This window comes from Vibrio sp. B181a (genome assembly GCF_030248375.1).
Taxonomy (GTDB): domain Bacteria; phylum Pseudomonadota; class Gammaproteobacteria; order Enterobacterales; family Vibrionaceae; genus Vibrio; species Vibrio campbellii.
The window spans coordinates 1-57,671 of sequence record NZ_JAHGAD010000002.1 but is presented as its reverse complement, the minus strand read 5'-3'; the positions used below and the strand labels follow the sequence as shown (position 1 = coordinate 57,671).

General features: G+C 46.3%; 42 protein-coding genes, 1 tRNA gene and 1 riboswitch (1 of these 44 running past the window's edge). Of the genes, 10 read left to right on the top strand and 33 right to left on the bottom strand.

Annotated features, from left to right (window positions below; all coding sequences use genetic code 11):
* Window positions 1-286, top strand: the 3' portion of a protein-coding gene (gene mgtE / locus KIO97_RS00870; protein ID WP_010450444.1) for a magnesium transporter. The gene continues 1,070 nt to the left of window position 1, outside the view; the window shows 286 of its 1,356 coding nt (coding positions 1,071-1,356); its start codon lies off the left edge, out of view; it ends in the stop codon at window positions 284-286.
* 83 nt (window positions 287-369) lie between these two features.
* Here the strand turns inward: mgtE and pmbA are convergent, their stop codons facing one another.
* Complete coding sequence (gene pmbA / locus KIO97_RS00865; protein ID WP_285380538.1) at window positions 370-1,713, bottom strand: metalloprotease PmbA; 1,344 nt, start codon at window positions 1,711-1,713, stop codon at window positions 370-372.
* Window positions 1,714-1,823: 110 nt separating this feature from the next.
* On the opposite strand from pmbA, the gene yjgA reads away from it, so the two are divergent.
* Window positions 1,824-2,348, top strand: a complete 525-nt coding sequence (gene yjgA, locus KIO97_RS00860) for a ribosome biogenesis factor YjgA (protein ID WP_010450448.1) — start codon at window positions 1,824-1,826, stop codon at window positions 2,346-2,348.
* A gap of 65 nt (window positions 2,349-2,413) precedes the next feature.
* Here yjgA and KIO97_RS00855 read toward each other — a convergent pair whose 3' ends face one another.
* Both KIO97_RS00855 and rluA read right to left on the bottom strand, forming a co-directional pair.
* Window positions 2,414-3,376 (bottom strand): D-2-hydroxyacid dehydrogenase, encoded by a 963-nt coding sequence (locus KIO97_RS00855; RefSeq protein ID WP_285380536.1) that lies wholly within the window; start codon window positions 3,374-3,376, stop codon window positions 2,414-2,416.
* 32 nt (window positions 3,377-3,408) lie between these two features.
* Complete coding sequence (rluA, locus tag KIO97_RS00850; protein WP_045403521.1) at window positions 3,409-4,161, bottom strand: bifunctional tRNA pseudouridine(32) synthase/23S rRNA pseudouridine(746) synthase RluA; 753 nt, start codon at window positions 4,159-4,161, stop codon at window positions 3,409-3,411.
* A 238-nt stretch (window positions 4,162-4,399) separates the two neighbouring features.
* On the opposite strand from rluA, the gene KIO97_RS00845 reads away from it, so the two are divergent.
* Window positions 4,400-5,665 carry an NRAMP family divalent metal transporter gene (locus tag KIO97_RS00845; RefSeq protein ID WP_285380534.1) on the top strand — a complete coding sequence of 422 codons (1,266 nt, stop codon included), beginning with the start codon at window positions 4,400-4,402 and terminating at the stop codon, window positions 5,663-5,665.
* A gap of 99 nt (window positions 5,666-5,764) precedes the next feature.
* Here the strand turns inward: KIO97_RS00845 and rapA are convergent, their stop codons facing one another.
* Entirely contained in the window at window positions 5,765-8,674 is a 2,910-nt protein-coding gene (rapA, locus tag KIO97_RS00840; RefSeq protein ID WP_038862592.1) for an RNA polymerase-associated protein RapA, read from the bottom strand.
* A 537-nt stretch (window positions 8,675-9,211) separates the two neighbouring features.
* Between rapA and KIO97_RS00835 the strand changes: the two genes are divergently transcribed.
* A complete protein-coding gene (locus KIO97_RS00835; RefSeq protein ID WP_038864538.1) occupies window positions 9,212-10,588 on the top strand; it encodes a PhoH family protein in 1,377 nt (458 codons plus the stop codon).
* Between the two features lie 70 nt (window positions 10,589-10,658).
* Here KIO97_RS00835 and tldD read toward each other — a convergent pair whose 3' ends face one another.
* The 26 genes from tldD to KIO97_RS00705 form a co-directional block, all read right to left on the bottom strand.
* A complete protein-coding gene (gene tldD, locus KIO97_RS00830; protein ID WP_010450465.1) occupies window positions 10,659-12,104 on the bottom strand; it encodes a metalloprotease TldD in 1,446 nt (481 codons plus the stop codon).
* 11 nt (window positions 12,105-12,115) lie between these two features.
* Window positions 12,116-12,937, bottom strand: a complete 822-nt coding sequence (locus tag KIO97_RS00825; protein ID WP_285380529.1) for a carbon-nitrogen hydrolase family protein — start codon at window positions 12,935-12,937, stop codon at window positions 12,116-12,118.
* Between the two features lie 39 nt (window positions 12,938-12,976).
* On the bottom strand, window positions 12,977-16,855 hold the full coding sequence (locus tag KIO97_RS00820) for a YhdP family protein (protein ID WP_285380527.1): 3,879 nt from the start codon (window positions 16,853-16,855) through the stop codon (window positions 12,977-12,979).
* Window positions 16,856-16,866: 11 nt separating this feature from the next.
* On the bottom strand, window positions 16,867-18,336 hold the full coding sequence (rng, locus tag KIO97_RS00815; RefSeq protein ID WP_005432792.1) for a ribonuclease G: 1,470 nt from the start codon (window positions 18,334-18,336) through the stop codon (window positions 16,867-16,869).
* A gap of 18 nt (window positions 18,337-18,354) precedes the next feature.
* Window positions 18,355-18,924 (bottom strand): Maf family protein, encoded by a 570-nt coding sequence (locus KIO97_RS00810; RefSeq protein WP_285380525.1) that lies wholly within the window; start codon window positions 18,922-18,924, stop codon window positions 18,355-18,357.
* A 4-nt stretch (window positions 18,925-18,928) separates the two neighbouring features.
* Window positions 18,929-19,417, bottom strand: coding sequence for a rod shape-determining protein MreD (gene mreD / locus KIO97_RS00805; RefSeq protein ID WP_005432825.1), 489 nt, complete (start codon window positions 19,415-19,417; stop codon window positions 18,929-18,931).
* Window positions 19,407-20,297 carry a rod shape-determining protein MreC gene (mreC, locus tag KIO97_RS00800; protein WP_005432808.1) on the bottom strand — a complete coding sequence of 297 codons (891 nt, stop codon included), beginning with the start codon at window positions 20,295-20,297 and terminating at the stop codon, window positions 19,407-19,409. The genes mreD and mreC overlap by 11 nt, the downstream gene beginning before the upstream one ends.
* A 147-nt stretch (window positions 20,298-20,444) precedes the next feature.
* Complete coding sequence (locus KIO97_RS00795; RefSeq protein ID WP_005381144.1) at window positions 20,445-21,488, bottom strand: rod shape-determining protein; 1,044 nt, start codon at window positions 21,486-21,488, stop codon at window positions 20,445-20,447.
* Between the two features lie 152 nt (window positions 21,489-21,640).
* Window positions 21,641-25,978 carry a DUF6701 domain-containing protein gene (locus tag KIO97_RS00790; protein WP_285380523.1) on the bottom strand — a complete coding sequence of 1,446 codons (4,338 nt, stop codon included), beginning with the start codon at window positions 25,976-25,978 and terminating at the stop codon, window positions 21,641-21,643.
* A gap of 8 nt (window positions 25,979-25,986) precedes the next feature.
* Window positions 25,987-26,421: a hypothetical protein gene (locus KIO97_RS00785; RefSeq protein WP_042605769.1), complete on the bottom strand. Its 435-nt coding sequence runs from the start codon at window positions 26,419-26,421 to the stop codon at window positions 25,987-25,989.
* Window positions 26,411-27,124: a PilW family protein gene (locus KIO97_RS00780; protein ID WP_285380520.1), complete on the bottom strand. Its 714-nt coding sequence runs from the start codon at window positions 27,122-27,124 to the stop codon at window positions 26,411-26,413. Before KIO97_RS00780 ends, KIO97_RS00785 begins: the two co-directional genes overlap by 11 nt.
* Window positions 27,124-27,693, bottom strand: a complete 570-nt coding sequence (locus KIO97_RS00775) for a type II secretion system protein (protein WP_285380518.1) — start codon at window positions 27,691-27,693, stop codon at window positions 27,124-27,126. Before KIO97_RS00775 ends, KIO97_RS00780 begins: the two co-directional genes overlap by 1 nt.
* Window positions 27,690-28,175: a type II secretion system protein gene (locus KIO97_RS00770; protein ID WP_285380517.1), complete on the bottom strand. Its 486-nt coding sequence runs from the start codon at window positions 28,173-28,175 to the stop codon at window positions 27,690-27,692. Before KIO97_RS00770 ends, KIO97_RS00775 begins: the two co-directional genes overlap by 4 nt.
* A 119-nt stretch (window positions 28,176-28,294) precedes the next feature.
* Window positions 28,295-28,525 carry an MSHA biogenesis protein MshA gene (locus KIO97_RS00765; RefSeq protein WP_285380515.1) on the bottom strand — a complete coding sequence of 77 codons (231 nt, stop codon included), beginning with the start codon at window positions 28,523-28,525 and terminating at the stop codon, window positions 28,295-28,297.
* Between the two features lie 64 nt (window positions 28,526-28,589).
* Window positions 28,590-29,060 carry a type II secretion system protein gene (locus KIO97_RS00760; protein WP_282248605.1) on the bottom strand — a complete coding sequence of 157 codons (471 nt, stop codon included), beginning with the start codon at window positions 29,058-29,060 and terminating at the stop codon, window positions 28,590-28,592.
* A gap of 289 nt (window positions 29,061-29,349) precedes the next feature.
* Window positions 29,350-29,811: an MSHA biogenesis protein MshF gene (locus KIO97_RS00755; protein ID WP_122020068.1), complete on the bottom strand. Its 462-nt coding sequence runs from the start codon at window positions 29,809-29,811 to the stop codon at window positions 29,350-29,352.
* 4 nt (window positions 29,812-29,815) lie between these two features.
* Window positions 29,816-31,039, bottom strand: a complete 1,224-nt coding sequence (locus KIO97_RS00750; RefSeq protein ID WP_045382724.1) for a type II secretion system F family protein — start codon at window positions 31,037-31,039, stop codon at window positions 29,816-29,818.
* An 8-nt stretch (window positions 31,040-31,047) separates the two neighbouring features.
* Window positions 31,048-32,772 carry a GspE/PulE family protein gene (locus KIO97_RS00745; RefSeq protein WP_285380511.1) on the bottom strand — a complete coding sequence of 575 codons (1,725 nt, stop codon included), beginning with the start codon at window positions 32,770-32,772 and terminating at the stop codon, window positions 31,048-31,050.
* Window positions 32,769-33,866: a lipopolysaccharide assembly protein LapB gene (locus KIO97_RS00740; RefSeq protein WP_005432784.1), complete on the bottom strand. Its 1,098-nt coding sequence runs from the start codon at window positions 33,864-33,866 to the stop codon at window positions 32,769-32,771. The genes KIO97_RS00745 and KIO97_RS00740 overlap by 4 nt, the downstream gene beginning before the upstream one ends.
* On the bottom strand, window positions 33,851-34,696 hold the full coding sequence (locus KIO97_RS00735; protein WP_285380509.1) for an ExeA family protein: 846 nt from the start codon (window positions 34,694-34,696) through the stop codon (window positions 33,851-33,853). The genes KIO97_RS00740 and KIO97_RS00735 overlap by 16 nt, the downstream gene beginning before the upstream one ends.
* A 42-nt stretch (window positions 34,697-34,738) precedes the next feature.
* Window positions 34,739-36,373, bottom strand: coding sequence for a pilus (MSHA type) biogenesis protein MshL (gene mshL, locus KIO97_RS00730; protein WP_005432819.1), 1,635 nt, complete (start codon window positions 36,371-36,373; stop codon window positions 34,739-34,741).
* 20 nt (window positions 36,374-36,393) lie between these two features.
* Window positions 36,394-36,723, bottom strand: a complete 330-nt coding sequence (locus tag KIO97_RS00725; protein WP_005533781.1) for a hypothetical protein — start codon at window positions 36,721-36,723, stop codon at window positions 36,394-36,396.
* Window positions 36,716-37,366, bottom strand: coding sequence for a type II secretion system protein GspM (gspM, locus tag KIO97_RS00720; protein ID WP_038891137.1), 651 nt, complete (start codon window positions 37,364-37,366; stop codon window positions 36,716-36,718). The genes KIO97_RS00725 and gspM overlap by 8 nt, the downstream gene beginning before the upstream one ends.
* Window positions 37,363-38,811 carry an MSHA biogenesis protein MshI gene (locus KIO97_RS00715; protein ID WP_038891136.1) on the bottom strand — a complete coding sequence of 483 codons (1,449 nt, stop codon included), beginning with the start codon at window positions 38,809-38,811 and terminating at the stop codon, window positions 37,363-37,365. Before KIO97_RS00715 ends, gspM begins: the two co-directional genes overlap by 4 nt.
* An 11-nt stretch (window positions 38,812-38,822) precedes the next feature.
* On the bottom strand, window positions 38,823-40,832 hold the full coding sequence (gene csrD, locus KIO97_RS00710) for an RNase E specificity factor CsrD (RefSeq protein WP_285380504.1): 2,010 nt from the start codon (window positions 40,830-40,832) through the stop codon (window positions 38,823-38,825).
* A 247-nt stretch (window positions 40,833-41,079) separates the two neighbouring features.
* Entirely contained in the window at window positions 41,080-41,628 is a 549-nt protein-coding gene (locus KIO97_RS00705; protein ID WP_285380502.1) for a single-stranded DNA-binding protein, read from the bottom strand.
* Between the two features lie 293 nt (window positions 41,629-41,921).
* On the opposite strand from KIO97_RS00705, the gene KIO97_RS00700 reads away from it, so the two are divergent.
* The 4 genes from KIO97_RS00700 to KIO97_RS00685 all read left to right on the top strand — a co-directional run bounded on the left by KIO97_RS00700 (window position 41,922) and on the right by KIO97_RS00685 (window position 48,416).
* Complete coding sequence (locus tag KIO97_RS00700) at window positions 41,922-42,566, top strand: LuxR C-terminal-related transcriptional regulator (RefSeq protein WP_240304971.1); 645 nt, start codon at window positions 41,922-41,924, stop codon at window positions 42,564-42,566.
* Between the two features lie 164 nt (window positions 42,567-42,730).
* The gene (galU, locus tag KIO97_RS00695) at window positions 42,731-43,603 is read left to right on the top strand and encodes a UTP--glucose-1-phosphate uridylyltransferase GalU (protein WP_005432802.1); all 873 of its coding nucleotides are present in this window, start codon (window positions 42,731-42,733) and stop codon (window positions 43,601-43,603) included.
* Window positions 43,604-43,741: 138 nt separating this feature from the next.
* On the top strand, window positions 43,742-46,564 hold the full coding sequence (gene uvrA, locus KIO97_RS00690) for an excinuclease ABC subunit UvrA (protein ID WP_285380498.1): 2,823 nt from the start codon (window positions 43,742-43,744) through the stop codon (window positions 46,562-46,564).
* A gap of 67 nt (window positions 46,565-46,631) precedes the next feature.
* Window positions 46,632-48,416 (top strand): PglL family O-oligosaccharyltransferase, encoded by a 1,785-nt coding sequence (locus KIO97_RS00685; RefSeq protein ID WP_285380496.1) that lies wholly within the window; start codon window positions 46,632-46,634, stop codon window positions 48,414-48,416.
* Between the two features lie 56 nt (window positions 48,417-48,472).
* On the opposite strand, the gene KIO97_RS00680 is transcribed toward KIO97_RS00685, so the two are convergent.
* Window positions 48,473-49,594: an alanine--glyoxylate aminotransferase family protein gene (locus KIO97_RS00680; protein WP_285380495.1), complete on the bottom strand. Its 1,122-nt coding sequence runs from the start codon at window positions 49,592-49,594 to the stop codon at window positions 48,473-48,475.
* 223 nt (window positions 49,595-49,817) lie between these two features.
* A riboswitch (Lysine riboswitch) is annotated at window positions 49,818-49,996 on the top strand.
* Between the two features lie 123 nt (window positions 49,997-50,119).
* Here KIO97_RS00680 and lysC point away from each other — a divergent pair.
* Entirely contained in the window at window positions 50,120-51,472 is a 1,353-nt protein-coding gene (lysC, locus tag KIO97_RS00675; protein WP_029789692.1) for a lysine-sensitive aspartokinase 3, read from the top strand.
* Window positions 51,473-51,539: 67 nt separating this feature from the next.
* Here the strand turns inward: lysC and metH are convergent, their stop codons facing one another.
* Window positions 51,540-55,220 (bottom strand): methionine synthase, encoded by a 3,681-nt coding sequence (metH, locus tag KIO97_RS00670; protein ID WP_285380493.1) that lies wholly within the window; start codon window positions 55,218-55,220, stop codon window positions 51,540-51,542.
* A gap of 189 nt (window positions 55,221-55,409) precedes the next feature.
* Between metH and KIO97_RS00665 the strand changes: the two genes are divergently transcribed.
* Window positions 55,410-56,735, top strand: a complete 1,326-nt coding sequence (locus KIO97_RS00665; RefSeq protein WP_047482403.1) for a sodium:proton antiporter — start codon at window positions 55,410-55,412, stop codon at window positions 56,733-56,735.
* Between the two features lie 812 nt (window positions 56,736-57,547).
* Here KIO97_RS00665 and KIO97_RS00660 read toward each other — a convergent pair.
* Window positions 57,548-57,624, bottom strand: a tRNA-Asp gene (locus KIO97_RS00660).
* Window positions 57,625-57,671: the final 47 nt, after the last annotated feature.

The window sequence follows — 57,671 nt, the reverse complement described above, 5'->3', positions numbered from 1 at the left end:
ACTCTTGATGAAAGAAGCCGCCATCGGCTTGCTAAACGGCATCATGTGGGCGCTGATCATCGGTGGTATTGTGGTTGCTTGGAAAGGTAACTGGATGCTTGGTGGGATTATCTCGGCAGCCATGCTGACCAACCTACTTGTAGCAGGTGTTGCGGGTGTAACTATCCCAATACTATTGAAGAAGATGAACATCGACCCAGCACTCGCTGGTGGTATGGCGCTAACGACAGTGACCGATGTAATTGGTCTTTCAGTTTTCCTCGGTCTCGCAACCTTGATGATTTAGCCTCTGTAATGACCTGTCGATTACGAACAATAAAAAAGCCTGATGAACACATCAGGCTTTTTCGTATCTAGCGGTTAGTGAGTTTACTCACCAGCAACCTTCATGGTATCCAACAAGATAGAACCCGTTTGGATTTGTGAGCGTGTTTCTACATCGCTACCCACAGCCACAATCTGATTGAACATGTCTTTCAAGTTACCCGCGATAGTAATTTCAGATACTGGGTATTGGATTTCACCGTTTTCAACCCAGAAACCTGCAGCACCACGAGAGTAATCGCCAGTCACAACGTTCACGCCTTGACCCATGGCCTCTGTTACCAGTAGACCTGTGCCCAGCTCTTTCAGCATTTGCTCGAAGTTTTGACCTGTCGACTTCACGTACCAGTTGTGGATTCCACCAGCGTGACCCGTTGGGTCCATCTTCATCTTGCGAGCGGCATAGCTGGTTAGCAAGTAAGTAGCTAAAACACCATCGGTGATGATTTCACGATCTTGCGTGTAAACGCCTTCGCTATCGAACGGGCTGGAAGCCAATCCGCGCAGTACGTGTGGACGCTCAGAAATGTTGAACCACTCAGGCAATACTTGCTTACCAAGATGATCCAATAGGAAAGAAGACTTACGGTATAGGTTGCCACCGCTGATAGCCATCACTAGGTGACCAATCAAGCCTGTTGCTACATCCGCAGCAAACATCACCGGGTATTTGCCTGTCTTAAGCTTTTGCGCATCAAGACGGCTGATGGTTTTCTCTGCAGCGTTGCGACCAACCGTTTCTGGTGTCCAAAGATCATCACGATGACGCGCAACGGTGTAGCTGTAATCACGTTCCATCTCACCGTTTTGACCCACACCAATCACACAACAGCTGGTGCTATGACGGCTGGATGAGTAGCTGGCTAACAAGCCGTGACTATTACCATACACTTTTACGCCGTAGTGGCTATCGTAGCTTGCACCATCGCTTTGCTTAATCGCATCGCTGTAGTTCAACGCTTCTTTTTCAGCAGCAATCGCGATTTGCGCTGCGTAGTCTGGATCGGGAGCATCTGGGTGGAAAAGGTCTAAGTCTGGTACCTCTTTCACCATGTATTCTTTTGGAGCAGGACCTGCGAATGGGTCTTCTGATGTGTATTGAGCAATGTCTAGTGCTGCTAAGACCGTTTGCTCGATAGCAGCTTCACTCAAGTCAGATGTGGAAGCACTGCCTTTGCGTTGACCACGGTAGACGGTGATACCCAGTGCGCCATCGCTATTGAATTCAACGTTTTCCACGTCACCCATGCGAGTGGAAACACTCAAACCTGTGCTCTTGGTGATTGCGACTTCAGCGGCATCAGACTTCGCCGCAGCGATTTCTAGTGCACGTGAAACGGCTTGTTCTAGCTCGGTACGTTGCTCAGCAACCTGCTGTTTAATATCCATTGTCTTTCACATCATGTATTCGATGCACAATAGAATAACAAGAATTTCGCTTTCTCCCCACGATTCTTGTTAAAATAGTCATAATATTAATCAAAACACAGGCAACTGAAATGGCACGTAAGAATCAAAAAGCGCCATGGGAACCAGAAGAAGAGATCATCTGGGTAAGTAAATCCGAGATGAAGCGAGACATGGAAGAGCTGCAAAAGCTAGGTGAAGAGCTTGTAGGCCTAAAGCCAGCTGTTCTAGATAAGTTTCCATTGAGCGAAGACCTACGAGAAGCGGTTGCTGATGCACAACGCTTTAAAAACGAAGCGCGTCGTCGTCAGCTACAACGTATTGGTAAGCTAATGCGTTACGAAGATCCAGAACCAATCCAAGCGGCACTGGATAAAATCCGCAACAAGCACTCACAAGCGACTGCTGCTCTGCACAAGCTAGAAGCGCTGCGTGATCGCGTTGTGGAAGAAGGCGATAAAGCGATTGATGACGTAATGGAACTGTACCCAGAAGCGGATCGTCAACGTCTACGTCAACTTGCTCGCCAAGCAGCGAAAGAGAAGAAAGCCGGTAAACCAGCAAAATCTTACCGTGAAATCTTCCAAATTCTTAAAGCGTTTGAAGAAGAAATGTAATTCAACGCTTAAGAACGTAAAAAGCAGACCTTTGTGTCTGCTTTTTTCATGCCTATTTTCTGCTGTTACGCTAAGCGATTAAGACTTTCACCGCGCTCAAAGGCGTTAATATTCTCAATCAAGATTTCAGCCAAACGCTGAATCGATGAATCACTACCCCAGGCAACGTGTGGCGTCAGCAATAGGTTCGGCAAGTGCATATTGGCAATCAGCGGATTACTCTCATTGGCGGGCTCTTGGGTAAAGACATCAACCCCAGCACCAGCAATCTCACCTTGCTTTAAGCCGTCCACTAAAGCTTGTTCATCCACCAAGCCACCACGTCCGGTATTAATCAAAATCGATGTAGGCTTCATCAACTTGAGTTCTGCCTCACCAATCAAATTACGTGTTTCATCATTCAGTGGACAATGTAGTGTGATGGCGTCCGCTTGCTCAAGAACCTCAGCAAAAGAAACATAACCTTCTCGGCACTCCGTTACGCCTTTGCGCTCCGAAAACACCACGTTCATCCCTAACGCTTGTGCCAGTTTTGCTGTTGCTTGACCTAATGTGCCGCTGCCAACCACACCCAAAGTGCTACCTGCCACATCGCCAATCGGATGCGTAAAGAAACAGAACTGTTTATTGCGTTGCCACTCGCCCGCTGCGATATCTTGGTGATAACCAAACAAGTTACGACGCAAAGCAAACAGCATAGCGATAACGTGTTCTGGCACAGAGCGAGTCGCATAGCCACGCACGTTCGCGACCGCAACATTGTGCTCAGCGCAATAGTTGATATCGACGTTATTGAACCCCGTGGCCGCCACAGCAATCATCTTGAGGTTAGGAAGTTGAATGAGAACAGATTGGTCGAGCACCACCTTGTTGCTGATCACGATATCCGCATCAGCAAGACGCTCAACAACTTGCTCAGAAGAAGTCAGATCGTATTCCACCCAATCATGGGCAAAGCTTGGACGAGGTATTTGAATTTGAGTGGGGATGGTCGCGCGGTCGAGGAAGACTACTTTAGGCAGTGACATAACAACTCCTTGTTCACTGCCTAAAGATGAATTTATGGGCGAGGCAGTGTTTTGTAATCTGGTAATTTACGCTCTGGGTCGAAATAGTCAAAGATCATCGCTTCCGCTTCCGGGTAAAAATCACAAGGAACAAAAATGCTGCGCAGCCAATGGCATTTCGGATGGTAAAAGCTCAACTCAGCGGCGTGCAGTTCTAGGCGCTCAGAGAAGGCTTTCGCTTCTTCAGTTGCGTAAAACTCATCGCCTACAATCGGGTGACCTAATGCTTGCATGTGAACTCGCAATTGGTGTGAGCGACCAGTGATCGGCAACAAACGTACAATCGTCGTCTTTGAACCATCAGGATGCTCTTCTCGCTTCGCTACTTGGAAAAGCGTCTTAGAAGGTTTGCCATCTTCAAAACACACTTTCTGCAACGGACGATTAGGCCAATCACAAATCAGCGGCAGGTCAATCTCACCCTCTTCTTGCTCTATATGCCCCCAAACGCGCGCGTAGTAAATCTTATGCGTCAATCGGTATTGAAACTGTTTCTTTAACGCGCTTTCTGCACGTTTGTTCTTCGCCAGTACCATCAAACCGGAAGTGCACATATCCAAGCGATGCACGACTTGAATATCTGGATACTGCTCAGTGAGTCGACTCCACATACTGTCATAGTGCTCAGCGAGACGCCCCGGCACAGAGAGCAAACCAGATGGCTTGTTTACCGCCAAAATTTGCTCATCTTCAAAAACGACATCAATCCAAGGGTCGGTTGGTGGATTGTACTCAAGCATTGCCATGGGCAGGATCTCTACAGAATAAAAACGCGCTGATTATACCCAAGAGCCTTCAAGATGCATGCACAAAACACGTTTAATTTTCTCACCAACAAGGGGCGATATAACTTTTTAAAATAAAGAAAGTTAACAAGTCAAATTACCAACAAAAATAAAAGCAAAACAAGTTGTAAAATTAAATTGACAACCATACTGGGCATGTTACTTATAGTTTATCGTTGATGAACAAGGACAATAACAAATGGAATCTGCAGTACCAGATCAACCCCAATCCAAAATCTCCCAATTTGTACGCTCGTTGGGTCCCGGCATTCTCATGGCTTCTGCCGCAGTAGGTGGCTCTCACCTCGTTGCTTCAACAAAAGCTGGTGCCATTTATGGCTGGCAACTCGCCGTGCTTATCCTGCTGGTAAACCTTTTTAAATACCCATTTTTCCGAGCAGGCGTGCAGTACACCATGGGTACAGGCAAAACCTTGGTTGAAGGCTACGCTAGGCTAGGTCGCCCATACTTATGGCTGTTCTTGTTTCTCAGCTCCGTTTCTGCGGTGATCAACACAGCAGCACTTTTGATGTTCAGTGCTAGCTTGTTGGGCTACTTCATTCCATTTTCATTGTCGATGGCGTCACTCAGCATCATTGTATTGGTCACGTGCTTGGTGATCCTATTTGCTGGTCATTACAAAGCGCTGGATACGCTCTCAAAAGTCATCATGACAGTACTGACCATTGCGACATTACTAGCAGTAGCGATTGCGTTTGGTAATCCGGTAGAGCCTGTTGCGAACTTTGAATCCCCTTCTCCGTGGTCAATTGCAGCAATCGGCTTTATCGTCGTGACCATGGGCTGGATGCCAGCACCAATCGAGATCTCTTGTTTGACGTCTGCGTGGCTAAAACGCCAAACCAGCCAACAAGAAGTCACCGCAAAATCTGCGTTGTTTGATTTTAACGTCGGCTACATTGGTACGGCAGTATTGGCGTTGGTGTTTGTATCGCTAGGTGCGTTGATGCTACACGGCTCAGGCATCGAGCTTAAAAGCTCTGGCGTGGGCTTCTCCCACCAGCTAGTCGGCTTGTACGCTGCGACTATTGGTGAGTGGTCACGCTACCTAATTGCGGTGATTGCGTTCTTCTGCATCTTCGGCAGTACAATTACGGTGATTGATGGCTACTCTCGTGTCATTTCAGACTCTCAACGTCTACTACGCTCACAACCAGAGACTAACCCAAAAGCCACGTCAGCGATCATGCTTACGGTATCGGTCTTGGCATTAGGTATTGTGGTGTTCTGGGCGTCAGCACTACTACCAATGCTGAACTTTGCTATGGTACTGGCGTTTATGACGACACCGTTCTTCGCGCTACTGAACTACATTCTGGTGAGCAAAACCGACTTACCTAAGCCATTAGCGCTGGGCCGTAAATTGAAGTGGTTGTCGATTGCTGGCTTGATTTACTTATTCGGCTTCTTAGCGCTGTTTATTTGGTGGAAGTGGCTAATGTAATTAGCTGCGAGCGATTAACCGAACCGCTGAGGTAAACTAGACTCAGATAAAGAAAAAGGTCTTCAATTGAAGACCTTTTTTCATGTGTTTGAACGCTGATTAGTTGTGGCTGACCACAATCAGACGTAGCGAATCTAGCTGGACCTGAGCTTGGTTGATGTAACCTGTTAGCTCTTTGATTTGTTCTTCAATCGATTCAATTTCTTCATCACGGATGTTCGGGTTAACCGCTTTCAGTGCTTGTAGACGCTCAAGCTCGGCATTCAAGCTTTGTTGCATGTCTTGATGCGCTTGCTTACGAACTTCTTCCACTTTCTGCTCAACCAATGCGTCACCCGCTTCGATTAGGCTGTGAATGTCTTTCTGTACTGATGTCACTAGCTTGCTGCCTAGGTGACGGTTTACCGGGCTAAGCTGACGGTTGAAGCCTTCAAACTCAACCTGAGAAGACAGATCGTTACCACGAGCATCCATCATCATGCGAATTGGCGTCTTCGGTAGGAAACGAGTAATGCCGCTGCGTTTTGGTGCTTGTGCATCCACCGCGTAAACCAACTCAAGTAGGATAGTACCCACTGGTAGCGCTTTGTTCTTCAGCAGAGAAACCGCAGAGGTACCCACACCTTCGCTCATCAGCAGATCAATACCGCCTTGAATCATTGGGTGTTCCCAACTGATGAAGTGCATGTCTTCACGAGATAGCGCTGTATCACGGTCAAATGTGATAGTCGCACCTTCGTATGGCAAGCCTGGGTAGCTTGGCACCATCATGTGCTCAGATGGCGTTACCACAAGTGCGTTCTCGCCTTTGTCGTCTTGGTTCAAGCCAATGGTGTCGAACAGAGACAATGCGAACGTTACTAGGTTTGTATCACCGTCTGTCGATGAGATTTTCTCAACAATCTGCTGCGCTTTCTCGCCGCCGTTTGAGTGCATCTCTAACAGACGGTCACGACCTTGCTCAAGTTGTGATTTCAGCTCTTTGTTCATCTTCGCTGATTCTTCAATCACTTCATCAAGGTTTGAAACATCACCAGACGCCAGCATTTCAATCAGCGCATCAGAGTACTTATCGTAAACCGCGCGACCTGTTGGACAGGTTTCAGCAAACGCGTTCAGACCTTCATCAAACCAACGAGCAAGAATCGCTTGTGACGTGTCTTTTAGGTAAGGCACGTGGATATCGATATCACGCTTCTGACCGATACGGTCCAGACGACCAATACGCTGCTCTAGCAAGTCTGGGTTGAACGGTAAATCGAACATCACAAGCTGGTTAGCAAACTGGAAGTTACGACCTTCTGAGCCGATTTCGCTACAGATAAGAACCTGTGCGCCGCCCTCTTCTTGTGCAAAGTAAGCAGCCGCTTTGTCACGCTCAAGAATCGACATGCCTTCGTGGAATACAGTTGCACGAATACCTTCACGCTCACGTAATGCTTGCTCAAGTTGCAGCGCGGTGCTTGCACGAGAAGCGATAACCAGCACTTTGTCGCTGCGTTTCTCTTTTACTTTCTCAAGTAGCCAGTTCACACGTGAGTCAAATTGCCACCAGCTTGAATCTTCGCCTTCAAATTCTTGGAAGATTTCTTCTGGGTAAAGGTTCTTCACCGCGCGTGCTTCTGGCGTCATCTTGCCGCCGATCATGCCTGATACACGCATTGACGTGGTGTACTGCTGTGGAATGTCCATTGGCATTAGATGTACGTTACGCTTCGGGAAGCCTTTGATTGCAGCACGCGTGTTACGGAACAGAACGCGACCAGTACCGTGACGGTCCATTAGGTTATCGATCAGTTCTTGGCGCGCTGACGCTTTCGCTTCTTCATCACTGTCGCTTTCGATAATGCGGAATAGCGGCTCAACGTCTTGCTCAGAAAGCAGTTCAGTAATTTGGTTTTTCGCTTCGTCAGGCAGTTTCTCACCAGAGAACAGCGAAGTGATAGCATCCGCCACTGGTGCGTATTGCTCTTCTTCTTCAACGAATGCATCGTAATCGTAGAAACGATCTGGATCTAGCAGACGTAGACGAGCGAAGTGGCTCTCACGACCTAGCTGCTCTGGTGTTGCCGTCAGCAGTAGCACACCCGCAGTGCGTTCTGCCAAGCCTTCTACCACTTGGTATTCGCGGCTTGGTTTGTCTTGGCTCCATTCTAAGTGGTGCGCTTCATCGACAACCAATAGATCCCACTCGCCTTCTAGCGCTTGCTCGAAACGCTTGCGGCTCTTACGTAGGAAATCCAGTGAGCACAGCACATATTGCTGCGTATCAAATGGGTTTTCAGCTTCTGCGAACGCCTCAATACAACGCTCTTCATCGAAGATAGAGAAGTGCAGGTTGAAACGACGCATCATCTCAACGAGCCACTGGTGTTGCAGTGTCTCGGGCACCACGATAAGGATACGTTCAGCACGACCGGACAGCACTTGCTGGTGGATGATCATGCCCGCTTCGATGGTTTTACCCAGACCAACTTCATCCGCTAGCAATACGCGAGGCGCGTGACGACGACCCACTTCATGTGCGATATATAGCTGATGAGGGATCAAGCCTGCACGCATGCCACACAGACCACGCATTGGGCTCTTGTGTTGCTCAAATTGGTTTTGTAGCGCACGGTAGCGAAGTACAAAGTTGTCCATGCGGTCGATTTGACCTGCGTACAACTTGTCTTGCGGCTTGTTAAAACGAATGTGGTTGCTTAGGAAGATTTCACGCAACACGATCGCCGTTTCTTGCGTGTCTTCACGAGTACCGAAATAGGTGTATAGACCTTCATCTTCCAGTACTTCTTCAACTTTTAATGACCAACCTTCTTGGCAATCGATGACATCACCGACGTTGAACGTTACTCGGGTAACTGGTGCATCGTTACGTGCGTAAACTCGGTTTTCCTCTGATGCTGCAAACATCAATGTCACAGTACGAGCATCCATTGCTACTACGGTACCTAAACCTAAATCGCTTTCCGTATCGCTAATCCAGCGCTGCCCCAAAGCAAATGTCATGAATTGACTACCTCGTTGTTGTTTCTTGTTGGTCTCTACCCATCCCGATGGGCATGGATAATAAGTTTAGATCTGATTCTGGCTTCTGCTATGCCAATCGTGCTTGTCATGCCACTTTGCGCTGTGCATTTTTAAGCCAGCTGAACATGATAAATCGGGCGTAGCCTATACGCAGAAAAAGGTCGCTAATCTTACTTGAAGCTGTGATTTAGGTCACGCCGAAACCGCCCAGAGGGGCAACTTTTTTTCCTGAATTAGGAATGCAATCAAATTGTAAAAAACTCATGACAATTATTAAGTTGTAAGAAGTAAATTTTACGTATACTTCTATTGAGGGGCGCTTAGAGTCATCAAACATGATTTGAGCGCATTTAGTACACGATTAGGATCAACACGGGTTTGCAGTAAGTTGTCTTGCTACTCGGTTGCGCACTAACCGACATTGCCCGACAACCTCTATTGCAAGCAATCAGAGTTAGGAAGACTGTTCCTTCTTAGCTACTAGCCAGCAAAGCCGCGCTGCGGCAAGGAGACGCTATGGGCGATACCGATCGGAAACTGTTTGTACTTGATACCAACATTCTTCTTCATGAACCCTTCGCCATCTTCTCTTTCCAAGAACACGATGTCGTCATCCCAATGACTGTGTTGGAAGAACTCGACCGAATCAAAGACAGTAAACGTGATGTAGCAAGGGATGCACGCGTTGCGATTCGCGCTTTGGAAGATCTGTTTAGAGACGCAACACCGGATGAAATCTCAGAAGGTATTCCGGTTTCTAAAGATAACCCAAGCCAAGGCACCATCTCTATTTTGGCGGACTTCGAGTTGCAGGAAACCGTCAAAGCTTTCGCCGACAAAGCCGGTGACAACCGCATACTCAATGCGGTGCTTTATCTGCAAAACAAACGTGCTCCACGAGAAGTGGTGCTCGTAACCAAAGACATCAACATGCGTTTAAGAGCCAAAGGTGCTGGTGTACGCTTCGTTGAAGACTATCGTACGGATCAACTGATTGATGATATCCAATACCTCACCAAGGGCTTTCAACAACGTGAAGGCGATTTTTGGAGTGGTGTGGACGAGGTTGATAGTTACGCACTGGGCGGAAAAACGTTCCATAAACTCAGCCGCGAACCGTTCGAGCCGACCTTTATCAACCAATACGTGATTGATGAAGAGAGTGATTTTGTAGGACGAGTAGAAACCATCAATGAGGATAAGGTTACGCTGCTCGACCTGAGTCGTGAGCGCATGATGCATCGTCGCGCTTGGGACATTACACCGAAAAATATCTACCAAGGCATGGCGATGGATGCCCTACTCGACCCTGATATTGATTTGGTGATTCTGACTGGTGCCGCCGGTAGTGGTAAAACGCTCCTTGCCATGGCTGCGGCATTGGAACAAACCATTGAGAAAGGCATGTTCGATAAGATCATCGTAACGCGTAACACACCAGACATTGGTGAGTCGATTGGTTTCTTACCGGGTTCGGAAGAAGAGAAAATGATGCCTTGGTTAGCAGCGGTGACCGATACCTTGGAAGCGCTGCACAAGAACGACCACTGCACTGAAGGTTCGATGAAGTACATCTGCGATAAAGCCAACATTCAGTTTAAATCGATCAACTTTATGCGTGGCCGCTCGATCCAGAATGCATTTGTCCTACTCGATGAGTGTCAGAACTTAACCGCTTCACAAATCAAAACCATCATCACCCGTTGTGGTGAAGGCACCAAGATTGTGTGTTCGGGTAACTTGGCACAGATTGACTCTCATTACCTCACGCCAGTGACGTCTGGTTTGACGTATATGGTTGAACGCTTTAAGAACTTTGAAGGCAGCGCCAATATTCACCTCAATGGTGTGGTGCGAAGTCGCTTAGCAGAGTTTGCTGAAGAGAACCTATAACGAATACTCTCCCCTTAAAAACAAAAGAGCGCTCAATGAGCGCTCTTTTTAATTCTGCTTCAGGTGAAGTTTACTCAGTACCACCCACGGTGATGGAATCGAGCTTCAATGTTGGCTGACCAACGCCAACTGGTACGCTTTGACCCGCCTTACCACACACGCCAACACCTCTGTCGATGCTTAGGTCGTTACCCACCATAGAAACTTGCTGCATCGCTTCAATACCAGAGCCAATCAGCGTTGCACCTTTCACTGGGCGAGTGATTTTACCATCTTCAATCAAGTACGCTTCCGATGCTGAGAACACAAACTTACCAGAAGTGATGTCCACCTGACCGCCACCGAAGTTTGGTGCGTACAGGCCTTTCTTCACCGTAGAGATGATCTCTTCTGGTGTGTGCTCACCCGGTAGCATGTAAGTGTTAGTCATGCGTGGCATTGGTAGATGCGCGTAAGACTCACGGCGGCCGTTACCTGTTGGGTTTACACCCATTAGGCGTGCGTTTAGCTTGTCTTGCATGTAGCCCTTAAGCACACCATTTTCGATAAGCGTGTTGTATTGACCGTTCACACCTTCATCATCGACGTTCAATGATCCGCGTAGGTCTTTTAGCGTGCCATCATCCACGATAGTACAAAGCGGAGACGTCACTTGCTCACCCATCTTGCCAGAGAATACTGACGACTCTTTACGGTTGAAGTCACCCTCTAAACCGTGACCTACCGCTTCGTGCAGCAATACGCCCGGCCAGCCAGAACCTAGTACCACAGGCATCATGCCTGCAGGTGCTGCTTCTGCTTCTAAGTTCACTAGCGCCATACGAATCGCTTCATCAGCGAATTGGAAGGCTTGCTTCACACCGTCTGTTTCAGACAAGAAGAAGTCGTAACCGAAACGACCACCGCCACCGGCGCTACCGCGTTCACGGCGATCGCCTTTTTCAGCAAGAACACTGATTGATAGACGGACAAGCGGACGAATATCGCCAGCATAAGTACCGTCGGTTGCTGCAACCAACATTTGCTCATGCACACCGCTGATGCTGATAGATACTTCTTTGATCATTGGCTCTTTGGTACGGATATACGCGTCCAGAGACAACAACAGTTCGGTTTTTTGTTGCTTTTCCCAGCTTGCTAGTGGGTTTACCGCATCGTAGTAAGCTTGGTTATCAGAGCGTTTGAATGCGTGCACTTTGCCGTTTTGACCTTGCTGCGCAATACCACGCGCTGCAATTGCACTTTGCTTCAAACCTTCTAGTTGAATTTGGTCTGAATAGGCGAAACCGGTTTTCTCGCCTGTGACTGCTCGTACACCGACACCACAGTCAATATTGAAAGAGCCATCTTTAATGATGCTGTCTTCTAGAACCAGAGACTCGTGCCAGCTGGACTGAAAGTAAATGTCCGCATAATCGATCTGGCGCGTCGCAATGCTCGCTAGTGTGTCAGCGATGTCTTGCTCTGTCAGACCGTTTGGGGCAAGGAGTGCCTGTTCTATTTGGTTTATGCTCATAGTTAGCTCTTTTATTTCCGTTTCAATTCATTTTGAAAGCGACTGTGTTGAGTCAGCGGCATATTCTGCCTTACTTGCTGGTTGTGTGACAAATCTATCTCAGCCACCAGCAAGCCTACTTGGTCATTCAATTGTTGGTGAACACCTCCCCAAGGGTCAATCACCATGGAATGCCCCCAAGTTTGACGGCTACATGGGTGCGTTCCCGTTTGCCCGCAGGCAAGAATCCAGCATTGGGTTTCAATAGCACGCGCTCGAAGTAACACTTCCCAATGTGCTTCTCCCGTTACCGCGGTAAAGGCAGCGGGTACAACTATAATTTGAGCCCCTGCTAAGCGTAACGCTTTAAACAATTCAGGAAAGCGTACGTCGTAGCAAATACTTAAGCCTACCGTACCCATATTGGTCTCTGCCGTCACGATGCGATTGCCCGCGACAAAGGTATCCGATTCACGATAACTGCCATGCCCATCGGCGACATCCACGTCAAACATATGCAGCTTATCGTAGTGAGCAATACACTCGCCTTGCGGTGAGAAGACCAATGTCGTCGTGGTAACACCTTGCTCAGCGCGGATCGGTATGCTGCCCACAATTAAAGTCAGTTGGTGGTGCTGTGCGATATCAGATAAACGCTGCTGAATTGGACCGTCACCCAAAGTTTCTGCGTTCTGATGATACGCCTCTCGGTTGGCAAATTGTGTGGCGTTTTCTGGTGTCACAACCAGCTTCACACCTTGCTCAGCAGCCAAGGCACATTGCTTAGCAATGAAGTCCAGATTCTGCTCGATATCTGGACCCGATGTCATTTGAATGATGCCAACACGTTCCATGTTTTCTATTCCTTGTTCGTCAGAAGGTCAACTGCGCAATTACTTCGCTTGCTCACGCAGTTTTTCTGGCAACTTGTATTCGCCCTTGCTTCGCGAAACCTCTTTTACATTCGGTGAATCAAGCGGACCTTTCACTTCGTAATTTACTTGTGTGAAAACTTCCACCACAGGAGAGATAACCGTCGAAATCGCCAGTACATACAATGCCGTTTGAGGCGCTACCGCAAAGGCAGTCAGCATTGGGATACCTGAAGTAATGTCTGGGGTGAAGTTCACTTCCGCATCCACCAAACGGGTATTCATATCAGCAATACCGCGGATTTTCATCTCACCCGCAAGGGCATCCATCTCGATATCGTTAGTGATAAACACACCATCTTGGATTTTGCCTGTCCCCGTAATCGAGTTAAAGGCCATGCCCTTGTCGAATACGTCGGTAAAGTCGAGCTGCATCTTACGAATGATAGAGTCAAGGCTGAATAGGCCAAGCAATCGAGCGGCGCCGCTGACTTCAGTGATCACGCCTTTTCCGAACTCGGTAGACACGTCACCTTGTAAACTTTGCGTCTTCATCGACCAAGGTGCACCATCCCAATCCAACTTGGCATTGATTTCAAACGGCGCTTGCTGAATGCCTGAGGTAATACCAAAACGCTCCATCAAATCACTGTTGTTCTCACCTTTCACCTTCATGGTCAGGTTTGAATGACTGCGTTCTTTCGTCAGTTCCCACCATCCGCTCATATCCACACGGTTTTGGCCACTGCTAAAGTTTACATTCTTCCATTCAAGGCGGTTGTTGGCGCGTGCCACATCCACATTCACTTTGCCGACTTTATAGCCCTGCAACCAAAAGTCATCGATGCTCAAGGTTAAGTTTGGCATCTCTGCATGGAACTTGCGGTCAAAGTTTGAGATAAGCGGTGCCGCTTGATCTTCGCTGGCAAACAAGGAACCTCGCTCTTTGGTCATCTCATCGAAGCCCGGAATGTACAAATGTAGATGATCCAGTGAAACAGAGAGCTCAGACGGCTTGAGGTAGTTCGCTTTACCTTTTACTTCCTGACTATCTACATCAAGCTGCCAGCTTAAGTTGTTCTTACGCGCATTTAAATCCACGTCATGGAACTCAATCCCACCAAGTTCTAAGTTTTGTACGTCCATACTCACGCGCGTAGGTACAGGAATCGTCGGCGTTTTCATACTCGACAGTACTGACTGCGTCGTGCTTTGAGGAACGTGCATTAAGTCTGACCACTTATCAAGACTCAAATCATCTAGACGAATCGAGGCATCGTGCCCGACGACTGGGCTGATCTTGAAGCCACCATTGCCAACCACAAGATTAGTCGCCGTTAACTGAGGTACGTCGCCAGAAATATCGATTTCAGTCTGGTACTTCGCATTCGGAATTTGTAATCGCGCAGAAATGCTTTCTTGGTTACCAGAAGCTTGCAGCTTCGCTTGTCCTTTCTCACCACGTTTTTTCGCCAGCGGATAAGGATATTCACTGGTTAACTGGCTAAGTTGAGCAAGCACATCCACTTGGTAGGTAAAGCCAACATCGTTGAGTTGTAGGTCGATATCCATTTGCCAAGGAACATGACCAGACACCAGGCTCAACCAACGCTCACCAAGGTAAGGTTTAAGCGGGTTTACCTCCCAATCACCAAGGGTATTAATGGTTACGTTATAGCCTTGTTCCGCGTTCTCACCGCGGAAGTCCAGTGAGATTGGCTGCTTCAATAGTTCAGCAGAGAGACCCGAAGTGGTCACAACGTCATTGTCGAACTTGATACGACCGGTTGCGTTTTCTAACGTCATCGGCGGCGCATCTATGTCTACGCGGTTATTCTTAAGATCCGCATAGCCCCACGCGCGAGCGTCTTTCTCGGTATCAAATGGGATATTGAGTTGGAACTCAGAATAGACCGGGCCACTGACTTGCAGCGCGGTCAATGCAGCTCCCACAGAGTCAACCAGTGGCGTCGCCATCATGTAGTCACGAACTTCATTACCCGGTGCGCTTGCTTTGGCTTCAATCTCAATGTGGCCACCTTCTGCAAGCTCAGGAATACGACCTGTGATTCGCTTCGCTTTCACGCCATTTAACGTGGCAGACTTCGAATCCAAATACATGGCGTCATTTTCAAACAATAAATCGAGCTGTAAATCTGTGATGGTTGGCCATGCCGTATCAAAACTGAATTTAGCGTTCTTCAAACCAACCCATGCTTGGAACATACCGTTATGCGCTTTATACGGGAAGTCACCGAGCTCGCCATACCAAAGCAGCTTAGCAGTATTGACCTTACCACCTTGAATCGCAGTAGAGAGGTAGTCTGTCAGATCTTGCCCAAGCGCTAACGTCGGCAGGTAACGCCAAGTTTCACCCGCGTTGTAGAGGTCAGCTTCGGCATAAAACGACAGGAATGGACTTTGTTCTTTCGGAAAGTCGAGACGGAATGCGCCCAGCACTTGTAGATCCGGTGTTGCCGCCGTCACTTTATCGGACCATAAACGCCAGCCTTCTTCGTCCTGCTGCCAGATGATGTCAACTTCACCTTGCTTAATGTTCAACGGCGCTTGGAATACATCTCCATACGGAAAAACATCATCAATAACGGTCACTTTTGCTTTTGCTTGCTCTAAGTTACCCGCCACCTTGCCTTGCACATGACTAAAGCCCGGAAGCAGTTCCCATTGCGTTAAGCCTAGCTCTTCCAGTTCGGCAGAATAACGCAACGTATCTAAGCTGCCATTCATCGACAAGCGGATGTCTTCTACACGCCCTTTTGGCGCAAGCTTGTCGAGTAAATCCGTGGTGGATTCTGACTTCGGTGCTAATTTAATTAACGGGGTTAGTGCTTCAATATCCAATTGAGACAGGTTGAGTAACCAGCCTTCTGGTTGCCAATCAAAAGCAACATCTAGCTCTGGCCATGGTCTGTCATCCGTGCGGATTTGAAGTGAGTGACCATTTACTTTCCACCCCTCTTTATCGGGCAGTAGCTTGAAAATACCAGATTCGATCAGAAGATCATGATGGCCATTCTCATTCCAAACCAGTTCAGAAGGTTGTAAGTCGACGTAAGCATAGCTCGGTTGGCTATGTCTCAATGTCAGCCAAGTATTGAGGCTCACTTTCCCTGACTCAACACCCGATTGTTCTTGCATGTAAGTGGTTAGCCAAGGCGTCACAGACACGTCTTTTACACTTACGTAAAACTCGCCCGACACATCACGCAACGAGCCGTAATCTTTAAAGTTGGCACGCACTAATAAGGAGTTAAGACTTGCATCTGCAATACTTACCGTACCCTCTGCTAGGTGGTGTTTACCTTGGTTACTCCAGCGTAACTGTTCGATATCCAAGCGGCGTGTTTCACCTGAAATCGATTTATACCAAATACGAGAATCAGTGATGGTGAAGTCTTCAAACTGGCGCAGCAATAGAGAGTCGAGTTGATCAATCAGCTTGGTTTCATTTTTGCTGACATTCGCAGGTGGTTCTTTGCCTTCTGATTTCGACAACAGGTCGACAGTACGAATATCTAACGCTAAATCATCGATCGTTAAGTCCGCAACCACGGGCTTAAACTGCAAAAGAGATTGAATAAGATCGAATTCAATATGGATTTCATCCACTGCAAAACGAGCATCTTGGTTGTTCGGCAGATTCGCTTCTAAACCTTGCAGTGCGATAGAGGGATGGCTGTTACGCCAAGAGCCAGCAACGCTGGTGATAGAAAAGTCAAAACCTGTGCCTTGCTTGACCCAGGTTTTGATCTCATCTTGGAAGTGGTTAAGTTGTGGCAATGCTACGCGCAGTGTGGTCACTAAAATGGCCAGAAGCACCAACAGAGTGACCAACGTCCACGCGCAGAAACGCCCGAAACGGTTAAAACCAGAATTCACAAATTTTCCAATTACATCATGACGACGTCAAACTGCTCCTGAATGTACAGGGGTTCAGCTTGAATACGAACTTGCTTACCAATAAATACTTCGAGTTCAGCTAGTGCGTGAGATTCATCACCCAGTAGTGTCTCCGCAACGTACGGTGACGCGTACACAACAAAGTTGTCTGCATCGTAAGCACGGTTAACACGGGTAATTTCACGCAAGATCTCGTAACACACAGTTTCGACAGTCTTCACGCTGCCGCGACCTTCACAAGTAGGACAGCTAGAACATAAGATATGTTCAATACTTTCACGCGTACGCTTACGAGTCATCTCAACTAAGCCTAGCTGAGTAAAGCCGTTAATGTTGGTTTTTACACGGTCTTTTGACAAGGCGGTCTCAAGCGAAGTTAGTACACGCTTACGATGTTCGTCCGATAACATATCGATGAAATCGATAATAATGATACCGCCTAAGTTACGCAGGCGCAGTTGACGGGCAATCGCTTGGGTCGCTTCGACGTTGGTGTTGAAGATGGTTTCTTCAAGGTTACGACGACCAACAAACGCACCGGTATTGATGTCGACCGTTGTCATCGCTTCAGTTTGATCGATGATTAGGTAGCCACCAGATTTAAGCTCGACCTTACGCTCCAAAGAACGTTGGATTTCGTTCTCTGTGTCGTACATGTCGAAGATCGGCTTGTCACCTTCGTATAGCTCAAGCTTGTCTGTTAGCTCAGGCACGTACTCAGAGGTAAACTCTTTTAGGTTCTCATACTCTAGGCGAGAGTCGACCATGATTTTGTCCAATTCAGTGCCAACAAAATCACGTAGAATGCGCTGGGCTAAGCCTAGCTCACCGTACAAGGTCGAGCGAGTTTTGTACTTCGCACGACGCTCCATCACCTTCTGCCATAAACGTTTCAAAAATGCCGCATCTTGAGAAAGCTCTTTCTCATCGGCACCTTCTGCCGCAGTACGAATGATAAAGCCACCGTGCTCATCACAGTAGTGATTGACGACTTTCTTCAGGCGCTCACGTTCACTTTCGCTTTCAATACGCTGAGAAACTCCAACATGGCTCGCTCCCGGCATAAAAACAAGATAACGCGAAGGAAGGGTGATATCAGTCGTCAGGCGAGCGCCCTTGGTACCTAGTGGGTCTTTAACCACCTGTACAACAATATCCTGTCCTTGGCGAACCAACTCAGAAATATCACGTACTTGGAACTGTTGCTTTTCGTTCTCTGCCACACATTCGGTGTGCGGAACGATGTCTGACGCGTGCAAGAATGCCGCTTTATCTAGACCAATATCGACAAACGCCGCTTGCATGCCCGGCAATACTCGGCTCACTTTGCCTTTGTAAATATTGCCAACAATGCCGCGGCGCGATTCACGTTCTATATGAACTTCTTGTAGTACTCCACCTTCAATCATGGCCACACGAGTCTCACTCGGGGTCACGTTAAGCAGCAATTCTGCACTCATGTGCACACCTCAAAACAATTATAAAAATTCTTGAATTAGCTGATCGGTTTCGAACAAAGGTAAGCCTACTACGGCGTGATAACTGCCTTCGATTCGGGTGACGAAACGCCCACCGAGTCCTTGAATACCATAACTTCCAGCTTTGTCGCATGGTTCGCCTGACTGCCAGTATCGTTCTATTTCTTCTTCAGTCAGTGTTTTGAACCACACGTCAGTGATAACGACCACTGAGTGTTGTTGTTCTTTTGATACGACGCTCACCGCCGTCATTACTTGATGCTGACGGCCGGATAAATTACTGAGCATGCGTTTTGAATCTTCGAAACTTTTTGGCTTTTCTAGCACGTGGTTATCGCATACCACTATGGTATCGGAGCCCAATACAACGGAATCAGGCTTAGCCATCGCTAAGCCTGCTTGAGCTTTTTCCAAAGAGAGACGCAACACATAGTCTTTTGCTTGCTCGTGGTCTTGTTTGGCTTCCTCTATATCAGGAAGCACAATATCAAAGTCATAATCTAACTGAGCAAGCAGCTCTTTTCTTCTCGGAGAACCCGATGCGAGTACGAGGGATAAGCCCTTTTTCACAACGCTACCTTACGTGCCATGCGCGACGGACGCGTCGCATTAATAAAAACATCCATGGCCAAAGTATACAGTTTATTGCTGCAGTCCACAGGGATAATGGATTAAATACTACGTCCTGGTTCAAATATTCCCCACAGAATATGAGAAGCTCTAGTAGCACGGTAAAAAAGGCAATCAAAATAGATTGTTGCCATAATGCCATGTTACGGATCACCAAGAAGTTTAATGCCACCAAGTAGATAATGATCGACATCATCATCCCTCGGATCCCGAGCGTCGAGCCAATCAAAATGTCCCACAACAAACCTAAGATCAGAGCGGTACCAACATTGACACGGTGCGGCAATGCCAACACCCAATAACAGGTCACTAGGAACAGCCATGATGGGCGCAACAAATCGAGTACGCCCGGCCATGGAATGGTTTGTAGGACTAGCGCAACGAAAAAGCTGACGCCGATGACCATTCGACTTCTTAATACACTATTGGCCATCGGTTACCTCTTGTTCTGAACCTTCTTCTACATTGGATTGCAATACTTTATGTTGACGGTCTTCATTCGGCCAAATCAACAACAAGTAGCGCAGACGATCAAACTCAACCACTGGCTCCGCTTTGATCGATGCAAACTCTTGGCGAGTATCGTGATCGACATTCGTGACTGTCGCAACTGGGTAGCCTTCTGGGTAAATACCACCAAGACCCGATGTCACCAGCAAATCACCCACTTGGATATCAGTACTGGTTGGGATGTGTTCCAGTTGGATTTCATCCACTTCACCGTTACCGGAAGCGATCACGCGAATATCGTTACGAATTACCTGAACTGGAATCGCGTTTTTCGCATCTGTTAGCAGCAATACGCGTGCATTATGCGCCGCAACAAACGTCACCTGACCAACGATACCTTTCTCGTTGATAACAGGCTGGCCAACGTACACACCATCAATACGGCCTTTATCAATCACCACTTGGTGACGATATGGTGATGTATCAACGGCCATCACTTCTGTCACGACTTTCTTCTCGTCACGGACGAAGGAAGAGCCGAGAAGTTTGCGCAGGCGTTGGTTTTCTTCTTTATATTGGTCGAGCAAGATCAGCTCGCTCTTCAGGCGAAGCACTTCGCGCTTCAAATTGCGATTGCCTTCAATCAATGCCTGACGAGTGTTTAAACGCTCGAACATTCCATCAAACATGCTACGAGGCATATTGGCTGCATACTGAATAGGAGCAACCATACTGTTCAATAGGTATCGGACGTTGGAAAACGTATCTAGACGGTTATCAGCCAGCATTAAGCTCGCCGACACGATGACAGCAAAAAACAGACGCAATTGCAGAGATGGGCCTCTGCCAAAAATCGGTTTCATCTTGTTTTTAACCTGATTGCTACCATGATTATTGAGCCTTACTTGGCAACCTAAGAATACGACATAGTGTGATTCTAGGTATGGAGCAGATTGAAATTACAGAGTGAGGAAATGAAGGTGAAGCCCGAGTAGACTTCACCTAACACTTTATTCTTCAGAGAATAGATCGCCACCGTGCATGTCGATCATTTCTAGTGCCTTACCACCACCACGAGCCACACATGTAAGTGGGTCTTCAGCGATAACCACAGGAATACCTGTTTCTTCCATTAGTAGACGGTCTAGGTCTTTCAGTAGTGCACCACCACCTGTTAGTACCATACCGTTTTCAGAGATATCAGACGCTAGCTCTGGTGGACATTGCTCAAGAGCAACCATCACTGCAGATACGATGCCTGATAGCGGCTCTTGCAGTGCTTCTAGGATTTCGTTTGAGTTCAGGCTAAAGCTACGTGGCACACCTTCTGCAAGGTTACGACCGCGAACTTCGATCTCTTGAACTTCATCACCAGGGTAAGCAGAACCGATTTCGTGTTTGATCTTTTCAGCGGTTGCTTCACCGATCAAGCTGCCGTAGTTACGACGCACGTAGTTGATCACGGCTTCATCAAAGCGGTCACCACCGATACGTACAGAAGAAGAGTAAACCACACCGTTTAGTGAGATAACCGCAACTTCGGTTGTACCACCACCGATATCGACCACCATTGAACCTGTTGGCTCAGATACGCGCAGACCAGCACCGATTGCCGCCGCCATTGGCTCGTCAATTAGGTAAACTTCACGCGCGCCAGCACCTAGTGCTGATTCACGAATCGCACGGCGCTCAACTTGAGTAGAACCACAAGGAACACAAACCAGTACGCGAGGGCTTGGTTTAAGGATGCTGTTATCGTGCACTTGCTTGATGAAGTGCTGAAGCATTTTTTCTGTTACGTAGAAGTCAGCAATAACGCCGTCTTTCATTGGGCGGATTGCTGAGATGTTGCCCGGAGTACGACCAAGCATCTGTTTTGCCGCATGGCCTACAGCAGCAACGCTTTTTGCAGAACCTACACGATCTTGACGAATAGCAACTACAGAAGGTTCATCAAGGACGATGCCCTGTCCTTTTACGTAAATTAGAGTGTTGGCAGTACCTAAATCGATAGATAGGTCGTTAGAAAACATGCCACGAAGTTTTTTAAACATATTCTTCGCTCATCCTGCAAAAATTTAGAAGACAAAAATTGTCCTAAATGTACCAATGCCTCGCTGTCACAGCAAGGCATTGGTACACAAACATGAGCAGAAAGCCTCAATTTCTTGCAGTTTCCTTACTTAACGCAAAAAACCGAAGTTTGTTACTGTCCGGTTAACCCCGGTTCACCACGATAAATCACTCGGTCATTACCACGATGAATACCAAACGTGACAACCGATGATGGGTTTTCTTCACCAGCGTTATCTTTATTCCAGTTGTATTTAAGCCATGGTAAACCATTTGCAGAGGCATCAAGATCTAACCAAACGCGCGTCTGCTGACGATATGACTCCGCTTCTTTAGCCGTTACCGTTCGAGAGTAACCTTCAGAAACTTTACCACCAGCTCCTAATGTGACCGCTTTAGGGGCCGCATCAGTACCTGTTGGCCAAATATGCGTTTCAGCAGCAGTGACACCTTTCACATCGGTTTGGCTGTCATGAGGGTTGGTGATAAAGCGGCTACCATTCCAATATTCTACTCGAAGTGGCACATGCAATGTCGAGCCTTGGTTACCACCAACATCATCTAGGTCGATACGACCAAAGCGGATGTCTGGTTGCGGAGCCAAAACTGAATCACTCTCGATTACCGTCACAGGGTCCTTACTAGCACTTGAGCCTGTGATTGAAATTAATGTGTCCTTACCTTGCTCAAACAAGTTGAAAGGCCCATCAGGGTAATGAGATCCACTTCCCTTCGCTACAAGCAAACCATCACTACTTGACCCCGTATAAATACCTACACTTCTAGAATCCACAAGCGACTGACCAGAGTTTTCCTTCCATGTTCCGCTGTAAGTCTTAACAGAAGAGAAACGAGACGTGTAAGAGCCACTCTCATACAAATTGAATTTCGCTAGCAAAGAATCGTCGAAATACGAGTAGTTAGTCAGCGCTCCTTTACTAGTATTTAGAGCCTCCACATAGAACTTACTCACACCAAATGGCTGGTTCATATAAGCAAAACTCTGCCCATTGGGATAATCCCAGTCCGCATTTTCATCTGGGTAAACTTTAAAGTATTTAGGGTAGATTCGACCAATGACGCCTTTCGCGGGCTCAATCACAAACGCTTTACTGCCCAAGTAAGCTTCTGGCGGCGTTACTATAAACTCAAACGCACCGACCTCGGAGACACTTTGCTCAATCGAATCTTTTGCATTTGTTGGCGTATCATGATCATACACATCCTTACCTAAAACCCCGGCTGACAAAGCGCCAGTCGTTGGATAAGTCACTTTATGAGCGACAGATAGCCCTTCTTGCTGATAGTTTTTCGCCAATGCTCCACCAAACTGATGCGCTGTTACGAACATATTGAAAGGTTCACCAGCAGCAACGAAGCCTTTAGTACAAGAACCTGAGCCACATTGTCCACCATCGGTTGACAGCGTTAAATAAGCAGGAAAACTAACAAAACTATTTTGGCCTAATGAGTCCTGCTCATCTTTTATTTTTGCCTTTAGCGCGACTTTTCCTGCTTCTGGGTATCTTAGGTTGAAATACGCCTTGCCCTGACTGTTAAAATAAACGTTATTTACATTAACAGTAGCACCGACCCCAACAGCAACCTCATCACTGAACGAACCATTCTGTTTTATAAATGAAACATACGTTGGTACAGATACCGCGTTATTTGCTGGCTCAATTCTTTCCAATGACAGCTGAACGTCTCGGCTTTCACCTTTCCCACCTTGCTGACTTGAAGAGCTACAAAACTCCAAGTAAGGCGAGTTTTGGCTGCCATACTGTGGCTGGCCTCGCTCACTAAAGAATGGCTTACCCGCCACTTTGTCTGGAATATTCACACCTAGCGCAGCGGAGTTAAATAAAATATTACAGTTCTGCTCCGACAAAGGCCCACCAGCAATACGACACTTCGCTCCGTCAAAGCCAAACTGTGGAACCGAGCTACTTGCAATTCCAAGTTTTGCTGAACCTGATTGGAACGCTTGTAGCTTCAACGAAACAGAGTCAGAGAACGTAACACGATCTCCCCCTTCCCATGCGACAAGAGAATCCGATTGCGGCAATAAGGACACCGTCACAGGGTCAACCGTTGCTCCTGGGTTCGAGCTCAATACTGAAGATGGGTACGTTTTCGAACAAGAAGGATCCATACATGCTCGTAGTGTTACCTCAGACGCCTGACAAATACTGCCAGTACCAGCGTAATCAAATTCGAAGTGGTGAATGCCTTCCGTTATTTTCTGGTATTTATCGGCACAAACTTGGAAGTTATCCATTTCGTGTGTGTTTGTAAGTGCCCCCGTGGAAGCAGTAACTGAAATACGGAAGTTTTCTGGTGTGTAATGGAAGTTTCCTTCAGTTAATACATCAAAATCACTAATTACTGTATGCCATTGACCATTAACTCCAACCTTTCGCTGTACGGATAGAGTAATCACCCCCGAATTACGAGAGTTCAAAATAACCTTGTAACGGTGAGGAGTACTCGAACGATTATCTAACGGTTGGTTAAACTGCTTTCCTTTGATGTACTTGTAACCTTTTAGCCATTTACCGTTGTTGTCTTTAATGCCTGCACCACGCACGCCAACACTGTTTGCAGAGCCATGACTAGCAAGGTTTTCCCCACCTTCTCGGTAAAAGTTACCGTATTCATCGATACCTATACCTAACCATCCACCAGCAAAGCCCTCTACATCATGAGACACCTCACCAGAGTGGTTTTTGTGTAGTTTCATACCATAGCCTAATGGCCCGCCGAAAGCCCCTGTTTGCGGAGGCACATTAGCATCAGAGATAACCAACGCAACGCCATCTGCACCATTATAGCCACCACCATAAGCAAAGTGATCGAACTCAATTTCTAAGTAGTTCTCATCGGACGGAAACAAGTAGTTGTAAGCAGAAGCTGTCGCTTGACGAGCTCTATTATCATTGAGTCGAAAGCGTCCATTAACTACATGTGGCTTAACGCTGCTGCCGTAACCAATAACAGACCAGTTATCAACATTAGATGAACTAAACGTTTCCATTGGAAGTAAATTACATTGCTGAACTGGAGGTTCCACAGGGCACGAATAATCAGGCTTTTGAATCACGACATTTTTCTTCATTGTCAAATGACGCGCTGTTACTGAACCATGCACCGTAATTGGGTTATTGAAATTAACAGTATCGGCTAAGATAAACCCATAGAATTGTTTAGATTTTGTTTGAAAATTCACTGACGCATTTGGCGCATAAATTGTTGCGTAGTAGTTTGTTGTAACATCAATAGGATTAGAGAAAACAACTGAGTTACCACTCACGTTGATTCTGGAATTGTTATAAAAAGAATACTTAGTGTGCCCAACATGCTCCCAACGCTCAAAAGTGACAGTAGAATCTTGAGGAATAACAATTCTCAAATCATCTCTCGGACCCGCTTCAGCTCTGAAGTTACGAACATTGGTGCCGTCGGGGAAAATTACTTTAATTTGATCAAAAGGCGAATTGTTCTGACTTACCCATAACCTATCAAGATTCTTTTCGATTTTAATCTCGATTCCACTCTTGCCATTTAGAGAGTAGCGTGTCGCGCTACACAAGCTAGTATTGTCACACTTATAGCCGATATTATGAGCCTCTAACGACAATGAATGGTCGCCAAAGTCGGTAGGAACACCTGTAGGTTCAGACGCTTTTCTCGCCTCTAGATGCCCATCATTATTACCGACATCACACCCCGTATCACTTCCACAAATAGGGGAACGATACAGTCTATCTCGAGCATCATCTACGTTCGCTTTATCAAAACCCGCCAAGATATACTGAGGCTTATTCGGTTTTTGAGCGTTCGGGGAGTAGTAAAATAGATCTTCTTTATTCGTAACTGTATAAAAGCTCTTGTACTCTTCAGACCACCCGAGCGCACGCGCACTCTTGTTTGGTATGTTAAGCGTATTCTCAGTGTTGCCTTTCATCCCTTGAATTGGCTGAGGAAAGTACTGACATACATTATCTGGCAATTCAGGCTCTATAGGAGCGGGAGTACTACCGCTACAGTCAAGTCCACTTGGGACTCCTTGTTCATAAAGACGTAACTTACCATTTTTCAAGTTAACATGATTTATTGTACTAACTAGTTGCCAGTCACTTTCACCCGCAAACTTACGGTAGTATTTTAATGTCCCTGAGTGTCCGCTTTTTTGGTGCTCAAGGCGGATATTGTAAACCTGATCTTTTAATAGATTTGGTTCATAAAAATAAAAGCGAGCTCCCCAATATCTAGAACCGTTATACCAAAGCACTTCTCTAGGATGTGAACCACTATGCTCGAGGTACACATAGCTATTTGATGCAGGGCCAACCACATTAAAGGTTACAGTAAAGTCTTGATTGCCCCAGACATCACACGTCCCAGCCTGAACAGGAGCGTTCAGCAAGCAAGCAAGTATTGGAATGATAATTGATATTATTTTTTTCATTGTATTATTTACTCCCTAACCCAAATCTCTTGTTGTCGCTGTACTTGTGCAACCCCGGTGCCACAAACTGCTGTGGCTTGCACACGAAATAGAGATTCAGCTTCAGAGGCACCCGCATTAAAGGTACCAATATTTGAACATGTCATCGCTCTAAGCTGACAACCAGTGCCTTCCGTTACATTTGGTGTCGCACCACTTACGGTGTTCGCACAAAAACTAGCTACATCAGGCTCGTCATTATTTAACGGATACAGCTGAGTCAGCGCCCACTCATTGGCAGATTGCGCAATAAACCAAGCTTTAGTGCCTAGAAATTCGCGGGTCAACGTACTCTGATTTGACCAACTCACCTTCATTAGAGATGCAGCTAAATAGCCCATCACAATGATGACGAACAAAACGACGATCAGGACATTGCCTTGCTGAGCATTTTTACGGAACATTGAGCACCTGCACGTCTTGTTGGTAAACACTACGCTCCACGTTTTGAGTGAACTCTAAGTTGATATGCACGATACCGCCACGTTGAAGTGTTGGCTCGAGGTAGTGCATATCACTCGCTGAAGTATCGACACTGTCCGCAACCGTAATGCCATTACGCGTGATTTGATTGTTGTCAAAACAGTAACGTACTTCTGAATTGTTCTGGTAGATGTAATGACGGCTAGAAATGGAAGTACCACCAATCGTACTTGCCGCACCACTGACAACAAAAACATCGCCAGTTTTGGCTAAACCGCCGACCGCTAAACTCTGTGGAGAGGCAGATTGTAAGTCTTCGTAGCGACTTGGGTTAATCACCATCCAACGGTTAGCAGGCATGGGGTTTAGCGTAGAGTCATTGCCGAGTAAAAACTCCAAGTCATTATTCGTCAGAGTATAAAAGCCTGAATACTCAATCGGCACAAATTCCAAACAGTTTGCTGCACCTGTGGGTACATGAAAGCTGTTTGGGACTGCGTGACGAATTTCACGAGACATTTTTTCTAATACAAACTGCGCTTGCGTTTGCATTCGTTGGCGATCAATCGTGTCTGCGTACCCCTTCATGCCTAACTGCACGTACCCCGCAATACCCAGCATGATGAAGCTACCAATTACGATGGTAACGATCATTTCCATTAAGGTAAAACCACGAACTTTCATCAGTAGTTACCTCGTATAGCGGTAAGTGTGAGCGGCTGAGCATTACTAGCAAAAATCGTAATCGTGACTTTTTTATAGTTAGTGACTCCTGTCGGTGGAGTAGCAGTCAGATCGTCATATGCCACGCCAACTTCAACTCGGAAGTTTCGGTACTTGTCTTCACTACTTGTGCCTAAGATGTCTGAGATATTGCCACGACTGGTTCCTTGGCATTGACTAGCCGTCGTTGGTGTACTCCAACAACCGATATAATCATCTACATCGTTGAAGTTTTCAGGAATAGACTCATCAGAGTCAGGACCGAGGTTGCTCGAACAATTTGGCGCTCCGAGCGTACTCTCTCCACAACGTAGTAAACCACCGTCAAAGTCGCTGTTTTGGTCAAAGCCACGCGCTAGTATTTGCGACATAAAGCTTTGTCCAAGCGCAGTTGCTCGGGTTTGATAGTGTGGCATCGCGGAGTCACGAATTTGAGGAACAAGGAAGGAGGTAAACGCAACCATCGCAATGCCCATTAGGACAATAGCAATGATCATTTCAGCTAAGGTCATACCGAGTTGCTTTCTCATGAGCATGAACCCTCAGAGACATAGCCTTGGGAATTAATCAGTACTCGACATTGACTTTGACCATTTACATCGCGGATAAGAATAGACACACCATCGGAAGTAGTACTCAATGGATTCCCTAATAAGTCAAAGCTAATTGGACTTGTTGCTCCAGTTAGGCTAAATGTTGCAGTGGAATCTTCAACCAAGTCACTACGAGCGTCCTTCGCGTTACCACTCAGCGAACAAGCCGCAACTGAGCCGATACAACTAGAGGAGACTTGCAATTGGAAGTTGGTATCCGTGGTTGAGGTATTTGATTGCATGCGATTCACCTGTACTTGGCGAATCACTGAAATAGCCTGTTCTTGAAGCGCAAACGCGGAAACACTGCCCTTGCCCATAAAGCGGCTAGCAGCATAGAGAGAAAGAATGGAAAGGAGGACGATCACTAGGATCAGCTCCATTAATGTAAACCCTAATGTAGAGCTGCGAATTTTCATAACCCAACCTTAGGCTTAGGACAAGCGAAGTAAGTATACGATGAAATTATGAGAATAATGATAGGTTTATAAGTTTTAAATTCGAACTGTGAACTGGTGTACAAATAACCGCCAAAAGGTCATTTTTCTCCTTTTGAGCGTTCCAATTCTTCTTCAATCCGATCGTAAGTTTCTTTGTTGCTTAGCGTCTCAGAAACGTGCTCAGCGGTTTGCTTGGTTTGCTCCCACTTTGCTTCATAAGTTTCTGGTTCAAAGCTGATAAATCTTGGTAATACCACATAACCGATCACACCTAAGACAATCAGCACAACAACAAACTCTATTGCACTAAGACCCGATGATTTACGCATATGTACTATTCCGAGATTAATCAAAATAAAGAGATAAAGGCCAGACTAGCTGGCCTTTGAAATTTTAGAATTCGTTACAAATTGTAGTTGTACCATCAACTACTGTTACAACTGCAGCAGAAGTACCGCTATTTGCGGCATCAACATAGCGAACACACTTGTTTTTGTAACCATCATAACCAAAGAAGATTGTACCAGTTGTTGATGTGCTACCAACTTTCCAATCTTCACTTAGGCCATCGACCACCAAACCTAGAGCTTGTGATGTAGCCGCAGGGTAACCGTATACAAGGTTCAAAGTGTTGTTACCAACACTGATAGAGCCTGGGTTTTTAGACTCAACACCCTCAATTGCCGCTTTACCGTAAGTAATACCAGCAGCACCAGTGATAGCACCTTTCAAACCTTCAAGTGCTGAGTTACGAGCATCATCTTGCAGGTTAAGGAAACGTGGCGCTGCAGTTACCGCTAGAATACCTAGGATTACAATTACCACTACCAATTCGATAAGGGTGAAACCACCTTGTCTTTTCATTGTTTACTCTCTCTATGTAAGCATGCAGAGTGACTGCAAAGTTTATCGGTCATGAGACCATTTTGGATAATGTCAAAACGGTGTGGCATCTCAATAGGAAAACGATGTTCATCTATTGAGCCCTATATCTACCGCTTTAGCAGAATGACGATTCGCCATTATTAAGTTAAAGCCGTGCAAAAAAGATATCCCAAGTTTGGTTTACTTTTCATTACAACCTTTTGCTTATGGTAATGTTTGCATTATACCGACTTTCATTCCCATTTATAGTACTTAAGTGTCAAAAAATTCACTCCGTCGACATTTCGACGTCTATTTTCAGGTAATTAGCGTCTGATATAACAACAACTCTCTGTCCATTTTCATAAGTATAATGACATGTATAACTATTACTTTTAATTGCTCCACGAATTTCTAACAATTCACTCGTCATTATTTTACGTTGTGGGTAATGAACCGCTAGCCAATAGTCACAATCGAGTACACCGCTTGGTTTGAAAGGTGACACCAAGCCCCCGTCCGTCATGTTAAGCTTAAAACCGTCCATAAACAGTTGCTTAGGCTGTCCATGCACAAGCCACGCTTGGCGGTATCTTTGCACACTATCTTGCATCCAAACCTTGGCAAGTTTCGCGCCTGTTTCTTGCGCTTCTTGCTCTATCGGTTTCAACTTTTGTATCAATGCGCCCAGAACAATAACTCCAACGATTCCTGCAAGAATCAACGCTGCTCGGCTTTGATTTTCGACCACGCCGTTAGCCGCCTTTGATGATGTCCAGCATCCCCCACATTGGCAGGAAGATACCGAGTGCCAACACCATAACCATGCCTGCTACAATGACCAAAAGTAACGGTTCTATTCGTGCAGTTAGGGTTTTTAAATCGTAATCCACTTCACGGTCATAGAAGTCTGAGACTTCCAATAGCAACTCATCAATACGACCAGTTTCTTCACCGACCGCAATCATCTGAATAACCAGAGGCGTAAAAATCTTACTGTTGATTGCGGTAACTGAAATGGTACTGCCCGCTTCAATCGCCGCTTTCATTTCTAGAATTCGATTTTCCAAGAACTTATTACCCAGAGCTTCACCAGCCAGAGCCAATGATTGGTTTAGCGGTACACCGGACTTCAGCATCAACGAAAACGTTCGTGCGAACCGCGATAGCTGCGCACGGTTAACTATGTCACCCACAATAGGCAGTCTTAAACGCAGCTTGTCGAACTTTTCTCGACCATCCGCGGTTGCGACCCAAGATCTAAAAATAACAAACGCACCAATGATCGCGGCGATCAGCAAGCCCCAGTAATTCACAAAGAAGTTCGACGTAGCGATCAGGATTCTGGTCGGCAGCGGTAACTCAACACCAAAGCGCGTAAACATGGAAGCGAACTCTGGGATCACTAAAATGTTCAAAATAAACATCGCGATGGTGATAAATACAATCACAAAAGTTGGGTAGCGCATTGCGGCTTTGATGCGCTTGCGGGTCTCTAACTCTTGTTCGTAGTAGTTTGCTAGCTGTAGCAAGGCCTGGTCTAGACGACCCGTGTTTTCACCCACGTTAATCATCGACACGAACAACGGGCTAAACACTTTGGTATGTGGTTGCATCGCGGAAGAAAGGCCGCGGCCGTTACTCAATTCCGCTACAACTTCTTCAAGCGCTTCTTTAAGTTGCTTGTTTTCACAGTTTTGCAGCAGACCACGCATGGAGCGCAGCAATGGCACGCCGGCTTTGGTCAAGCTAAAGAGCTGACGTGAAAACAGAATAATCACTTCAAGCGGAATCGCAGGCACAAGTAACTTGGATAAGCTGACTTTGCTTTTGACCGCTTCTTTTTCTAAACGCAGGTTTAGAGGAATAATCCCCTTATTCATCAATGCTTCCGCTGCCGCTTCGGAATTCACCGCATCGACTTTGCCACTGGTTGATGAGCCGTCTAAGGTGCGGCCTTGATAACGAAAAGTTGGCATTCACTTACCTACATGAAAATTGGGTCGGTTTTACCAGAAGCATCGCCCTCACCCAGAGCCATGACTTCATCCAAACTCACGGTACCTTGCAGCGCAAGCTCCATCGCAGAAGCCAATAGAGGCTTATAGTTTTCTGAGCGGCGCGCCACTTGAGCAAAGCCTACAGCATCATTGGCTCGTAGCTTGTCCATCATTTCATTTTCTAGCTCGAGCATTTCAAACACACCAACGCGGCCACGATAACCGGTCAGGTTACAGTTTTGACAACCTGCACCTTTGTGGAAAGTTGTGCCGATTTGATTTGGGAAGCGACCCGCAAGCCACTGCTGACGAGACTCATCAAGCACATCCGTTGTTTTACAGTCAGGGCAGACACGACGAACAAGTCGTTGAGCTACGACGGCACGCACCGCACTCGCGACCAAGTAACCAGGCGCGCCCATATCAATCATACGTAACGCACTGTCCACCGCATCGTTAGTGTGCAAGGTACTTAGTACTAAGTGACCAGTTAGTGCAGCACGGAGGCCAATCTCAACCGTTTCTTGGTCACGCATCTCACCGATAAGGATGATATCTGGGTCTTGACGTAGAAAGGTACGCAGCACTCGCGAAAAAGTCAGATCAATTTTACTGTTGATCTGCACCTGAGTAATACGCGGTAAGCGGTATTCCACCGGATCTTCTGCGGTGATGATCTTCTTGCCCGGCTCGTTTAATTCACTCAACGCACCATAAAGTGTGGTGGTTTTACCGGAGCCTGTTGGACCAGTAACTAGGATCATGCCGTGAGGGCGAGCAAGTTGACGACGAAGACGTGCTAACAACTCAGGTGGTAAACCGGAATCTTCAAGCTTACGCAAACCAGAAGATTGGTTTAGCAAACGCATTACTACTGATTCACCGTATTGCGTTGGCAAAGTCGACATACGAATATCGATCGATTGACCACGAACTTTGATATTGAATCGACCATCTTGAGGTAAGCGCTTTTCAGAGATATCGAGATGCGCCATTAATTTCAAGCGTAGTACCAATGCAGAAGCAATATTCACTTCGTTTAGAAGGGTTTCATGCAACACACCATCGATACGTTGACGTAAACGCAGCACCTTGTCGTCTGGTTCGATATGAATATCCGACGCGCCAACTTGAACAGCATCTTCAAACATCGAGTTAACCAGTTTTACAACGGTAACTTCTTCGCTGTCGCCTTCATCAATGCCGTAATCAAAGCCTTCAACATCTTGGTGCTCAGCTTGCAGCTGTTCAGCAAACGACGCGATTTCTTTGGTTCGGCGATAGTAGCGGTCAAAGCTTTCTACTAACTGGCGTTCAGGTGCAATGATGAACTCTAAGTCGTACTCACCTAACAAGTTCATCAATGACTCTTGGGTAAATAGATCAGCAGGGTCACTCATGGCAACACGCAGCGTGTCACCATTACGAGCCACAACCATGGCACGTAAGCGGCGAGCATGCACCTCTGGCAAGATCTGCACAGCATCAGCATCAACAGGCGCACGGCTTAAATCGATCAATGGTAAGCCAAGTTGCTGAGACAAAAAGTCTAACATCTGCTTTTCACTGATAAAGCCAAGATCGATAAGAGCGTCGCCCAACTTTTGTCCGGTGCTATGCTGAGCACTCAGGGCTTGCTGGACCTGATCTTCAGAGACAATACCCTCTTCAACCAATAGGTCGCCTAAGCGTTTTCTCAACTGAATTTTCATTGTGCGTTCTCCAGTTGCTTTAAAATATTCAAGCGGTCACGAATAAATGCCTGAGACTGATTCGAAATACCGACTTTGCCCAACGCCTTTTGGTAAGACGCAATAGCCGGAGTAAAGGCAAGTGCTCGCTCTTGTTGAATGGCTAAACCAAGCCACCAGCGGGCGTTTTCTGGCTCACGCTGAGTCAATAGTTGATAGCTTTCTAGAGCAATATCATTTTGTTTCTGCTTTTGAGCAAGTGCGGCTCGCATCGCTAAATAGTCGCGGCTTGGTGTTGGCGGCAAATGCACTAATGGGCTCAATGCGGCTTCTGGCTGATCTGCTTTTACCAGTAGTTTTGATAGCGCTAGACGTAAAGGCTGATTGTTCGGATCCAGAGAAATGCCTGTTTGCAGAATCTCATAGGCTTTTCGTGTATCGCCTTTACCGAAATACAATGCCGCAAGCTTTTGGCGAGCTTCAAGGTTAGTCGGTTGGTAGCGAAGCGCTTCACCAAATGCAGATAATGCAGTTTTCATGTCATTGGCATCCATCGCTTTATCTGCACGGGCTAATGCCTTTTCGGCGAGCTGTTGATGCGTGAGTTCAACCTGCTCAATACGCATTGAACTTTCATGAGAAACGTTCGCAGTTCGGCTGACGCCGTTATTTAGGCTAGCCAGTAAAATAGGCTGCTCTGGAGCAGTGCTTAGTTCTCTTCGCGGAGCAAAATCATCCACTTCTGGTGCGGGTTCCACGACAGGTAATTGCACAGTGACTTTAGGCTTCTCTATTCTTTGCGTGTAAACCACATTATCTAATTGAGGCGTCACCTTATTCGTCGGAGAGTGACTTACTGCAACCACTGGTGATGCTTCTGCAGCAATGTGATTTACCGAAGCGTCTGAAGTTAAAGGCACTTCTTCTATCGACGTGGGGCCTTGAGAAACCGCCCAACCTCCGACAGCTAAGCTTAAAGAAAAGCCTCCCACCAGCCACAGCCATGGCTTGCTTCGAGTAATACTTGGAATTTCCGCCCGAGTTAACTCTGAAGGCGACTCTTTTTCAGCAAGTTCTGATAATGCTTTATTGATGGCACTCAAGGTTGGCTCCATCCCCAAAATCTGGGAGTTTTAAACTTAGGTTTACGCGCATCAAAGGTGTCATGCATTGCAACGTAAACGTGTTGATTCTTTAATAACGTGCAACGGTCATTGAACGCAGTGAGCAGGGCTTTGTGACTGATTTGGTTGATCAACCTCGGGATGCCCATCGCCGAACGCCAAATCGCTTTCTTCTGCTCAATCGAAAAAATATGCGCGCCGTTACCAGCTTTGTCTAAACGATTGTTGATATAGGCGACACCCTCTTCAATCGAGAGAGGCCGGAGCTGACAACTAAACGTAATTCGCTGACGGAACTGACGTAGCTCGTGGGTTTCAAGTCGCTCATCCAGTTCCGGCTGACCAAACAACACCAGTTGAATCAACTTGTCTTGCTCGGTCTCCAAGTTGCCAAATAGGCGCAGCGTTTCTAAAGCTTCGGATGACAAAGCTTGTGCCTCGTCAACAATCAGTACCGTCTTTTTCCCCAAACTATGAATTTGGATCAAACGCTCCTGAATCAGTGAGACGACTTTGAGTGGGTCGGTATCTTCAATACCTAACTCTCGCGCAACCGCAAACTGTAACTGCTCGCCATTTAGTACAGGGTTAGGTAAGTAAACGAGTTCAACTTCAGATTCGATTTGCTCAATCAGCTTACGACAAACCATGGTTTTGCCCGTGCCGACCTCTCCAGTCACTTTAATCACCCCCTCACCCATTTTGACCGCAGCCATTATGGTTTGAATAGCCTCGTAGTGAGCTACCAACCCAAGAAACATTTCTGTATTTGGGGTCAGTGAGAAAGGTTGAACTCGAAATCCAAAATGCGACAAGTACATAGTCGAATCACAGAACCACGTTTACGACACTCCCAACGCTGATTACTCAGCGTCAGGGAACCACTCTTGTAGCAAATCACGTGAACGCTCTAGCTCTTTCTGCCATGTGTTCACGCCAACAACGGTTGGTTTAAGCAAAATAACCAGCTCTGTTTTTTGCGTCACATTATTGATGTTACGGAACAAATTACCCAGCGCAGGTACATCACCTAGGAAAGGCACTTTCGATACTTGCTCTAGGTTTTGCTGCTTCATCAAACCACCAATCACAACCACATCACCATCTTTGGCACGGATCACCGAGTCTGACTCACGAATGGAGCTTTTCGCCAGTGGTAACTGAATGTTTTGGAAATCACCACCAAGGTTTAGCTGTTTAATCTCTTCTTCTACTTCAATAACCGCAGGGTGAACGTGTAGGAACACGTTGCCTTTGTTATCGATTTGCGGCGTTACATCCAGAGAAATACCAGAGAAGAAAGGCGTCAGTTCGACTTCAGGGACGGCATTCGAGTTCTCACCGTTACCTGCATTACTAGAAAGCTCAGTCACGAAGTACTCATCAGTACCCACCTTGATGACGGACTTCTGGTTGTTCGCAGCAGTAATACGAGGACTAGAAAGTACGTTTAGGTCACCTTGCGTCGCCATAAAGTTCATCACAGCTTTAAAGTTACCATCGGAGAAGGTGACGTTCGTTTGTCCACCTAGAAGAGTACCAATAGCGTCTAGAGGCAGCTTAGCTGGATTACGATCAACCACAATACTGCCCGAGTTACCGATGGAGGCAGACATATTTGACCAATTGATACCTTGTTGATAGCCGTCGCTCAATGTTACTTCTAAGATCTTCGCTTCAAGAATGACTTGGCGCTGCATGCGCTCTTGCGACACGCCAAGGAACTCACGAACTTCGCGGATCTCATCAGGGAAAGCACGTACAGTAATCACACCAGCTTGCGGTGTAACAACAACGCTTTGACCTTTGCCTGAACCAATCAGGTTAGCAACCGCCTGCTGCAGCATTGGCCAGAAATCACTTTCAGTAATAGTCTCAATACGAGTACCGCCGGTTGATGTCGTAGAGCCATCACCATTATTGTTGTTTGAGTCTGATGAGTCAGAATCATCAGAACCGCCACCAGAATTAGAGGTACCAGCCGACGTTACAGAGCCAGTGACGATACTTGTCAATGAACGACCAGAACGCTTGAACTGAAGGTAATCCACAGGAATCGTCACGGTACGCATACCAGCAGGGTAAACTTGAATCACTTTACCTGACTTCACTACGTCATAGCCGTACATGTTCTGCACAACATTCAGTACTTCATCCAATGTGACATCAGAAAGGTCAACGGTGATATTACCTTGCACCGCAGGATGGATTGCCACACTGTATTCTGTACCTTTCACTAAAGAAGCAAAGAAGCTACGCGCCTCAACCGCGTTAGCTTGAACTCGAAAACGCTTCAAAGTCCCTTCTTTTGAAGACACGTTTGAGTCTAGATTCGGCATAAGATCGGCTTGCACAGAAGACGGGATATCTTCTAGTGCGCGACTGTTTGCTTCATTGATAGATTCATTAAGTACTTGCTTCACTTCTACCGGGTCACGGTGACCCATAGAACAACCCATTAAGGAAGCAATCACGATTCCTACAACTAATTTGCGCATATCTGATCAGGCTCTGGTTATTATTTTTTTACGTTTAAACCAAAAAGCTCTAGTTTCCACTGACGGTCACCACGCTTTAAAGTTACAAATTCACTGTTGATGCTCGCTACTCGGTAGCCATTGAGTTTTGCCCCAGGCTCAACAATTCGGTTATTTAAAATTGCCACACATGATGTGCTTGGTTTGCACACGATGCTGTTTAATGTTGGCAAGCGATGCTGTTTCGCTTTTGGCTTCGCTTGCTCCGCCGCAGGCTTAGTCCACCCCAAAGGTGCCGTTGGGTCTTGGCTCGCCAGACTGCTACTCGCGACTGTCGCAAATGCTAAAGAGATAATGAGTTTCTTAACCACCAATAAACTCCTCTCGTGAACCTAGGGTATACACTTCCAGTACAAGTTTTGCTTTAGGGTAATCTTCTACGTTGTAACTGAAGCTACGCCAGTAGTAACTTGCTGGTAAGCCTTCTAATTTCGTCAGGTAGTTCGCAATCGAAAAGTAATCGCCCGTCAGCTCCATGCGCACAGGGTGTACGTAATAGCCCGAGTATTGCGATGCTTCTTTGTCTTCTGTTATCGGCTCAGCTGGCAAAGTCTGTAGCGATACTAAGTGAATCCCGCTTTGCTGCTCTAACACACTTTCGAGCAAACTCGCCATTTGTGAAGGCGTAATCAAGTGTTCAATGATTTCAGAAAGCTGCATTGATAGATGCTGGCTTTCGGTCAGCAGTTGAGAGATGGCTTGATCAATTTCGGCATTCGGATCTTTCTTAAGCTGAGCTTGAATACGCAATATCTCAATTTCCGTCTGCTGATTAGTCAGTTTCGAATTACGTAGCTGTTTATCGTTGCTATTCACTTCATTCAGTTTTGGCTCTAGCACCAAGGTAAACAACAGCATGACGACCGTGACAAGACCACACAAGGCAATCAATACCTTTTCGCGTGCGCTCATCTCATCAAAACGCTCTTCTAACGAGGACCAGAATTCGTTCATTTCTCTTTGTCTCCACGTGTCTTCAATTCAAAGGTCACAATGTTGTCTTCGTTACGACCAATCTTCACATCATCAAAAGTACGTCCAACAAGACTAATTTCATTCTTAAATTGGCTCACCCAGTTAGGCACCGCACTTGGCGATCTTGCCAAGCCTTTGAGATCTAAAGTGGTATCGTCGATACGAATGGTAGAAAGAGAAATGTTGTTGCTGCCCAACTTAGCAAGAGACTGCATCACACCAGAGTATCCTGTGCGCTGCGAGTCATCGTATTTTCCGACGGCTTTGAGTGAGTCACGCTTCGCTTTCACTTCGCGTTCCAAACGTGCTTTCGCCGCCAATTTGTTGGTATCTGGTTGGTGCTTGCGAAGCTTAGCCTGTTGATGTTGCAACTCAGACTTCATAATGTCACCACGGCTTTTCACGATCTTAATTTCATCTTCGACGCCTCGGCTTTGCCAAGTAACATAGCCATAAGAGATAAAGATAAATGAAGCAGCAACACCCCAAGAGATAGCAACATTTTTAAGTGTTAACAGGTTCTTCTTCGGTTTAAGGAAGTCTGGATAAAGGTTGACACGTCGAGCACTCGCTGTAGCCGCCGCGGTGTCCGCCAATACATGACCTGATAGCTCATGCTCTTCTGCAAGCAGAGGAGACACCTTGGTGCTTAGACGGTAATTGAGTGATTCAACCAGCTCTTTCTCGTCTTCGTCATCACAACACACTTTCAATTGATGTAACTGGACATGACGCAGTTGAGAAGAGAGGTAATCTATCGATCGTTGCAGTTCCAGTGACAAACTGTCCATTTGTAAGTCACTTGAAGGTACGCCTGTTAATGGTGGCGTCACACTGCGAATGGAACGATGAAATGCAATGGTGTGCTCAACGAATGCGCTAATACGGAAGTGACCGCGCGAACTGCGTTGTAGAAGTAGGAAGTTGCCTAATTCACCCGAAGTGTCACCCCAGATGTCATCTTCAGGAATGATAGATTCAAGTGTAAGTTGTACTCGGTTGGCAAGCAGCACAATCTTGTCGAGGATTTTGCGCGACAATACATATGCTTGAACTTTATTTGAGTTAGGCAGTTCTACGGCATCAGCAATAATGTCGATAGCACGCTCAGAAATAAGCTCTTTTAACAAGAACGGCAACGCCGAAGGCCACTCGTTTCGTGGCATTGCTGGCTTGTCGATTTGGTACATCTGGTAATAGTTGTGAGAAAGCACAACCGCCAACGAGTCGTAAGAGCTAGCAGCAACACTTAGCGCTTGCTCACAAGCGCGCTCCCAATTTGATTCTGTGATTTCAAATTTGGACGGTCGACTGCTTTTCGTTGGTGATGATAAATAAACTGCGTCTGGCTGAATGACCAAAAAGCACGTACGACCACCAACCGATGACCGCTTGAGCTTATCGAGTACTGCTTTAAAATCCATGATTATTATCTTTATTTTTTTCGCCAGCGATTTCGTCGTCCCAATTTCACTTGAGAGTCCGCTTGAGAAATAATGGTTGGCTTGGATCTAGGTAGATACTGCTCTTCTGGAGAGAAATAACGTCCCTGCCCGCCATGAACCCCTAATTCGTTCAGGGTGTTCAATTCGTGCTTATTCTCAATTCCCACTGCTATTATTTTTGTTTTGCTGTTTGCGGCCGCACCCAACATACTGCGGACAAACAACTGGTTCTCATGTCTCTGATCGATTTTAGTTACCAAACTGCGATGGAGCTTAAGGTAACGAATGTCCACTTCTTTTAGATAATGGGTACTGACGATCGTGCGTCCAGCTTGCCCAATCATGACGTGACACTCTAAACCGGCCAGCATTTTAGCGACTGGTCGCATAAAGTCTAAGTGTCTTACAAATTGTGCTTCGACAAACTCAAAAGTGAGACACTTTCTTTGCTCTCGTGACAACTGTAAGAGTTCATCACGGAACCATTTGAAATATTCTCGTTGCCCAAAAGGCACAACATGTAAGTTAAGTACATAGCAATTAGAGCTATCAAAGCTATGTTTAAAGTCTTTTAAGAATTTATTAACCACTGCGCGGTCCATCTGCGCTTCATAACCGACTTGTCGAACGGCAGAAATAAAGCGAGAAGCTTTAACAATGCCATTTTCCGGATCACGAATCCGACATGTTAACTCTTCGTGCAAAGGTTTTTTATGCGCCACATCACTTATTAGATAGGCGAATTGTGCGTAGAGTATCACATTTTCAGCTGTGAGTGCTGAATCAAATAGCGTACGCCATCTCACACTGCCTCGTGCTTCCTCGTCGTGATTCCACTTCTTAAAGCGGCTCCAGTTGTTGTTATTTTGCAACTGGGCACTGCGCAATGCAGTCTCTGCTTCATCAATGATTTGACTATGACGTTCACCCTCTTTGTACATAGTGATACCGATATGGCACCAATTGTCAGCATCCAACGGATAAGGAGGGTGGAGTTTTTCTAGCTGGCGAATACATTGAGAAGCTAAGTTCGCCACGTCTTTGCCCGATTGATGAGGCAAAAACAATGCAAAGTCTGCATTGTAGTAACGGGAAAACACCGCATCTGGGTAACGCTGTACAAGGTTAGAAAGTAAGCTACCAACTTCAACAATAAACTCGTCGCAAGTTTGCTTATCTTGCTCTTCTTCAACGGATTTCCAATCTTGAATGCGGATCAGCATCACTGAGCCACGTGCACCACTTTCCAACAAAGCAGATTCAAGCTTGCTGTCAAACAACACTCGGTTGGCCGTGCCGGTCAATTTATCGAGGAAAGTTTGCGTACGGATAAAGGTATCGAAGCGACTGCGTTCTTGGCGAGCATCTTGAAGTTCTTCGATCAATACATCTAATGCCTCACTGGCAGTATAAGGCCATTCTCGCTCATCTCCTCTTGCGTATTGCTCGACTCGGCCCGCTAAAATCATTCGTCCACGCTCTTCGAGCATTTCCGATCCTGCGAGCTGTTCTTTGAGCCACTTAACACCATGCATCAAACAGAAAATGATCAGAACAACGGCAAGCGTGATTGACCACAATGCCTGCATCGAGTAGCCATAGCCTAAATAAGGAGGGATCGCTTTAAAGTAGATGACGTAGTCTTGGTTGTGAGTGAGTTGGTACTCATGCTCAAACAACACCGAGCTATCCATCTTATGAGAAGTATCTTTGAAACGGTAAACAACGGCGTTATTCGTCGACAACGTCATTTCGACAATGTTACTCGCCTGCAGCATCTTCGGCATCCAGCGCTGCATCGAATAGGCTGCGTCTGGGTCTTCCATCTCTTTATCAACTACTTCAACGATCCCTTCCAAATAATGGTTGAGATACTCTTGTCCTAGTCGTTTGAAAGAGAGGGTGCCACCGACAAACAAGATAAACATTGCGCATATAACGATCATAGTGACAAAGGCCACCAGCCGCGTGCTTAGCTTAAGAGTTGGGGTATACCTCATGAATACCAAATTCCTTTTCTATTCATCATATACCTTATTGAAATATTTATACTTGATAAGCCTTCACTAGACAATCGCATTCGCGTGAATGTGAGAAGCTGAGGCGGAAAGAAACAAGACATTATTCGTGATTTGAGAGTTACTGTCTTTTAATTACAATTTGAAATGATTGAGCCCGTGATACAAGCACGAAGATAATAAAAAAGCCGCGAAATTCGCGGCCTTTTAAATTCAATACTCAGTCGACTTAGAACGGAATATCGTCGTCGAAATCCATTGGTGGCTCGTTGTATTGCTGCTGTGGTTGCTGCTGTGGTTGCTGCGGAGCCTGTTGCTGTTGCTGAGGAGCATTGTATTGCTGCTGAGCTGGTTGTTGAGGTTGACCCCAACCACCTTGTTGCTGCTGTTGAGGCTGACCACCACCCATTGGTGCGCCACCTTGAGCACGGCCACCAAGCATTTGCATTACGCCATTGAAGCCTTGAACAACCACTTCTGTTGAGTAGCGGTCTTGGCCACTTTGGTCTTGCCATTTACGAGTTTGAAGTTGACCTTCAACGTACACTTGAGAACCTTTACGTAGGTACTCGCCTGCTACTTCAGCAAGTTTGCCGAACAGCACAACACGGTGCCATTCTGTTTTTTCGCGCTGTTCGCCAGTCGCTTTATCACGCCATGACTCAGAAGTTGCAATCGTGATGTTTGCTACTGCACCGCCATTAGGCATGTAACGAATTTCAGGGTCGTTACCTAGATTCCCCACCAAAATAACTTTGTTAATTCCACGGCTGGCCATGATGTGCTCCGTTTCACTCTGGATCTATATAAAATTTTAGCGCATAAGAATACACGCTTTGATGTTTTGATTAAAGCCTAATCCCCATTGTGTTCTGAGGCAACGTATTGTGGAATCGAAATCTCACTTCAAGCTCAAGGCGTAGCATTTTTGATTCGTTTTGCAGACATCGTTTCGTGAACCTTTGAATCTCAACGCATTTCTCCTCCCTTCCTATAGCTCTGAGTGATGATTGATGCCAACGTATCCGCGTTTTCGAACTCAAGAAACTTTACTCAAGGAGATTAAGGCGCGTGAAAAAATCGGCTTATGCGAGAAAACTTTTTCTAATCAGCATGGAAGAGGAAGCAGGGAAAAAGGTCGAAGCTCTGGAGAAGTATACAGATATCGACATCCCCGTCATTTCGACCCAAGCACTGATGGAAGCAAACCCGAAGCACCGCAATAAAATCTTGCTTATCGACTTCAGTGAGCACAAAGAGTTGGTTCTATCGATAAAAAACCTTCCCCTGATTTGGAAGAATTTCGAAACAGTCGTGTTCAACGTTCCTAAACGTTTGACGACAGATGAGCTATTGGCGTTTGGTCAATTGAAAGGCATCTTCTATGAAGAGAGTTCTCTTGAGCAGATTGGCGAAGGGTTAAAGGAAATCATTAATGGTCAAAACTGGCTGCCTCGTAATGTCACCAGTCAACTTCTCCATTATTATCGTAACGTCATTAGTACCCACACCGCTCCTGCCACCGTCGATTTGACCATTCGTGAACTGCAAGTACTTCGCTGCCTGCAAGCTGGCGCATCAAACAATCAAATGGCCGAAGAGTTATTCGTGAGCGAATTCACTATCAAGTCTCACCTGTATCAGATTTTTAAGAAGCTTTCGGTCAAAAACCGTGTACAAGCGATTGCTTGGGCTGACCAAAACCTGATGTCATAAAACAATGATGAGCAACACAAATTTTGTAAAAGTGGTGATTGCTCATGCTTCTTTAGGCTCCGATTCTCATATTTTTTCCTACTTAATTCATGATTCATATGCACCTCTCGTGTTAAAGTGATGCCCAGATTCTTGATTAAATAATGAGAAAGGATATTCCCCCAATGATTAAAAAATGTCTGTTCCCTGCAGCGGGCTACGGTACGCGCTTCCTCCCTGCGACCAAGTCTATGCCTAAAGAAATGATGCCTGTAGTGAACAAGCCACTGATTGAATACGGTGTTGAAGAAGCGATCCAAGCAGGCATGAACGGCATGTGTATCGTGACTGGCCGTGGTAAACACTCAATCATGGACCACTTCGATAAAAACTACGAATTGGAACACCAAATCAGCGGTACAAACAAAGAAGAACTGCTGGTTGATATCCGTGAAATCATTGACTCTGCAAACTTTACCTACATTCGCCAGCGTGAGATGAAAGGTCTAGGCCATGCAATCCTAACTGGTCGTGAACTTGTAGGTGATGAACCATTTGCTGTGGTACTTGCAGATGATCTTTGTGTGAACGAACAAGAAGGCGTACTGGCTCAAATGGTAGCGCTATTCAAACAGTTCCGTTGCTCAATCGTTGCAGTTCAAGAAGTACCAGAAGAAGAAACCCACAAATACGGCGTTATCTCTGGTGAGATGATCAAAGATGACATCTACCGCGTAGATGACATGGTTGAGAAACCAGAGAAAGGTACCGCGCCAAGCAACCTAGCAATCATTGGTCGCTACATCCTGACTCCAGATATTTTCGAGCTGATCGAAAACACGGAACCAGGTAAAGGTGGCGAAATCCAAATCACTGACGCACTACTTAAGCAAGCAAAAGCAGGCTGTGTGTTGGCATACAAATTCAAAGGCCAACGTTTCGACTGTGGTAGCGTAGAAGGCTACATCGAAGCAACAAACTACTGCTTCGAAAACCTATACCTAAAAGATGAAAAGAAGTCTGAGCTAGGCAAACACGCTACGAAGAAAGAAGCGTAACCAACTCGAACTTATTGATTAGAAAGCCCAGCTTAATGCTGGGCTTTTTGTTTACTGTTTTTTTGTCCAGTATTTTCTTTGCACATTTCTCACACTATGTAATACTTGCGTCACTTGGTTATACATAGAGCAAAAACGATGGATAAAATAGAAGTTCGTGGTGCCCGCACCCATAACCTCAAAGACATCAACCTCACTATCCCCCGTGATAAACTGATTGTCATTACTGGTTTGAGTGGTTCTGGTAAATCCTCTCTCGCATTCGATACTTTGTACGCTGAAGGCCAAAGACGTTACGTAGAGTCACTATCAGCTTACGCGCGCCAATTTTTGTCTCTTATGGAAAAGCCAGATGTTGACCACATCGAAGGTTTGTCTCCTGCGATCTCGATTGAGCAGAAATCAACATCACACAACCCACGTTCTACCGTCGGTACCATTACCGAGGTATACGATTACCTGCGTCTACTTTATGCTCGCGTTGGTGAGCCTCGCTGTCCAACACACCATACGCCTCTGGCAGCACAAACCATCAGCCAAATGGTCGATAAAGTCTTAGAGTTGCCAGAAGGCAGCAAAATGATGCTACTTGCTCCTATCGTGAAAGAGCGTAAAGGTGAGCACGTTAAGACTTTAGAGAACCTTGCAGCTCAAGGTTTCATCCGCGCACGCATCGATGGTGAAACTTGCGATCTTTCTGATCCACCGCCGTTAGAACTGCACAAGAAACACACTATTGAAGTGGTTGTGGACCGCTTTAAAGTCCGCCCGGATTTGCAGCAACGTTTGGCTGAATCATTCGAAACCACACTAGAGCTATCTGGTGGTATTGCTGTTGTTGCTCCAATGGAAGGCGATGGCGAAGAGGTGATCTTCTCAGCTAACTTTGCTTGCCCTATTTGTGGCTACAGCATGCAAGAACTTGAGCCTCGTTTGTTCTCATTCAACAACCCAGCAGGTGCGTGTGGCACTTGTGATGGTTTAGGTGTGCAGCAATATTTCGACCCAAGCCGAGTTATTCAAGATGAAACTCTGAGTTTGGCACAAGGTGCGATTCGAGGTTGGGATCAAAAGAACTACTATTATTTTCAGATGCTGACTGCGCTGGCGGATCATTACGACTTCGATCTTCACGCACCATTTAACTCTCTACCAAAGAAAACCCAAGACATCATTCTTAAAGGATCGGGGCGTACTGAAGTAGAGTTCAAGTACATTAACGATCGTGGTGACATTCGCGTTAAGCGCCATCCTTTTGAAGGGATCCTGAACACACTTGAACGCCGTTACCGCGATACTGAATCTAACTCGGTACGTGAAGAGCTTGCGAAATACATCTCTACTAAGTCTTGCTCAAGCTGTGGTGGTACTCGTCTACGCCTTGAAGCTCGTAACGTTTTTATCGCCGATACGACACTACCGGAGATTGTTGAACTCAGCATCGCCGACGCATTGGAATTCTTCCACACTTTGAAGCTTGAAGGCCAACGCGCCCAAATCGCTGAAAAAGTGATGAAGGAAATCAACGACCGCCTGCAATTCTTGGTTAACGTTGGTTTGAACTACCTCAACTTATCACGTAGCGCGGAAACCTTATCAGGCGGTGAGGCTCAACGTATTCGTTTAGCAAGCCAAATTGGTGCGGGTCTAGTCGGTGTTATGTACGTACTGGATGAGCCATCAATTGGTCTCCACCAGCGTGATAACGAACGTCTATTGAAAACTCTGACCCACCTAAGAGATTTAGGTAACACGGTATTAGTGGTTGAGCACGATGAAGATGCGATTCGTTGTGCTGATCACGTGATCGATATCGGTCCAGGTGCCGGTGTACACGGCGGTAACGTGGTCGCTGAAGGTACGATGGACGAGATCATTGCCAATCCGAACTCACTGACTGGTCAGTACCTCAGTGGCGCGAAAGAGATTGCGGTACCAAAAGAGCGTACACCACGCGATCCAAAGAAAACCGTTGAATTACTTGGCGCGACAGGTAACAACTTAAACAATGTCGACCTTTCCGTTCCTGTTGGCTTGTTCAGTTGTATTACCGGTGTATCCGGCTCAGGTAAGTCGACTCTGATCAACGATACCTTCTTTAAGATTGCTCATACCCAGTTGAACGGCGCAACAACGGCGCAACCTTCACCATATAAAGCGATCAAAGGTTTAGAGCACTTCGATAAAGTTATCGACATTGACCAAAGCCCTATCGGTCGTACGCCACGCTCAAACCCAGCCACTTACACGGGAATCTTTACTCCGATTCGTGAACTGTTTGCTGGCACGCAAGAGTCGCGCTCTCGCGGTTACAAACCGGGGCGCTTTAGCTTTAACGTACGCGGAGGTCGCTGTGAAGCGTGTCAGGGTGATGGTGTAATCAAGGTAGAAATGCACTTCTTACCTGACGTTTACGTTCCTTGTGATGTGTGTAAAGGTAAACGCTACAACCGCGAAACACTTGAAGTACGTTACAAAGGCAAGACCATTGATGAAGTATTGGAAATGACGGTAGAAGATGCACGTACTTTCTTCGATCCAGTACCTGCGATTGCTCGTAAGCTGCAAACTCTGATGGATGTAGGTTTGTCTTACATTCGCTTAGGTCAAGCGGCAACTACGCTGTCAGGTGGTGAAGCTCAGCGTGTGAAACTGGCTCGAGAGCTGTCTAAGCGTGATACTGGTAAAACCTTATACATTTTGGATGAGCCGACAACCGGTCTGCACTTCCACGATATCCAACAGCTACTAACTGTACTGCACCGTCTGCGCGACCACGGAAATACCGTTGTCGTCATCGAGCATAACCTCGATGTCATTAAGACGGCAGACTGGATTATCGACTTAGGGCCTGAAGGTGGACAAGGTGGTGGTGAGATCATTGCACAAGGAACCCCTGAAGATGTGTCTCAGATCGAAGGTTCACACACAGCTCGCTTCCTTAAGCCTATGTTGAAGTAGAAAAAACAGGTAAAGTACAAAGACCAGCCATCGCTGGTCTTTTTTCATTCAAAACAACACAATAACTATGGCAACTATACACGTCAGTGGAACCAAGCTTTCCCCAGGTAAAGTGCAAGTTCCTCTTAACCGCAAGTTTCTCATCGCGTTAGCAGCACTATTTCTGCTGGCGATGCATTTCTTCATGCCAAATCCGGGAGGCTCTGGACTAGCTCTGTCTTTCAATGCGACCACATGGATTGCGTTCAGCTTTGTACTCGGTATTGGCTGCTACCAACTTGCGACCAACCGTGTGTTACGTTATTCCAAATTAACAATCGGTCTGTTGAGCAGTTGTATCATCATGACGCTGCCCATTTTCTACCCCAACGCGGATAGTATGCTCGCTGCAAATAAGCTGATTGGCCTGTGGTGCGGCATGTTGTTCTTCGTCGTACTGCAACAATTCCATTTCAGTAATAAGCATCGCCAACGCTTATTGTGGTTTATTGTCCTTGCCGTTGTTATCGAAGCGATTTTCGGTTTAACGCAATATCTTTACCTTAAACCAGGAAACGTATTTGGATACGACACGATAGCTAACCGCCCTTATGGCATCTTCCAGCAACCCAATGTCATGGCGAGCTTCCTTGCAACTGGTTTAGTGATTGCCAGCTATCTACTCGCCAGACAACCTTACAAATATTCTCGTAAACTCAGCGATATTTACCTGTTGTACGCCGTACCTGTACTGACACTGCCTCTTATCGTTGCCCTTGCCTCTCGTACTGGTTGGCTAGCATCCATCATTGCTATTTTGCTGGTGATTCCATACATGTATCGCTTTGCAACACGTGCGCGCTTTGTTCGTTGGGTAATGGCTATGGCAGCAGGTCTAGCTCTGTCGGTTGTGGTAATAAATATTGCCTTTCCAGATGGAAGCGGCCTAGCCAGCGAAAAAGTGAACATGGAGTCACCGCGTGCTTACACTTTCCCACAAACATTGGACATGGTGATTGAGAAGCCATTCACTGGTTATGGTTACGGCAAGTTTGAGTCAGAATACATGCTATACACAGCACGCCAGCATGCACTTAATGAAAGCTATCCTGCGGGCTTGCCATCGATGGACCACCCACACAATGAGTTGTTGTATTGGGCAGTAGAAGGCGGACTATTACCAATTCTGGGGATCTTTTTGGCAATGGCGCTAGTGCTATATCGCATCTACCAAGCCAAACGCGGTACTCGATTAGCACTGTTGGCTCTGTTTATTCCAATCGTGCTGCACTCACAATTAGAATACCCCTTCTATCATTCATTGGTGCATTGGCTGATCTTTGTGATTCTTCTTTATTGGGTCGACCAACGAGTGTCTCGTTACCGCCAAGCACCGTTTAGCAAAGTAACCAAAAGTTTATTGCGAGTATGTAGCCTAGTCATTCCAGCAGTGTTTACTTTCTATATGGTTAGCGCATTGCACACTAACTATGTCTTAACCAAGTTTGAAACTACGCGCCCAACCAACCCGGATATCTTGAATCAAGTGACGAACCCTGTGGTTTGGAAAGATCGTTTCGACTGGGATGTATACAGTACTTTCTTAAACATCGGTTTATACAAGCAAGATCCAACCTTGATTCAGCCTTACATTGATTGGTCTTTGGAAATCATTAAAGACAAGCCACGCCCAGCATTTTACAACAACTTGATACTGGCATATCAAGGGTTGGATGACTCAAGCAAGGCAGAACAAATTCGCGCTGAGGCACAGTTCTTGTTCCCTAAAATTGATTTCAGTGGCGTCAACTATCAGCCACCTTCCCAAGCAATCTCTGCTTCACCAACACCGACGTCAGGTGCTAAGCAATAAATACAAAAAAGCGAAGGAATAACCTTCGCTTTTCTTTATCTCATTACCGAGGCAGTTTATTCAGTCAAAGACTCTTCTAAAGCTCGCAAACACAAAGCAACATTTTCAGGTCGAGCACCATAGCCCATCAATCCAATTCGCCATGCTTTACCAGCCAGCGCACCAAGACCTGCACCAATCTCTAGGTTGTAGGTTTCAAGTAAGTGATTACGCACTTTTGCTTCATCAATTCCTTCAGGGACATAAATCGCATTCAATTGCGGTAGTCGATACTCCTCTTCTACCACAAATTCAAAGCCTAGTTTTTGCAGACCTGCTTTAAGCTTCTCGTGCATTAACTGGTGACGCGCCCATGCATTTTCTAAACCTTCATTTTTAAGGATAAGTAGAGCTTCATGCAGAGCATACAAGCTGTTCACTGGCGCCGTGTGGTGATAGCTGCGTTTACCTTGTCCACTCCAGTAACCTAATACTAAGCTTTGATCCAAGAACCAGCTTTGAACCGGTGTCGTTCTTGATTGAATCTTCTCAATAGCTGCCGGAGAAAGCGTCACAGGCGATAAACCTGGAACACACGAAAGACATTTTTGGCTACCGGAATACACCGCATCTAACTGCCACTCGTCAACTTTAAGAGGAACACCACCAAGCGAGGTCACAGCATCAACAATCGATAACAGACCGTATTGCTTCGCGAGTAGACCCAGAGCTTGAGCATCACTTACCGCGCCCGTCGATGTTTCAGCATGAACAAAAGCAAGAATCTTCGCATCAGGGTGCTGCTTTAATGCTTCTTCAACTTTATCGACCGATACAGGGGTTCCCCACTCATCATCGACGACAACCGCTTCACCACCAGCACGAACCACGTTTTCACGCATACGCTCACCGAAGACACCATTACGGCAGACGATAACTTTGTCGCCCCTTTCAATCAGGTTAACGAAGCACGTTTCCATGCCCGCACTGCCCGGCGCAGACACTGCGATAGTAAATTCATTTTCTGTTTGGAAAGCGTATTTAAGCAGTTGTTTTAGCTCATCCATCATGGCGATGAAAAGTGGGTCTAGGTGACCAACCGTTGGACGGCTAAGCGCTTGTAAAACCTGAGGTGAAATATCAGAGGGACCAGGTCCCATCAAAATACGGTGCGGGGGGATAAAGCTTTGGATCGGCATGTCAGCTCCTTGATTGCAGTCATTCATCCTGAGCGTTATAAAAGTTCTATTCAAAAGGTTGGCTCAGGTATCGAAGTTTTCACCCTAATAGATTTTTCCTCTATCGGCAATTAGCCCTAAGTATAGAGGTCAAACCACTGTCACAAATTCGTTAATAAAAACTTTCATAATGGTTGAGATATTGGTTGACAATGTGACAGCAAAACCGTTCAATGTTTAAGCTTTATGCAGAAGAGGAGCACTGCCCAGGCAGGTGATTTGTGGAACCGCAATTCCAATACCAATCACTCAGGGGGAGTAGTGCCGAGGTAAGTCAAAGTTGCAGGATTTGACTTGTCGGTTGACGTGGGTTGAATCCCATCAACTGTCATCAGCGCCGTATGATGAAGAGCTTCTGAGGGTAAATTTTCAAATTACATTCTAACTACCTCTCTATTTGCTCTGTTCCTTTCCTCACCAAACATTGGATGTATTAGGCAACCAATAATTGTTGTTATTTTTTTCAGGAAGTCGTGGGAGAACGCAGTGAGCGCATTTAACGTAGCAAAATTCGGTGGAACCAGTGTTGCCAACTTTGAGGCAATGAGTCGTTGCTCCACTATCATAGAAAACAACCCAAATACTCGCCTTGTGGTTAGCAGCGCTTGCTCAGGTGTCACTAATCTCTTAGTTGAACTAGCAAATGGTGTTCAAGACCAAGAACATCGTGCGGAAGTACTTCAGAAACTAGCAGGCATCCACGAATCGATTCTGTCGCAACTTGAGGACGCAACCGAAGCTGCGGCAGAGGTTTATTCGATTCTTGATACCGTCACCAGTTTGGCAGAGGCCGCTTCAATCCAAGCAAGCACTAAACTGACCGATCATTTAGTCGCTTGTGGTGAATTAATGTCGACTCATATCCTTGCGCAACTAATGCGAGAGCGTGGTGTGAACGCAGTTCGTTTTGATATTCGCGACGTGCTAAAAACCGATGGTAATTTTGGTCGAGCTGAACCTAATGTCGAGACAATTTCGCAGCTAGCACAAGAAAAGTTAGTCCCACTTTGCCAAGAATACGTGGTTATCACCCAAGGTTTTATTGGCTCAGATGAAGAAGGTAATACCACCACGCTTGGTCGTGGCGGCAGTGACTACAGTGCAGCACTCATTGCAGAAGGCGTGAAAGCTGCAGGTCTAGAGATTTGGACCGACGTACCGGGCATCTATACCACAGACCCACGTATCGCCTCAAAAGCAGCGCCAATCCCAGAGATCAGCTTTAGCGAAGCATCAGAGATGGCAAACTTCGGCGCAAAAATTCTGCACCCTTCAACATTGGTTCCGGCACTTCGTCACGACATCCCTGTATTCGTAGGTTCGTCTAAAGAACCGGAAAAAGGTGGTACATGGATCCGCCACCAAGTAGAGAGCTCACCTTTATTCCGAGCACTTGCTCTGCGCTGCAACCAAACCATGGTGACATTACGCAGTGCTAACATGTTCCACGCATACGGCTTCTTAGCCAAAGTATTTGAAATCCTAGCGAAGCACAAAATCTCTGTAGATCTGATCACCACATCTGAAATCAGTGTGTCACTCACTCTTGACCAAACAGACACGTCTGGCGGTGCTCCTCAGTTACCACAAGCCGCGCGTGAAGAGCTTGAAGAGCTATGTAAAGTAGAAGTAGAACACGACCTATGCCTCGTCGCTCTGATTGGTAACAATATGAGTGAAAGCAAAGGCTACGCGAAGCAAGTATTTGGCACGCTAGAAGACTTCAACCTACGTATGATCTGTTACGGAGCAAGTCCACATAACCTGTGCTTCCTTGTTCACGAGTCCGTATCTCGCCAAGCGATTCAAAAACTGCATACTGAATTGTTCGAGCAATAAGACTGCTTTCATGTACTAATAAACAAGGGCTGCACATGGCAGCCCTTTTAGTTTCTATATGGTTTGGTTAACCGTTAATGTTCGGACCTAACCATTTCTCCGCTTCGATCCTATCCCAGCCTTTACGATCAGCATAGCTTTGCAACTGATCCTCTTGGATCTGAGCGATCGCAAAGTAACGAGAGTCAGGATGCGAGAAGTACCAACCCGATACGGATGCTCCGGGATACATCGCATAGCTCGATGTCAGTGACATACCAATGTTTTCTTCAACATTCATAAGCTCCCAAAGCGGTCCTTTTTCAGTATGCTCTGGACAGGCAGGATAGCCTGGAGCAGGTCGAATACCTTGGTATTTCTCACGAATCAGTTCTTCATTCGACAGCTCTTCATCCGTAGCGTAACCCCAAATATCTTTACGCACACGCTCATGTAGATACTCAGCAAATGCTTCCGCCAGACGGTCCGCTACCGCTTGAATCATGATGGCATTGTAATCATCACCCTGTGCTTTGTATTCGTCGGCAAGTTCGCGTTCACCGATACCGCCGGTTACAGCAAAAGCACCAACCCAATCGTGCTTACCAGACTCTTTCGGGGCAACATAATCCGACAGGCAGTAGTTGAAGCCTTTTGGTTTCTCCGTCTGCTGGCGCAAGTTATGCAGCACTTTCGCCACTTCTGTACGCGATTCGTCGGTGTAGACTTCGATATCATCACCCACGCTTGCTGCAGGGAACAGACCACACATGCCGCGCGCTTTGAGTAACCCTTCACGCTCAACACGATCCAATAACTCATTAGCGTCTTTGTACAGGCGCTGTGCCTCTTCGCCCACTTCTTCATGGTCAAAGATTGTTGGGTACTTACCGACTAGTGACCAAGTCATAAAGAAAGGTGTCCAGTCGATGTACTTACGCAAAGTAGACACTTCAAAGTCATCAAAAATATGGATGCCCGGCTTTACAGGAGCAGGAGGCGTATACTTATCCCAATCAATCGCGACTTTGTTCGCTCGTGCTTCTTCTAAAGTAACAGGCTTAGTGCGCGGCTTCTTACGGTTATGCTGATCACGCACGCGCTCATAGTCCGCATCCAGTTTTTCAACAAAGCCAGGACGAAGCTCGTCTGATAACAGTGATGTACATACACCAACTGCACGAGAAGCGTTATTGACGTATACCACTGGGTGTTTGTAGTTCTGCTCAATCTTAACCGCCGTATGTGCTTTGGATGTTGTTGCACCACCAATCAGAAGTGGAAGATCGAAATCAAGACGCTCCATTTCTTTCGCTACATGCACCATTTCATCGAGGGACGGAGTGATCAAACCAGAAAGACCAATAATGTCGACGTTTTCTTCTTTGGCTACCTTGAGGATCTTCTCACATGGGACCATGACGCCAAGATCGATGATCTCGTAGTTGTTACATTGCAGAACCACGCCAACAATGTTCTTACCGATATCGTGCACGTCACCTTTTACCGTAGCCAGTAAGATCTTACCGTTGGAAGACCCCGCTTGCTTCTCTTTATTAATGAAAGGCTCTAAGTGCGCTACGGCCTGCTTCATAACACGCGCAGATTTCACTACCTGAGGAAGGAACATCTTACCTTCACCAAATAAGTCACCCACCACGTTCATGCCGTCCATCAATGGACCTTCAATTACTTCAAGTGGCTTAGAGGCATTGAGGCGAGCTTCTTCGGTATCTTCGACAATGAACTCCGTAATGCCTTTAACCAGCGCATGCTCTAGACGTTTTTCTACCGTCCAAGTACGCCACTCTAGTGCAGAAGCATCTTCTTCTTTGCCGACCCCCTTTCCAGCATATTCTGCTGCGATATCAAGCAGTCGCTCAGTCGAATCATCACGGCGGTTAAGAACCACGTCTTCTACTGCTTCACGCAGCTTATCAGGAACGTTATCGTAAATTTCTAACTGACCCGCGTTCACGATGCCCATGTCCATACCATTTTTAAAACAGTGGTATAGGAACACCGCGTGAATCGCTTCACGAACGTAGTTATTACCGCGGAATGAGAAGGAAACGTTAGAAACACCACCGGAGATCATCGCGTGAGGCAAGTCGCGCTTAATGTCGGCAACCGCTTCGATGAAATCCACGGCGTAGTTATTGTGCTCTTCGATACCCGTCGCAACCGCAAAGATGTTCGGGTCAAAGATGATATCTTCTGGTGGGAAGCCGACTTCATCAACCAAGATACGATAAGCGTTAGTACAGATTTCGAGCTTACGTTCACGCGTTTCTGCCTGACCAACTTCGTCAAACGCCATAACGATAACCGCAGCACCATAGCGACGAATCAGTTTTGCTTGCTCAACAAACTTCTCTTTACCTTCTTTCAAAGAGATGGAGTTTACGATGCCCTTACCCTGAATACACTTCAGCCCCGCCTCGATCACCTCCCACTTAGAGGAGTCGACCATGATAGGCACTTTGGATATTTCAGGCTCAGATGCGCATAGGTTTAGGAAGCGAACCATACAGGCTTCTGCATCCAACATAGCTTCATCCATGTTGATGTCGATGATCTGAGCGCCGTTCTCAACTTGTTGTCGGGCGACCTCTAGCGCTTCATCATAGAGCTCTTCTTTGATCAGACGCTTAAATCGAGCAGAACCAGTAACGTTAGTACGCTCACCTACGTTGATAAACAGCGTCTCTTTTTCAATAGTAAGAGGCTCAAGACCGGATAAACGACACGCAACTGTAAGCTCAGGCAAATCACGAGGTTTCACGCCTTCAACTGCCATTGCCATATGACGAATATGCTCTGGTGTGGTACCACAACAGCCGCCAATTAGGTTGAGGAAACCACTCTCCGCCCACTCTTTAACGTGTTCCGCCATATCTTCTGGCGAAAGGTCATACTCACCAAAAGCATTCGGTAGACCCGCATTTGGGTGAGTAGAAACAAAAGATTCTGAAATACGAGAAAGCTCTTCTACGTATGGGCGTAGTTCGTCAGGGCCAAGTGCACAGTTCAAACCAAATGAAATCGGGTTAACATGACGAAGAGAGTTATAGAAGGCTTCCGTTGTTTGACCAGAAAGCGTACGTCCAGAAGCATCGGTAATGGTACCGGAGATCATCACTGGTAACTCGATACTTAGTTCTTCGAAAACACTATCAACCGCGAAGGCACAAGCTTTAGCGTTAAGCGTATCGAAGATGGTCTCGATCAGAATAAGATCAGAACCACCTTTTATCAGCGCTCGAGTGGATTCTGAATAAGCTTCAACAAGCTCATCGAAGCTGACATTACGATAGCCCGGATCGTTTACATCAGGGGAGATAGAACAAGTACGGTTTGTTGGACCAAGCACACCCGCGACATAACGTGGGCGCTCTGGCGTTTTTGCCGTCCACTCATCAGCGGCTTCACGAGCAAGCTTTGCAGCGGCATAGTTGATTTCCTCACTCAGGCTTTCCATCTCATAGTCAGCCATCGCGATCGTCGTCGCGTTAAAGGTGTTGGTCTCAAGAATATCAGCGCCAGCTTCTAAGTAAGCGCTGTGAATTTCCTTAATCAATTGAGGCTGAGTGAGCACCAACAAATCGTTGTTGCCTTTTAGATCACAATGCCAATCCGCAAAGCGCTCTCCTCGATAGTCTTGCTCTTCAAGTTTGTATCCCTGAATCATGGTGCCCATACCACCATCAATCAGCAAGATACGTTGCTTTAATTGAGCTTCAATCTGTTGTCTTACATTACTTCCCACAGTACAGCCTCATTCCTTTAGTTATCTCTCCATCCTATCACACAAATTAAAGGAGTCTAGACGTCTAAAATGCGAATTACTGATTATTTTGCCTCCGTCGAGTGACAAAATAATCTCGAAAAAATGTTTGCTATTTAGTCAACATCGTCCGAGAATTCCATTCATAAAATGTTACAAATAGAGAGCTCTATGTCGGTCTATCATACTTTATGTTTTCTATCTGCAGCCGCAATGGTTATTGCCTTTGTAAACAGTAAGATAGGAAAGATGCAAACCACCATCGCAATCACTGCCGGTTCGATGATTCTTTCACTCCTCATTCTAATCGCAGGCCAAAATGATTGGTTTCATCTCACCGAGATAGCAACCGAAACTGTGACCAGCATTAATTTCGAAGACTTTCTTCTCAAAGGCATCCTTGGATTCCTACTTTTTGCCGGTGGCTTGGGGATCAAGCTTCCTAACCTCAAAGACCAAAAGTGGGAAATCACTGTACTCGCTTTAGGCGCAACGCTCTTCTCAACCTTCTTCATTGGTTTTGTGCTTTACGGCTTCTGCCAAGTTATCGGTATTCAATTCGATCTTGTTTACTGCTTACTCTTCGGTGCACTTATCTCTCCTACCGACCCGATTGCAGTTCTCGCCATTGTCAAAAAGCTTAATGCCCCAAGACGTATCTCGACACAGATAGAAGGTGAATCTCTGTTTAACGACGGATTTGGCCTCGTGATCTTCGTGACACTCTTCACCATCGCGTTCGGTACCGAAGCACCAACAGTAGGCAGCGTTACACATCTGTTTATTCAAGAAGCTATCGGAGGCATTGTTTACGGCTTCGTATTGGGTTTGATTTTCCACTACCTAATCAGCGCAACTGATGACCACTCAATGGAACTGCTGCTTACTATTGGTGTTCCTACCGCTGGTTACGCATTTGCAGAATATCTTCACGTATCGGGACCGCTAGCAATGGTGGTGTCGGGCATCATGATTGGTAACTGGACGCGCTTTATTGGCTTCTCGAAAGAGAGTGAAGATCATCTAGACCACTTCTGGGAGCTAGTTGATGAATTCCTAAATGGCGTCTTGTTCCTACTGATCGGTATGTCGATGCTACTGTTCGAATTCCACAAAGAAGACTGGATTATGATGGCTATTTCAGTACCACTGGTACTCACTGCTCGCTATCTCAGTGTATTTCTCTCTTATATTGGCTTTAAGCGCTACAGAAAATACAACCCATGGTCAGTGAAGATCCTTACTTGGGGTGGTTTGCGTGGTGGTCTTGCATTAGCAATGGCACTATCAATCCCTTCCGGCATCTTGGTTATTCCGGAGAAGTTGATTGATGTAAAAGAGATCATCATGGTCATGACTTACTCAGTGGTAGTGTTCTCAATCCTTATTCAAGGCTCAACTATTACACCAATGATTGAGAAGGCAAAACAAGCAGAGAAAGAAATGGAAGCAGAAGGCTCAGTTGAGCCACAAGAAGCAAAAGCTTCTCAAGAATAAGTACTGTTATAATGATCAAACTAGGCAGCCATTTGGCTGCCTTTTTTGTGCCTAAAGTCTAAGGTGCCTACAACAAAAACAATACACTGAGGCCAACCTGCCTTAAGTAACTTCACGCAGCGCTTCTTAATCCATACTCATATACATAGACCAATGTAACACTAAGAGCAGAGTCGCTAGTAACTTACCAAATTGAAAAGAAGAAGTGCCTCCTCTCCATATAATAAGAACAACTCGGAGACTGAGCTGAGAATGAATTACGGAAGATAGGAGTCTTCAGGCTAAAGCCAACTCTACAGAAATTAGTGAAGACGACTAGACAAGAGCTATAGAGTTCATCTACTCAAACATCAAAATCTTTACTAGATAAGGATAAGACGATCTAAATGAGCTGATAAGTTTGAACCGATTACATGCTAGCTAAACTTTATTAGAGAATTTTCGAAGGCTAGGGTTCTAAATAAGAGGCGGAGCGGCTGGGCTTGCACTCAATTGGACTCGTACACAAGCGGGACTCATTGGTCATAGACCAATCGCAAATACGAAAAGACCACAGTATTTCTGCTGAGGACTGTAATAAGTGGCTGACGGCCGGGGTTGCGGGCAACCGGGACTCATTCCCTGAAAGGAAAATTATTATGCTCAAAAACGACGAAACCCAGTCCGGAGACTGGGTTTCTAAATAAGTGGCAGAGCGGCTGGGCTTGCACGCAATTGGACTCGCACACGAGCGGGACTCGTTGGTCGTAGACCAAAATAATAGCGCAAACGAAAAAGCCCTAGCATTTCTGCTAGGGCTTTGTCTGAATAAGTGGCGGAGCGGACGGGACTCGAACCCGCGACCCCCGGCGTGACAGGCCGGTATTCTAACCAACTGAACTACCGCTCCGCACTGGTTAGACCTAAAGTCTAAATTAAAAGCCTGGCGATGTCCTA

What these genes read in the sequence shown, in the direction of transcription:
- rng (WP_005432792.1), bottom strand. Translation starts at nt 18,336, where the DNA reads ATGAGTGCAGAATTGCTGCTTAACGTGACCCCGAGTGAGACTCGTGTG.
- tldD (WP_010450465.1), bottom strand. Translation starts at nt 12,104, where the DNA reads ATGAGCATAAACCAAATAGAACAGGCACTCCTTGCCCCAAACGGTCTG.
- KIO97_RS00705 (WP_285380502.1), bottom strand. Translation starts at nt 41,628, where the DNA reads ATGGCCAGCCGTGGAATTAACAAAGTTATTTTGGTGGGGAATCTAGGT.
- KIO97_RS00685 (WP_285380496.1), top strand. Translation starts at nt 46,632, where the DNA reads ATGGCAACTATACACGTCAGTGGAACCAAGCTTTCCCCAGGTAAAGTG.
- KIO97_RS00785 (WP_042605769.1), bottom strand. Translation starts at nt 26,421, where the DNA reads ATGTTCCGTAAAAATGCTCAGCAAGGCAATGTCCTGATCGTCGTTTTG.
- uvrA (WP_285380498.1), top strand. Translation starts at nt 43,742, where the DNA reads ATGGATAAAATAGAAGTTCGTGGTGCCCGCACCCATAACCTCAAAGAC.
- KIO97_RS00835 (WP_038864538.1), top strand. Translation starts at nt 9,212, where the DNA reads ATGGGCGATACCGATCGGAAACTGTTTGTACTTGATACCAACATTCTT.
- KIO97_RS00750 (WP_045382724.1), bottom strand. Translation starts at nt 31,039, where the DNA reads ATGCCAACTTTTCGTTATCAAGGCCGCACCTTAGACGGCTCATCAACC.
- KIO97_RS00745 (WP_285380511.1), bottom strand. Translation starts at nt 32,772, where the DNA reads ATGAAAATTCAGTTGAGAAAACGCTTAGGCGACCTATTGGTTGAAGAG.
- KIO97_RS00825 (WP_285380529.1), bottom strand. Translation starts at nt 12,937, where the DNA reads ATGGAACGTGTTGGCATCATTCAAATGACATCGGGTCCAGATATCGAG.
- mreC (WP_005432808.1), bottom strand. Translation starts at nt 20,297, where the DNA reads ATGAAACCGATTTTTGGCAGAGGCCCATCTCTGCAATTGCGTCTGTTT.
- KIO97_RS00715 (WP_038891136.1), bottom strand. Translation starts at nt 38,811, where the DNA reads ATGGATTTTAAAGCAGTACTCGATAAGCTCAAGCGGTCATCGGTTGGT.
- rapA (WP_038862592.1), bottom strand. Translation starts at nt 8,674, where the DNA reads ATGACATTTGCTTTGGGGCAGCGCTGGATTAGCGATACGGAAAGCGAT.
- pmbA (WP_285380538.1), bottom strand. Translation starts at nt 1,713, where the DNA reads ATGGATATTAAACAGCAGGTTGCTGAGCAACGTACCGAGCTAGAACAA.
- gspM (WP_038891137.1), bottom strand. Translation starts at nt 37,366, where the DNA reads ATGAACGAATTCTGGTCCTCGTTAGAAGAGCGTTTTGATGAGATGAGC.
- mreD (WP_005432825.1), bottom strand. Translation starts at nt 19,417, where the DNA reads ATGGCCAATAGTGTATTAAGAAGTCGAATGGTCATCGGCGTCAGCTTT.
- KIO97_RS00765 (WP_285380515.1), bottom strand. Translation starts at nt 28,525, where the DNA reads ATGCGTAAATCATCGGGTCTTAGTGCAATAGAGTTTGTTGTTGTGCTG.
- yjgA (WP_010450448.1), top strand. Translation starts at nt 1,824, where the DNA reads ATGGCACGTAAGAATCAAAAAGCGCCATGGGAACCAGAAGAAGAGATC.
- KIO97_RS00855 (WP_285380536.1), bottom strand. Translation starts at nt 3,376, where the DNA reads ATGTCACTGCCTAAAGTAGTCTTCCTCGACCGCGCGACCATCCCCACT.
- KIO97_RS00760 (WP_282248605.1), bottom strand. Translation starts at nt 29,060, where the DNA reads ATGAAAAGACAAGGTGGTTTCACCCTTATCGAATTGGTAGTGGTAATT.
- KIO97_RS00790 (WP_285380523.1), bottom strand. Translation starts at nt 25,978, where the DNA reads ATGAAAAAAATAATATCAATTATCATTCCAATACTTGCTTGCTTGCTG.
- mshL (WP_005432819.1), bottom strand. Translation starts at nt 36,373, where the DNA reads ATGCGCAAATTAGTTGTAGGAATCGTGATTGCTTCCTTAATGGGTTGT.
- KIO97_RS00770 (WP_285380517.1), bottom strand. Translation starts at nt 28,175, where the DNA reads ATGAAAATTCGCAGCTCTACATTAGGGTTTACATTAATGGAGCTGATC.
- KIO97_RS00735 (WP_285380509.1), bottom strand. Translation starts at nt 34,696, where the DNA reads ATGTACTTGTCGCATTTTGGATTTCGAGTTCAACCTTTCTCACTGACC.
- KIO97_RS00665 (WP_047482403.1), top strand. Translation starts at nt 55,410, where the DNA reads ATGTCGGTCTATCATACTTTATGTTTTCTATCTGCAGCCGCAATGGTT.
- KIO97_RS00795 (WP_005381144.1), bottom strand. Translation starts at nt 21,488, where the DNA reads ATGTTTAAAAAACTTCGTGGCATGTTTTCTAACGACCTATCTATCGAT.
- KIO97_RS00740 (WP_005432784.1), bottom strand. Translation starts at nt 33,866, where the DNA reads ATGGAGCCAACCTTGAGTGCCATCAATAAAGCATTATCAGAACTTGCT.
- KIO97_RS00845 (WP_285380534.1), top strand. Translation starts at nt 4,400, where the DNA reads ATGGAATCTGCAGTACCAGATCAACCCCAATCCAAAATCTCCCAATTT.
- rluA (WP_045403521.1), bottom strand. Translation starts at nt 4,161, where the DNA reads ATGGCAATGCTTGAGTACAATCCACCAACCGACCCTTGGATTGATGTC.
- csrD (WP_285380504.1), bottom strand. Translation starts at nt 40,832, where the DNA reads ATGAGGTATACCCCAACTCTTAAGCTAAGCACGCGGCTGGTGGCCTTT.
- KIO97_RS00775 (WP_285380518.1), bottom strand. Translation starts at nt 27,693, where the DNA reads ATGAGAAAGCAACTCGGTATGACCTTAGCTGAAATGATCATTGCTATT.
- galU (WP_005432802.1), top strand. Translation starts at nt 42,731, where the DNA reads ATGATTAAAAAATGTCTGTTCCCTGCAGCGGGCTACGGTACGCGCTTC.
- KIO97_RS00780 (WP_285380520.1), bottom strand. Translation starts at nt 27,124, where the DNA reads ATGAAAGTTCGTGGTTTTACCTTAATGGAAATGATCGTTACCATCGTA.
- KIO97_RS00680 (WP_285380495.1), bottom strand. Translation starts at nt 49,594, where the DNA reads ATGCCGATCCAAAGCTTTATCCCCCCGCACCGTATTTTGATGGGACCT.